Annotated in this window: 55 protein-coding genes and 1 pseudogene (1 of these 56 only partly in view); 32 read left to right on the top strand and 24 right to left on the bottom strand. The window is 57.7% G+C overall.

Annotated features, from left to right (window positions below; translation table 11 throughout):
- The first annotated feature begins 324 nt into the window (after window positions 1–324).
- The 13 genes from P3C18_RS18225 to P3C18_RS18165 all read left to right on the top strand — a co-directional run bounded on the left by P3C18_RS18225 (window position 325) and on the right by P3C18_RS18165 (window position 10693).
- Window positions 325–705, top strand: a complete 381-nt coding sequence (locus tag P3C18_RS18225) for a hypothetical protein (RefSeq protein WP_275963212.1) — start codon at window positions 325–327, stop codon at window positions 703–705.
- 606 nt (window positions 706–1311) lie between these two features.
- Entirely contained in the window at window positions 1312–1776 is a 465-nt protein-coding gene (locus P3C18_RS18220) for a hypothetical protein (RefSeq protein WP_275963211.1), read from the top strand.
- Between the two features lie 453 nt (window positions 1777–2229).
- On the top strand, window positions 2230–2664 hold the full coding sequence (locus P3C18_RS18215; RefSeq protein ID WP_275963210.1) for a hypothetical protein: 435 nt from the start codon (window positions 2230–2232) through the stop codon (window positions 2662–2664).
- 82 nt (window positions 2665–2746) lie between these two features.
- Complete coding sequence (locus P3C18_RS18210; protein WP_275963209.1) at window positions 2747–3388, top strand: DUF4272 domain-containing protein; 642 nt, start codon at window positions 2747–2749, stop codon at window positions 3386–3388.
- Window positions 3389–4410: 1022 nt separating this feature from the next.
- On the top strand, window positions 4411–4746 hold the full coding sequence (locus tag P3C18_RS18205; protein WP_275963208.1) for a hypothetical protein: 336 nt from the start codon (window positions 4411–4413) through the stop codon (window positions 4744–4746).
- A gap of 76 nt (window positions 4747–4822) precedes the next feature.
- Window positions 4823–5290: a DUF695 domain-containing protein gene (locus P3C18_RS18200; RefSeq protein ID WP_275963207.1), complete on the top strand. Its 468-nt coding sequence runs from the start codon at window positions 4823–4825 to the stop codon at window positions 5288–5290.
- 73 nt (window positions 5291–5363) lie between these two features.
- Window positions 5364–5816: a hypothetical protein gene (locus P3C18_RS18195; RefSeq protein ID WP_275963206.1), complete on the top strand. Its 453-nt coding sequence runs from the start codon at window positions 5364–5366 to the stop codon at window positions 5814–5816.
- Between the two features lie 267 nt (window positions 5817–6083).
- A complete protein-coding gene (locus tag P3C18_RS18190; protein ID WP_275963205.1) occupies window positions 6084–6260 on the top strand; it encodes a hypothetical protein in 177 nt (58 codons plus the stop codon).
- 15 nt (window positions 6261–6275) lie between these two features.
- A complete protein-coding gene (locus P3C18_RS18185; protein ID WP_275963204.1) occupies window positions 6276–6911 on the top strand; it encodes a DUF3885 domain-containing protein in 636 nt (211 codons plus the stop codon).
- Window positions 6912–6996: 85 nt separating this feature from the next.
- On the top strand, window positions 6997–7365 hold the full coding sequence (locus tag P3C18_RS18180) for a PH domain-containing protein (RefSeq protein WP_275963203.1): 369 nt from the start codon (window positions 6997–6999) through the stop codon (window positions 7363–7365).
- A 97-nt stretch (window positions 7366–7462) separates the two neighbouring features.
- Window positions 7463–7945: a YcxB family protein gene (locus tag P3C18_RS18175; protein ID WP_275963202.1), complete on the top strand. Its 483-nt coding sequence runs from the start codon at window positions 7463–7465 to the stop codon at window positions 7943–7945.
- Window positions 7946–8290: 345 nt separating this feature from the next.
- The gene (locus P3C18_RS18170; protein ID WP_275963201.1) at window positions 8291–9070 is read left to right on the top strand and encodes an FRG domain-containing protein; all 780 of its coding nucleotides are present in this window, start codon (window positions 8291–8293) and stop codon (window positions 9068–9070) included.
- A 1044-nt stretch (window positions 9071–10114) separates the two neighbouring features.
- On the top strand, window positions 10115–10693 hold the full coding sequence (locus tag P3C18_RS18165) for a hypothetical protein (RefSeq protein WP_275963200.1): 579 nt from the start codon (window positions 10115–10117) through the stop codon (window positions 10691–10693).
- Window positions 10694–11155: 462 nt separating this feature from the next.
- Here P3C18_RS18165 and P3C18_RS18160 read toward each other — a convergent pair whose 3' ends face one another.
- Window positions 11156–11470, bottom strand: a complete 315-nt coding sequence (locus P3C18_RS18160; protein WP_275963199.1) for a hypothetical protein — start codon at window positions 11468–11470, stop codon at window positions 11156–11158.
- 609 nt (window positions 11471–12079) lie between these two features.
- Here P3C18_RS18160 and P3C18_RS18155 point away from each other — a divergent pair.
- From P3C18_RS18155 to P3C18_RS18140, 4 genes are all read left to right on the top strand, one after another.
- Window positions 12080–12412, top strand: a complete 333-nt coding sequence (locus P3C18_RS18155) for a YegP family protein (protein WP_275963198.1) — start codon at window positions 12080–12082, stop codon at window positions 12410–12412.
- Between the two features lie 142 nt (window positions 12413–12554).
- The gene (locus P3C18_RS18150) at window positions 12555–13226 is read left to right on the top strand and encodes a hypothetical protein (RefSeq protein ID WP_275963197.1); all 672 of its coding nucleotides are present in this window, start codon (window positions 12555–12557) and stop codon (window positions 13224–13226) included.
- Between the two features lie 102 nt (window positions 13227–13328).
- Window positions 13329–14336: a type I glyceraldehyde-3-phosphate dehydrogenase gene (gene gap / locus P3C18_RS18145; RefSeq protein WP_275963196.1), complete on the top strand. Its 1008-nt coding sequence runs from the start codon at window positions 13329–13331 to the stop codon at window positions 14334–14336.
- Between the two features lie 125 nt (window positions 14337–14461).
- The gene (locus tag P3C18_RS18140) at window positions 14462–16081 is read left to right on the top strand and encodes an NAD(P)/FAD-dependent oxidoreductase (protein ID WP_275963195.1); all 1620 of its coding nucleotides are present in this window, start codon (window positions 14462–14464) and stop codon (window positions 16079–16081) included.
- 42 nt (window positions 16082–16123) lie between these two features.
- Here P3C18_RS18140 and P3C18_RS18135 read toward each other — a convergent pair whose 3' ends face one another.
- Together P3C18_RS18135 and P3C18_RS18130 are read right to left on the bottom strand one after the other, a co-directional pair.
- The gene (locus tag P3C18_RS18135; RefSeq protein WP_275963193.1) at window positions 16124–16984 is read right to left on the bottom strand and encodes an OmpA family protein; all 861 of its coding nucleotides are present in this window, start codon (window positions 16982–16984) and stop codon (window positions 16124–16126) included.
- 318 nt (window positions 16985–17302) lie between these two features.
- Window positions 17303–18226, bottom strand: a complete 924-nt coding sequence (locus P3C18_RS18130) for a LysR family transcriptional regulator (protein WP_275963192.1) — start codon at window positions 18224–18226, stop codon at window positions 17303–17305.
- Window positions 18227–18370: 144 nt separating this feature from the next.
- On the opposite strand from P3C18_RS18130, the gene P3C18_RS18125 reads away from it, so the two are divergent.
- Window positions 18371–19123: a 3-oxoacyl-ACP reductase family protein gene (locus tag P3C18_RS18125; protein WP_275963191.1), complete on the top strand. Its 753-nt coding sequence runs from the start codon at window positions 18371–18373 to the stop codon at window positions 19121–19123.
- Window positions 19124–19209: 86 nt separating this feature from the next.
- Here P3C18_RS18125 and P3C18_RS18120 read toward each other — a convergent pair whose 3' ends face one another.
- The 9 genes from P3C18_RS18120 to P3C18_RS18080 all read right to left on the bottom strand — a co-directional run bounded on the left by P3C18_RS18120 (window position 19210) and on the right by P3C18_RS18080 (window position 27882).
- Complete coding sequence (locus tag P3C18_RS18120) at window positions 19210–20304, bottom strand: PLP-dependent cysteine synthase family protein (protein ID WP_275963190.1); 1095 nt, start codon at window positions 20302–20304, stop codon at window positions 19210–19212.
- Window positions 20305–20314: 10 nt separating this feature from the next.
- Window positions 20315–21220 carry a DMT family transporter gene (locus tag P3C18_RS18115; RefSeq protein ID WP_275963189.1) on the bottom strand — a complete coding sequence of 302 codons (906 nt, stop codon included), beginning with the start codon at window positions 21218–21220 and terminating at the stop codon, window positions 20315–20317.
- A gap of 151 nt (window positions 21221–21371) precedes the next feature.
- Window positions 21372–21704: a Na+/H+ antiporter subunit G gene (locus P3C18_RS18110; protein ID WP_275963188.1), complete on the bottom strand. Its 333-nt coding sequence runs from the start codon at window positions 21702–21704 to the stop codon at window positions 21372–21374.
- A gap of 10 nt (window positions 21705–21714) precedes the next feature.
- Window positions 21715–21984 (bottom strand): K+/H+ antiporter subunit F, encoded by a 270-nt coding sequence (locus P3C18_RS18105; protein ID WP_160015225.1) that lies wholly within the window; start codon window positions 21982–21984, stop codon window positions 21715–21717.
- Window positions 21969–22472, bottom strand: a complete 504-nt coding sequence (locus tag P3C18_RS18100; protein ID WP_275963187.1) for a Na+/H+ antiporter subunit E — start codon at window positions 22470–22472, stop codon at window positions 21969–21971. Before P3C18_RS18100 ends, P3C18_RS18105 begins: the two co-directional genes overlap by 16 nt.
- Window positions 22469–23974, bottom strand: coding sequence for a monovalent cation/H+ antiporter subunit D (locus P3C18_RS18095; protein ID WP_275963186.1), 1506 nt, complete (start codon window positions 23972–23974; stop codon window positions 22469–22471). Before P3C18_RS18095 ends, P3C18_RS18100 begins: the two co-directional genes overlap by 4 nt.
- Window positions 23971–24300, bottom strand: a complete 330-nt coding sequence (locus tag P3C18_RS18090; protein WP_233686045.1) for a Na+/H+ antiporter subunit C — start codon at window positions 24298–24300, stop codon at window positions 23971–23973. The genes P3C18_RS18095 and P3C18_RS18090 overlap by 4 nt, the downstream gene beginning before the upstream one ends.
- A gap of 1 nt (window position 24301) precedes the next feature.
- Window positions 24302–27094: a monovalent cation/H+ antiporter subunit A gene (locus tag P3C18_RS18085; protein ID WP_275963185.1), complete on the bottom strand. Its 2793-nt coding sequence runs from the start codon at window positions 27092–27094 to the stop codon at window positions 24302–24304.
- A 326-nt stretch (window positions 27095–27420) separates the two neighbouring features.
- Entirely contained in the window at window positions 27421–27882 is a 462-nt protein-coding gene (locus P3C18_RS18080) for a glycine zipper domain-containing protein (protein ID WP_275963184.1), read from the bottom strand.
- A gap of 173 nt (window positions 27883–28055) precedes the next feature.
- On the opposite strand from P3C18_RS18080, the gene P3C18_RS18075 reads away from it, so the two are divergent.
- Entirely contained in the window at window positions 28056–28292 is a 237-nt protein-coding gene (locus tag P3C18_RS18075; RefSeq protein WP_275963183.1) for a hypothetical protein, read from the top strand.
- A 7-nt stretch (window positions 28293–28299) separates the two neighbouring features.
- Here the strand turns inward: P3C18_RS18075 and pdxH are convergent, their stop codons facing one another.
- The 5 genes from pdxH to dinG form a co-directional block, all read right to left on the bottom strand.
- A complete protein-coding gene (gene pdxH / locus P3C18_RS18070; protein WP_275963182.1) occupies window positions 28300–28947 on the bottom strand; it encodes a pyridoxamine 5'-phosphate oxidase in 648 nt (215 codons plus the stop codon).
- 89 nt (window positions 28948–29036) lie between these two features.
- Window positions 29037–29723: an OmpA family protein gene (locus P3C18_RS18065; RefSeq protein WP_275963181.1), complete on the bottom strand. Its 687-nt coding sequence runs from the start codon at window positions 29721–29723 to the stop codon at window positions 29037–29039.
- A gap of 94 nt (window positions 29724–29817) precedes the next feature.
- Window positions 29818–30963 carry a serine hydrolase domain-containing protein gene (locus P3C18_RS18060; protein WP_275963180.1) on the bottom strand — a complete coding sequence of 382 codons (1146 nt, stop codon included), beginning with the start codon at window positions 30961–30963 and terminating at the stop codon, window positions 29818–29820.
- 116 nt (window positions 30964–31079) lie between these two features.
- Window positions 31080–33215 carry a beta-agarase gene (locus tag P3C18_RS18055; protein ID WP_275963179.1) on the bottom strand — a complete coding sequence of 712 codons (2136 nt, stop codon included), beginning with the start codon at window positions 33213–33215 and terminating at the stop codon, window positions 31080–31082.
- Between the two features lie 208 nt (window positions 33216–33423).
- Window positions 33424–35568, bottom strand: coding sequence for an ATP-dependent DNA helicase DinG (gene dinG, locus P3C18_RS18050; protein ID WP_275963178.1), 2145 nt, complete (start codon window positions 35566–35568; stop codon window positions 33424–33426).
- 110 nt (window positions 35569–35678) lie between these two features.
- Between dinG and P3C18_RS18045 the strand changes: the two genes are divergently transcribed.
- Window positions 35679–36143 (top strand): CopD family protein, encoded by a 465-nt coding sequence (locus P3C18_RS18045; protein WP_275963177.1) that lies wholly within the window; start codon window positions 35679–35681, stop codon window positions 36141–36143.
- Window positions 36144–36195: 52 nt separating this feature from the next.
- Here P3C18_RS18045 and P3C18_RS18040 read toward each other — a convergent pair whose 3' ends face one another.
- The 4 genes and pseudogenes from P3C18_RS18040 to P3C18_RS18025 form a co-directional block, all read right to left on the bottom strand.
- Complete coding sequence (locus P3C18_RS18040) at window positions 36196–36957, bottom strand: collagen-like protein (RefSeq protein ID WP_275963176.1); 762 nt, start codon at window positions 36955–36957, stop codon at window positions 36196–36198.
- Window positions 36950–37282 (bottom strand): DUF1145 domain-containing protein, encoded by a 333-nt coding sequence (locus P3C18_RS18035; protein ID WP_275963175.1) that lies wholly within the window; start codon window positions 37280–37282, stop codon window positions 36950–36952. The genes P3C18_RS18040 and P3C18_RS18035 overlap by 8 nt, the downstream gene beginning before the upstream one ends.
- Window positions 37283–37472: 190 nt before the next feature.
- Window positions 37473–38210: an OmpA family protein gene (locus P3C18_RS18030; protein ID WP_275963174.1), complete on the bottom strand. Its 738-nt coding sequence runs from the start codon at window positions 38208–38210 to the stop codon at window positions 37473–37475.
- 126 nt (window positions 38211–38336) lie between these two features.
- Window positions 38337–38690, bottom strand: a pseudogene (locus P3C18_RS18025) (OmpA family protein); the annotation flags it as partial.
- A 440-nt stretch (window positions 38691–39130) separates the two neighbouring features.
- On the opposite strand from P3C18_RS18025, the gene P3C18_RS18020 reads away from it, so the two are divergent.
- Together P3C18_RS18020 and P3C18_RS18015 are read left to right on the top strand one after the other, a co-directional pair.
- Window positions 39131–39628, top strand: a complete 498-nt coding sequence (locus tag P3C18_RS18020) for a DUF6231 family protein (protein ID WP_275963173.1) — start codon at window positions 39131–39133, stop codon at window positions 39626–39628.
- 4 nt (window positions 39629–39632) lie between these two features.
- Window positions 39633–40103, top strand: a complete 471-nt coding sequence (locus P3C18_RS18015) for a YchJ family protein (RefSeq protein ID WP_275963172.1) — start codon at window positions 39633–39635, stop codon at window positions 40101–40103.
- 59 nt (window positions 40104–40162) lie between these two features.
- On the opposite strand, the gene P3C18_RS18010 is transcribed toward P3C18_RS18015, so the two are convergent.
- Window positions 40163–40735 carry a hypothetical protein gene (locus tag P3C18_RS18010; RefSeq protein WP_275963171.1) on the bottom strand — a complete coding sequence of 191 codons (573 nt, stop codon included), beginning with the start codon at window positions 40733–40735 and terminating at the stop codon, window positions 40163–40165.
- Between the two features lie 112 nt (window positions 40736–40847).
- Here P3C18_RS18010 and P3C18_RS18005 point away from each other — a divergent pair, with 112 nt between their 5' ends.
- From P3C18_RS18005 to nadE, 5 genes are all read left to right on the top strand, one after another.
- Complete coding sequence (locus tag P3C18_RS18005) at window positions 40848–41339, top strand: LEA type 2 family protein (RefSeq protein ID WP_275963228.1); 492 nt, start codon at window positions 40848–40850, stop codon at window positions 41337–41339.
- Window positions 41340–41344: 5 nt separating this feature from the next.
- Window positions 41345–41548 (top strand): SEC-C metal-binding domain-containing protein, encoded by a 204-nt coding sequence (locus P3C18_RS18000; protein WP_275963170.1) that lies wholly within the window; start codon window positions 41345–41347, stop codon window positions 41546–41548.
- Between the two features lie 7 nt (window positions 41549–41555).
- On the top strand, window positions 41556–42020 hold the full coding sequence (locus P3C18_RS17995) for a DUF2489 domain-containing protein (RefSeq protein WP_275963169.1): 465 nt from the start codon (window positions 41556–41558) through the stop codon (window positions 42018–42020).
- A 128-nt stretch (window positions 42021–42148) separates the two neighbouring features.
- Window positions 42149–44686 (top strand): penicillin acylase family protein, encoded by a 2538-nt coding sequence (locus P3C18_RS17990; RefSeq protein WP_275963168.1) that lies wholly within the window; start codon window positions 42149–42151, stop codon window positions 44684–44686.
- A gap of 436 nt (window positions 44687–45122) precedes the next feature.
- Window positions 45123–45950, top strand: coding sequence for an ammonia-dependent NAD(+) synthetase (gene nadE, locus P3C18_RS17985; protein WP_275963167.1), 828 nt, complete (start codon window positions 45123–45125; stop codon window positions 45948–45950).
- A gap of 58 nt (window positions 45951–46008) precedes the next feature.
- Here the strand turns inward: nadE and dcd are convergent, their stop codons facing one another.
- Window positions 46009–46575, bottom strand: coding sequence for a dCTP deaminase (gene dcd / locus P3C18_RS17980; RefSeq protein ID WP_090384763.1), 567 nt, complete (start codon window positions 46573–46575; stop codon window positions 46009–46011).
- 323 nt (window positions 46576–46898) lie between these two features.
- Between dcd and P3C18_RS17975 the strand changes: the two genes are divergently transcribed.
- Window positions 46899–47108 carry a cold-shock protein gene (locus tag P3C18_RS17975; RefSeq protein WP_090242762.1) on the top strand — a complete coding sequence of 70 codons (210 nt, stop codon included), beginning with the start codon at window positions 46899–46901 and terminating at the stop codon, window positions 47106–47108.
- A 110-nt stretch (window positions 47109–47218) separates the two neighbouring features.
- On the opposite strand, the gene apbC is transcribed toward P3C18_RS17975, so the two are convergent.
- Window positions 47219–48310 (bottom strand): iron-sulfur cluster carrier protein ApbC, encoded by a 1092-nt coding sequence (apbC, locus tag P3C18_RS17970; RefSeq protein ID WP_275963166.1) that lies wholly within the window; start codon window positions 48308–48310, stop codon window positions 47219–47221.
- Window positions 48311–48466: 156 nt separating this feature from the next.
- Between apbC and metG the strand changes: the two genes are divergently transcribed.
- The 4 genes from metG to rsxC form a co-directional block, all read left to right on the top strand.
- Complete coding sequence (gene metG / locus P3C18_RS17965; RefSeq protein WP_275963165.1) at window positions 48467–50509, top strand: methionine--tRNA ligase; 2043 nt, start codon at window positions 48467–48469, stop codon at window positions 50507–50509.
- 155 nt (window positions 50510–50664) lie between these two features.
- On the top strand, window positions 50665–51249 hold the full coding sequence (gene rsxA / locus P3C18_RS17960) for an electron transport complex subunit RsxA (protein WP_275963164.1): 585 nt from the start codon (window positions 50665–50667) through the stop codon (window positions 51247–51249).
- Complete coding sequence (rsxB, locus tag P3C18_RS17955) at window positions 51246–51821, top strand: electron transport complex subunit RsxB (RefSeq protein WP_275963163.1); 576 nt, start codon at window positions 51246–51248, stop codon at window positions 51819–51821. Before rsxA ends, rsxB begins: the two co-directional genes overlap by 4 nt.
- Window positions 51818–53825 carry the 5' portion of an electron transport complex subunit RsxC gene (rsxC, locus tag P3C18_RS17950; protein ID WP_275963162.1) on the top strand. The gene runs 296 nt beyond the window's last position, so only the first 2008 of its 2304 coding nucleotides appear in the window; the start codon lies at window positions 51818–51820; the stop codon falls past the right edge of the window. The genes rsxB and rsxC overlap by 4 nt, the downstream gene beginning before the upstream one ends.

Genomic DNA, 53825 nt, shown 5'->3' with positions numbered 1-53825 from the left:
ATCCCGCTAGCTGTTTCGTTAGTCATAACAGCTTATTTACTGAACCTTAAAAACAAATTGTTTAGGTTCTTGATTTGGATTGGGCTACTAGCATCCACGGCATCAATTGGGTGGTTCCTTCTTCACATAGCAAACCCGTATGGAACCGAAGTGACAATTGCCATTTATTTAATAGCCGCATTAATTATTGCTTGGCTACAATTCAGGAATCATCGAGCAGCTCCTAACTAGTGGTTCAAGCCGCTCGCTTCGCTCACTCGGGACCGGCTAAAGCCGGCCCCTTAACCAAACGTTAGGCGCACAATCTGCGACGGAACAATCAGCATGAATCCAGAAACATCGGAACTTGTAATAGAGTTCGCTAAAACGCTTATTAATGCAATGCTGAGTATAACGCCAGACTGGCAACGTGCGTTTTTCCGTTTTGAGGTATCGGAAAATCATTATGGATCAAATGGTTCCTACACAACATCTAATGCTGTAAGACTATTTGACCCTTTTAAATATGAAGAAATTTTTGACAGCGCTAACAAGATTGGAAATAAACTACGACAATTAACACCAAAAGACGGACAACAGTTTTGCGTATGCTTATTAGTCGTCGACTCTGAATTCAACTACGAAGTAAAATACGAATATCAAGATCGATATAAGTGGCAAATATCAAAATTAGACGGCGGCAGCGGCATTCCTGTTGGTCTTTGATTACGTAAACCAGTGTTTCTTTATATATTGCAAATCTAAAGAGTACAATCAGATACCACTGCATGATTAATGAATCCATTCAACTCAAAAACATTGCCGGCTGTCGTGGTGCACACTATCTGCATTGCCAGGCTCAAGCCCGTGCCTAACAGGTGGTTCAAACCGTTCGCTTCGCTCACTGGGACGGGCTAAGGCCCGCCCCTTAACCAAACGTTAGGCACACAAAGCAAAGGAATGCGGGCGCATGGAAAATCGCGGAATCAATAGTTCAAAACCGTATTTTTCTTATGAAAGGAATTTTGCGTATTTGAAATCGCGGGCGGGGCAAAAAATCTTTGTTACGCAATTGCCTTGCACGCCAGTCATGACATCGAACTGGCGCTGAGGTGCTCCAAAATCGCCAAGCAGAAAAAGCACATGAAACAGCACAACAGCACAACAGCACAACAGCATGAAAAAGCCATTTAAAACAAAAGCACTGTTGGCTATCGTGGTGCAGCAACTTGCAGCGCTCGGCTCCAGTCCGCGCCTAACAAGTGGTTCAAAACGCTCGCTCCGCTCGCTGGGACGGGCTAAAGCCCGCCCCTTAACCAAACGTTAGCCACCATGAATTATGATCTGAGTCTACTCAAAGCAGCAAATTCCGTTGGCCTGTGTAGCGCCTACTACAAGCTATGTAACGATCATCCATTCATCTCTGGCTCTGGCAGCAAGAAAATTCCTTTTAAGGAAATTCTCGCGGCAGCGGAAGGAATAATCAATCTTTCGAAACTTCGCGGGCCGGGCACAGTTTTTCAAGTTGGCCGCCTACCAGAAGGCGTCTCATTAAATATAATTATTCAATCTGGCGGCACGGTCGAAACAGACATTATTATTCAGCATCCGCAAAAGGAATATAGAGCAACTTTTGCAATACTTTCCAACGAAACATTGAAATACGCGGGGTTATCAGCACCTAACCCCGCGTATCCGCGTCCTATCTGTGCATCTGCTAAAGAAATGATCATTGTATTTGCACGACTGCAAGAGTTAACTATTTCACTAGCAAAGGCCGCCCTAAATGTCGGCTAACAACTGGTTCAAACCGTTCGCTTCGCTCACTGGGACGGGCTAAAGCCCGCCTCTTAACCAAACGTTAGGCACACAAAGCAAAGGAATGCGGGCGCATGGAAAATCGCGGAATCAATAGTTCAAAACCGTGTGTGTCTCATGGAAGGAATTTTGCGCATTTGAAATCGCGGGCGGCGCAAAAAATCTTGGTTCCGCTATTACCTTGCACGCCAGTCATGACATCGAACTGGCGCTGAGGCGCTCCAAAATTGCCGAGCAGAAAAGCCCATGAAACAGCACAACAGCATGAAAAAGCCATTTAAAGCAAAAGCACTGTTGTCTATCGTGGTGCAACCACTTGCAACGCCCGGCTTTAGTCCGCGCCTAACAAGTGGTTCAAAACGCTCGCTTCGCTCACTGGGACGGGCTAAAGCCCGCCCCTTAACCAAACGTTAGGTTCCACGCATGTGCTACATGACCGTAATGAGTACAAGTTCAGAACTCGACCTAGAGGAGTTCAATACAAACGATTTAATTTTTAGCCGGGATATGCCAGGAGTTCCAGAGCAAAAGTTTCTCATGTATCCCAATAAGTGGTACATAGGGTCACAACATGGCTGCAGCTGCGGTTTTAGGCATTTAATGGCAGATAATTTTTCAGACTTAGGTTTCGCAGATCCCGTCGAATGGTACCAAGAAGATCCAGAAGATATAGAAGCAACAATCAAGCTTGTTAGAGTATTCAAGAAAATTGCGGCTTCTGGCAACAAGCTAGACTGCATAGATGCTTGGCTTAGCGACAAAGCAAATCTTCCTGTGCTATCTGAAAATATACTAGTAAATCTAAACACTATTCCAGAAACTGCATTTAGGCTCATAGAGAACTCTCGCCATGAGATCGTATGTTAAACCTAACTAGTGGTTCAAATCGTTCGCTTCGCTCACTGGGACGGGCTAAAGCCCGCCCCTTAACCAAACGTTAGGTGCAATCTTGCTAAACACTTCAACTGTTAAACAAGAGTCCGAAAATTACGTATTGTCTAAAGGCGGAAATGTCTGCGACTGGCTTCCGTCATTATGCATCGAAGAAATTTCTCTACGTGATTCAGCAACGGTTGCAGCCAGAGCGTTGGTTCTTAACATTATTGTAAATATTTCGTTCAGCGCTCCAATAGCAATTGCGCGTAGATGGCTGATCGAAAATGATCTAATGGGCTCGCTAACCTCAGAAGAAAAGAAAATAATTGAGAGTGAGGCAGAACCAAGCGAGGAAACTAAAAATCTCCTCAGGTGGAACATTGAAAGCCTTTGGGCAGCAGCTTGGGTTGGTGGTTTGGTCAATGATTTATTGCCAATTCAAGGAGTATCAAATTCACTTGCGTCATGCTTTCCTAGTCTGCAAAACAATGAGGGCGCGAGTACGTTTTATAAAGAATTTAAACTTCGTAGCCAGGATGATATATATAAAAAACTAGATTTATTCTATCGATCTCATTGGCATGCGCGTAACTGTCATCTGGAAGGTAAAGATCCCGCACCTTTCCACCTAGGAGTCGTTCAACAACGCAGGCATCTTTTGGAATGGGTATTACATTGTGAAACGCCATGGAATGACGTCGATCTGAGCACCTAACTAGTGGTTCAAACCGTTCGCTTCGCTCACTGGGACGGGCTAAAGCCCGCACCTTAACCATACGTTAGGCCCAAAGCAGATATGTGCTCAAGATTAATATCTGAGTTATTCAAAGCGTTCAGCGAAGAAACTGCCCGTGCGCCATTAATTACTTTACGCGCCGGAAATGCGATTGACGAATACGCGGCAGCAATGCCATTTGATACTAAGCAAGACCAGATCTCCGATGAGTATTTTGAGAGCTTCCATTGGGGCATCAGCTACCTAGACCCTGATTCTTGGCGGCACTATCTGCCACATTTGTTCAAGTATGCTTTGCATCGGCTGCATGAGGGCAGTGTTGTCACAGATGCTCTGCTTAGCTCGCTACGCCCACCAGATCGTTCCCCAGCAAGGCTAGGGTCACTCTCTACTGAGCAAGAAAAGGCTATAAGAGAAGCAATTGAACACTTGGCATTTGCTAAAGACTCAGCACAGTCCGAGCTAGCGTGCCAGGTTCTTGAGGAATGGTGGTTACCTAATGCTATTTACAGGCCAATTACCAAGTGAGCCTAACAACTGGTTCAAACCGTTCGCTTCGCTCACTGGGACGGGCTAAAGCCCGCCCCTTAACCAAACGTTAGGGAAATCAATGAAATCTCCAGCGCTATATAAACTCACGCGCGGATATGTTCCATACGCTTTTGGGCCAATTCTGTTAATCCTAGGAATTGTTGCTCTATCAACGTCTTGGGCGAGTGCTCTAGGCGTAGGTGTTTTCTATATTGTTATATTTTTCTACTTCATCACTCTTCAACTTGTGATTTTCATATTACCAATCAAGAGCAAGGTAGCTTTCCATCTCTATTGTCTCGTCACCACGCTAGTGAATTTATTCATCACACCTGCTATTATTATTCGTCTCTTATAAGTGCTAATGCGCAAATCCCCCTAACCATTGGTTCAAACCGTTCGCTTCGCTCACTGGGACGGGCTAAAGCCCGCCCCTTAACCATACGTTATAAGCTTTCAGAGATAAACCTTTGGAATTCATAAAAGAATACTGGTTCAACACACTAATAATTGCATACATGCTGTATATGGGCTTTATTGTTATAAAGCGCGGAGGCATCAAAAATGCCGCGCTCGGCAGCAAAGTAATAAGAACCCACGGCGCAATCCTTGGTGAGAAAAATTTTGGGCTTTCTAAGACAATGAAAATACACACTGTAACCGAATCAGGCAGTGAGAAAATATGTTTAGAGATTTCGAATAAATCAATTCTTGGCTGGTCTATGCAGCCATTTACGATGTCAAAACACGAAGCACAAAATTTAATTAATCATTTAGAAAAAGCAATCGGCGGCAAAAGCTTATAACAATTGGTTCAAACCGCTCGCTTCGCTCACTGGGACGGGCTAAAGCCCGTCCCTTAACCAAACGTTAGGTAACAACATGCTCCGAAACCTAATCTCTCGCCTATTCAGCACAAAGCGCGAAGAAAAAATTCCATCTCAAGAGTCATGGTCAGTAACAACCGCGACTTTAGGCGAAGAGTCTTTAATAATTAGGTTTCGCGTTAATGCGCCTGAGCAATTAGGTAAAGCTCGCTTCCCTAATGTCGTTGCTATTAGCTGGGGGTTTGAGTCTCTATCGCCAACAACTCAAGAGGCTATGAGCAACCTAGAAGATACACTTACAGATGCCGTTGAAAAGCAAAATAAAGCATATTTAACAGCCATCGTAACTGGCCCAGATTCACGTGAGTGGCAGTACTATTCAACAAGCCATGATGATTTTATGACTATTCTCAATGAGTCTTTGTCGCACCTACCAGCATTCCCTATAAAAATCTCATCATTTAGTGATCCTGAATGGGATGCATATTCACGGTTAGCAGGCAGTGATTTGTCACCTAACTAGTGGTTCAAAACGTTCGCTCCGCTCACTGGGACGGGCTAAAGCCCGCCCCTTAACCAAACGTTAGGAGTAGCTCTTGGTTAACCCTGAGCCATTCGTCACTACTCTCATTGGAAAAACCGTCTCCCATGCTTGGAATGGTCACGGCTCCGCAATTTTCATTGAGTTTGGAAAACTTACCGACACAACAAAACTCAGTGGCAGCCAAGGAAATCCAGAAGGTGAACTGACACTCATGATTGAGTGGAGTTGGCGGATAGAGAAGAAGCACTCAATTCTCGGCGGCTCTTGGAGCAGTGAAAAACGTTGGCCGGGTTTCCTTAAGAAAATCGTTGGCTCGTCGGTAACCGCTGTAGAGATATTCGGCCATCTTCCAGAAATATCGGTTTCTTTATCGAATGGGCTGCGGTTAACTTCATTCATGACTGCTGAGGGGCAACCTGCTTGGTCACTACTCACAAGAAGTCCTTTTATCGGTCACTTAGTGGTTGAACGGGGCAGGTTAAAAATCGATAACCGCCACTCCTAACAAATGGTTCAAACCGTTCGCTTCGCTCTCTGGGACGGGCTAAAGCCCGCCCCTTAACCAAACGTTAGGCACACAAAGCAAAGGACTGCGTACGCATGGGAAATCGCGGAATCAATAGTTCAAAACCGTGTGTTTCTTATGAAAGAAAATTGGAGTATTTGAAATCGCAGGCGGGGCAAAAATCTTGGTTCCGCAACTGCCCTACACGCCAGTCATTACATCGGGCTGACGCTGAGGCGCACCAAAATCGCCAAGCAGAAAAAGCACATGAAACAGCACAACAGCATGAAAAAGCCATTTAAAGCAAAAGCACTGTTGGCTATCGTGGTGCAACCACTTGCAACGCCCGGCTCAAGTCCGCGCCTAACAAGTGGTTCAAAACGCTCGCTGCGCTCACTGGGACGGGCTAAAGCCCGCCCCTTAACCAAACGTTATATTCGCTAAAGGGAATTAGTGCGCGTGAGTCAAAACGAAATAACACTAGAGAAACCTTTGTTCTACAACAATCCTTTCGGATTAAGATTTGAGATTGGCCCAACTGAAATTGGCGCTTGGGTCAACCGCGAAAAACGTAAATTTAATGAAAAATACTTTGACGCCGCCCTAGAAAGGGCGCAACGAATATTTGATACAGCGTTTTCACCCTTAGATGACATATCAATTGTCTATCAAATATTTTCTGACGGCAGGCGGAAAGTAAAGAAAAATGACTACATCCTCCGCCAAATAAACACTATTATCACAAATGAAATTTTATTCTCTAAGCATAGAGAAATATATTCTGAAAATCTAAATTATAAGTGCCAACACTGGCACCGGGTTACCGTATCCGGCCTGAAAACCGAAAATGTTAATATCAACAAAATTTTGTTGAGTTTAGTAAACACAGACTTTGGCGTAAGATCACCATCAGTTGGCGGCGAGTGTTATTTTATAAACCACACCAAAAGTCTTGTACTTAACCTCTACGACGACCGAGGCATGGATGTAGTCGCCCTAAAATTAGAAACACTGCTACCTTTATATAAAACTCACACCGAATGGCTACTGAGCTACGATAGAGAACACATAGATGAGGTGTTCTCGCAAATATAACAACTGGTTCAAATCGCTCGCTTCGCTCACTGGGACGGGCTAAAGCCCGCCCCTTAACCAAACGTTAGCAGAACAAGGCATAAATATGATTGACTTCAACAATAAAGGCTTTTTCAAACTCAAGCAAAATAGTGAGTATGCTGAAAAAGTCACCACGCTTCTGCTAGAAAACGAAAAAATCATTGACTCATACAAGTCCATGCGCGACGGCGTAGTTTTCACCAGCAAGAGAATAATCGCCGTAAATGTCCAAGGCATAACCGGCAGCAAAAAAGACTACACTTCAATCCCATATAAAAATATTGTTGCCTACTCCATAGAAACCTCAGGCACATTTGACCTCGACTCAGAATTAGAGATATACCTATCTTCCGTGGGCAAGGTGAAATTCGAATTCACTGGAAACACCGCTATAGTCGAAATATCAAAGCACATATCACAGCACCTACTTTAATATGCCGTGCTTCGTCTGCTAACAATAGGTTCAAACCGTTCGCTTCGCTCACTGGGACGGGCTAAAGCCCGCCCCTTAACCAAACGTTAGGTATCCAATGATCACCGGTTCCATATCTGCATCCGACTACCTCAATGCTCAGCGGCTACACAGAGCTAAATCAGTCCGTATCTACTATGCGGTATCTGTAGCAGCCATCGCAGTTGGAGTGATGAGCTTTTTCTTCTTCCAACAGAAATTAGGCTTCATTATCGGGAGTGCAGGTGTTGGTGGCGTAATTGGCGAACTCGTTATGTCAGTTTTCTATATTCCATGGAAAACCCGTCGCCTTTACAGTCAACAAAAAGATCTTTCATCACAATTTGTTTACACATGGAATAGTGAGTACCTTGAGGCCAAGGGCATCAGTGGGCACTCAAAGCGAAAATGGTCTGATTACTTAATGATCAAGGAAAGCGAGAGTATTTTCCTTCTCTACCAATGCGACCTCATATTTGAAATGCTTCCTAAAGCTTGGTTCAAAGATCAGGAACAAATCTCTGAATTTCGAAAATTTGCATTTCGATCAGTGGAAACCTAACTAGTGGTTCAAATCGCTCGCTTCGCTCACTGGGACGGGCTAAAGCCCGCCCCTTAACCAAACGTTAGGCAACCTCCGGAATAATTTTCCCGGTTGCATCACCCACAACAACGCGTCGCCAGTACGTTTTCCAGAGTTACTGGCATTATCAAAAGGAGTTGGTTTATGCCGGGCAGCGTAACAATTAACTTACCAATTCCGACATTATCATCGGCGGTGCACGCCTTTTCTTTCTGCGTTGCGGCGGCTACCGTGTCAGACCTGCCAGCTCAAATCGTTCGCTGCGCTCTCTGGGACGGGCTAAAGCCCGCCCCTTAGCCAAACGTTAGAGGTCAAAACATATAAATGCATCATGACCTAGAAGAATTCTGGAAAGATTTTTTATCCGCATCATTTAACTCAAGCGGCGGAGGGCCAGAATTAATTTTCCGTGGCGTTACAGATAAAAACCACACTTTAACGCCTTCTATTGGGCGACATCCACGGGAAAACACAGGAAATGACATTTCAGCTCTTGAAGATGATTTTATTGCAGAGTTCAAAAGATTATCCATCCCAGAGCTAGAAGCAATACCTAATAATGAATTGGAGTGGTTATTCCTAGCTCAGCACTATGGACTTCCAACGCGACTTCTCGACTGGTCAACGAATCCTCTAGTAGCATTATTCTTTGCTGCTGAAAAAGAAGATGATAAAGACGGCGCCATATACATGGTGTCAAGAATGGTTACAGACCAGTACGAGTTATTTGACTTTAGAACGGCGGACTACACTGCCGAGCGAAGAAAAGAGCCTGCAGGCATATTTGCAATCCAGCCAACTCAAGGCGAGGTTATTTTTGTACGCCCAAAATACAAAGATCGCCGCTACCAAAACCAAAAATCCGTATTTTCTTGTCCGCGAGATCCCTACACACCATTACAACTAGACGGAATGCGCTGCATCGAATTTGACAAGAACCTAAAGCCAAGATTAAGGGAACGTCTAAAAAAAATGGGCGTATCTACATCTTTTATTTACCCTGGTCTCGGCGGCATTGCATCTGAAGTCAAGAGTTTAAAGTATGACCCCGTGCAGTCTGGAAGAACCAAGATCATCACGATGAGATGCGAAATTAAAATATGACCTCTAACAACTGGTTCAAGTCGCTTGCTTCGCTCACTCGGGACCGGTTAAAGCCGGCCCCTTAACCAAACGTTAGGTTTTAAAGGTACATCTGCGTGGAACCAGAAGAACTAACATTACCCAGCGATGGGAATTGTCAGTGGGCCGGCATGGGCGACTATGTACTGATTTCCCCTGATGCTAACCACCGTGCATCTCTCTTGTATGCCGGCGAGCCCCCTCATGGTGACTCCTACCATAAGCTTACTGTTGATGGTAAAAGGTTCCCGGGCTATGCATGGGGTTGCCTTTTTGCCTACTCGAAAGACTCGCGTTATCTAGCTCTGAGTTGGATGGAGAAATTAGTTGAGCGGAAAACGGTTGTCATTGATTTAGAATCCATAAAATACTTTGTACTGCCAGAGTACATTCACAGCTTTAACTTAGTTTGGCCTGCGTTGCACTCCACCTCACAAGAGACAAAGTACGAGTTCGACGGAAGTGAGACTTGGATAGTGTATTAAAACCTAACAACTGGTTCAAGCCGTTCGCTTCGCTCACTCGGGACCGGCTAAAGCCGGCCCCTTAACCAAACGTTAGCTACCAGCCATGACACCTACAATACTCAACCATATCGCCGTAGAGGTTGCGCCATATAGGGCAAAAATGTATCGCGCCATGCTTGTGTGCGGCGTTCTACTAGGCGCTGTGCTTTTCGTTTCTTACATATTTAAAGCGCATAACAACTATATTTCTATAACAGCATGGGGCTCGGCAATCACGCTCGGCTGGTTCAGTCTATTAACATCAGTTATTCAGTGGCATCACAAGAGACCAGAAAAGCCAGAGTTAGGTTTTCTAAAAAGGCTCAAATACACTTGGCTAAAAATAATTGCATGGTTCCACTGCATCATAATATCAATTTCATCACTACTGCTTTCCTATGTTACTTTCGCATCTCTCTTCAATATCCTTTTCGGTTATGGCAGCTAACAACTCGCTTCGCTCACTGGGACGGGCTAAAGCCCGCCCTTTAACCAAACGTTAGCCGCTGCGGAGAAAGTGATGCAGCACCGCATAACCGACAGCAACAATCTAGCTAACGCTGAAGCACTCTTGGCCAAAGGTGATGAGGTTGTTGTTCAATTTTCCGGAGCGTCATACTCAGAGAGTACGTTGCGACGACTCAACGAGCTTGCAAAGGTATATAAAAATCTGATTGAAATTAGGTTTTATGGGCATTACAGCTCGTCATTCGACTTTAGCACGCTTAAGCAGGTAGAAAATGTCACTAATCTTTCTATAGACTGCCTTTTAAATGCATCAAATTTTGAAGAACTTAATGAACTTCATTCGCTGGATCGATTAAGCCTTGGAGTCTACAAAGAATTGCCCGAAGATATTCTCTCGTATCCATCGTTAGAAAATCTTGGTTCTTTAACGGTCTCGGAAAGCAAGCAAAGGAAGGTAAATCTTTCATATCTATCTAGATTTCATCGGCTTCACGATCTATACCTTGTCGGGCATACCCGTCTCATTGAGACCGTTGGTCTATTGTCGAGCTTGCAGAAGCTTTGCCTGTCCCAGATTGGAAGCATGCAGAAATTGAATTTTTTGAACTCCCTTGAAGGGCTTAAAAGTTAACCGTTATCTTGGGCGGGAGAGAAAACCTGAATGAGGTATTCAGCCAATCAATCGAAGAACTTGAAGTTATTCGTGTCAGGGGCATTTCTGAGTTAGTTTCAGGAAACTTTCCTAGACTCAAGCGTTTGAGAATAGAAGATCAAATTCGGCTTACAGAGCTTTCATTTGGCAGTGAAAGCGAAAATTACAGAGCATCTATATAGGCAATTGCAAGGAGTTAGCCTCGTTACGTGGGCTATCCAAATTAGCCTCTCTGGAACGGTTGCGAGTGTTCCAAACGAGTGTGGATTTTGACATGCTTGTTTCTGGAGCGCTTCCTCCAAGCCTCAGAGAGTTTGCGTTCTATAGCCGCTCGAGAAAAATGGACGTTGAAATTCATAAAAACTAGCTGCTATGGGCTATCCATCGGGAGGCAGCAGCTAACAATGCGCTCAAATCGCTCACTTCGTTCGCTGGGACCGGCTAAAGCCGGCCCCTTAGCTTAATCTCCGGAATAATTTTTCCGGTTGTATCACCAGCAACAACGCGTCGCCAGTACGTTTTCATATTTACTGACATTATCAAAAGGAGTTGGTTTATGCCGGACAACGTAACAATTAACTTACCAAATCCGACATTATCATCGGCGGTGTCTGCCTTTTCTTTCTGCGTTACGGCGGCTACCGTGCCAAGCCTAACAACTGGCTCAACCCGTTCGCCCCGCTCACTGGAACAGTCTAAATCCCGCCCCTTAATCAAACCTTCAATCACATCAAATATCCGTTTTATTACCGACATGACTCACACGCACTTCAATCACAATAGCCAAGACACAAAACACTTCAAGCCATGACCAAACAACAAGCGCCTATCCCTGCCCGTAAGACCTGCCAAATACTCGCAGGCCTATTGCTATCAATGCTACTGCTACCGCTTACCGGCTTGGCATCGCCCATAGGGGCGATTACCAAAATCCATGTACAAGAACAGGGGATCGGTCCGCAGTCTGAAGGCTGTACCACGTTCATGATCAGTCCAGCCCAGGTAAAGGCCTTCTTTTCGCGGGCAGTACTTATTTCATCGCGTCAGCAGCATGACTTTTTTCTCTACGGCCCCTGCACTGCGCGCGGCACGTTACAGAGCCGTTATGGCCAATGGCAGTGGGTTATCCGTAACCTGGGCACAGCTACCTTGACCGCAAGCAATGGCGACACATTCCTTTTGGGCGACCCAGGCCAGGAGTCGGATCTGTCTGGCGAGTAGCGCACAACAAACAATCCCCTCAAGCACCAACACCACCTCACCGCGCACTGTCACACGCCCTTGCTATGCTTTTGCCCGTCGATCACGCCCGTAGTTGCGTTGATCGCTGTTCTACCCCTTCCCTTTTATTTGCTGGAGGCCGCCATGGCTGGTTGGTATGAACTTACGAAGAACGATAAAGACCAGTTCTTTTTCGTGTTGAAGGCCGGTAATGCCGAGGTGATTTTGCGCAGTGAGCAGTACGAGACCCGCGCGGCTGCGGAAGGCGGCATTGCTTCGGTGCAGAAGAATGCGCCTGCCGATGAGCGCTACGAGCGCAAGGATGCCAGTGATGGCCGCTTTTACTTCAACCTCAAGGCGGCCAACCATCAGGTGATTGGCACCAGCCAGATGTACAAGGCTGCCGCTGGCCGTGAGACCGGTATTGAGTCGGTCAAGACCAATGGTCCGACCACAACCATCAAAACCAACGGCTAACCTTCAGGCACGTCAAGCAGCAGGCTGCACAACCCTGATAGATCTGCCCAGCCGGGCTGAAAATGCCGTCGCCAGCGGCGGCATGCCCTTGTGATACGCCAGGGGCCTAGGTAACGTGAGCGCACTTTTCAGGAGTGCCATGATGCGTTTCAGCCGCCCTTTTTACGTTGCCTTGTTGCCACTGCTCGCCAGTTGCCAGGTGTTTACCGACAAACCCGCCGAGCCGCTGATCCAGCAGACGCGCATGCAAGGCGAACTGAGCCTGAACGCGGGCCAGTTGCTGTTTCGCCCCTGCCAGGAACAACGTCAATTTATCCTCAAGGAAGACAGCGCCGCCGAGCTGAGCAGCGATGCCAGCACGCTATTCGCTGACGGCCACGCAACGCTGTATGTCGATATGCGCGGCCAGCTGCAGGCCAATGTGCAGAAAGGTGTCGATGGTCAGTTCGTGCCGAGCCAGGTGTACCGCGTACAGGCTGAAGGCCATGGCTGCACAGACATCAACTTCGCCCGCACCATCCTGCGCGCCAGCGGCCACGAGCCGGACTGGAATATCGCGGTAAGCAATCAGGGCCTGATCCTCAACCGCCCCGGCCAGGAGCCACAGGCGCTGCCTTACCTGGAAGAGCAATTGCCCGAAGGCCGTCTCAACCTTAGCAGCGAAGCCAACGGCCAACGCCTGGATCTGTGGGTCGCCCGCCAGCGCTGCGTCGACAGCATGAGTGGTGCGTTGCAGCACCTGAGTGCTGAATTACGCCTCAACGGCGAAGTCCTGCGGGGCTGTGCCTACCTGGGTGGCGCCCGCAACGACTGAGCCGTGGATACAGCGATCAATGCGCAGATAGCTGAGATAGATCAGCCGCTTGGTAGACGATTGGCCTAAGCTGCAAGGGAAGACAGCCAAAGGGATATCGTTATGCTGCGCATTGCTATCAATGGATATGGACGTATCGGTCGCTGCCTGGTGCGCGCGTTGTTCGAGCGCAAACTGGAGCAGCAGATCCACCTCACCGCGATCAATGATCTGGGTGAACAAAGCACCCTCGCCCACCTCACCCGCTTCGACTCCACCTTCGGCCGCTTCCCCGGGGAGATCAGCCTGGACGGCGATACCTTGCTGGTCAACGGCCACCCGATCCAGCTGTTGCGTGAGCGCGAAGTGAGCAATCTGCCCTGGCGTGAGCACGCGGTGGATCTGGTGCTCGAATGCACCGGCAAGCTGAAAAAACGCGCCCAGGTCGAACAGCACATCAGCGCCGGCAGCCCGCGCGTGTTGCTCTCGCACCCGCTGGACAGCGCCGACCTGACCGTGGTCTACGGCGTTAATCACCAATTACTGGGCGATCAGCAGATCGTTTCCAACGCCTCCTGCACCACCAACTGCCTGGCGCCGATGGCCAAGGTGTTGCACGAAGCCGTGGGCATTCGTCAGGGGCTGGTCAACACCATCCACTCCTACACCAATGACCAAAACCTGCTGGACAAAACCCACAGCGACCTCTACCGCGCCCGCGCCGCCGCCCTGTCGATGATCCCCACCAGCACCGGCGCGGCCAAGGCCATCGGCCTGGTGATGCCGGAGCTGATCGGCCGCCTGGATGGTTTGTCGATACGCGTACCCACGCCCAACGTCTCCTTGGTAGATCTGACCTTTACCAGCGAGCGCCCGACTAGCCGCGAAGCGATCAACGCCGCGCTGCAGGCCGGCGCTTTGCAGTTGCCGCCGGGGGTGATGGAGTGCAACGAGCTGGCGCTGGTGTCCAGCGACTTCAATGGCTACCCAGTCTCCTGCGTGGTCGACCTCAGCCACACCCGTGTGCAGGGCGACCTGGTCAAGGTTTTGGCCTGGTATGACAACGAATGGGCCTTCGCCAACCGCATGCTCGATGTGATGCTGGCCTGGGTAAAGCCTGAGGCGCGCTAGCGCTCAGCCATATGACAGGCCGCCGCCCGCTATCGGCGGCGGCCTTTAACCACAGATCAGGCGTATAATCGCCGCCTTTTAAAAGCTGCCGGGTTGCCTCCGGCCCTGAAAGTGGACCGCCCCTCATGCTTCGTATCACCGAACTCAAGCTGCCCCTCGATCATCCCGACGAAGCCCTGCGCCCGGCTATCATCCAGCGCCTGGGAATTGCCGACAGCGAGCTGCTTGGCTTCACCTTGTTCAAGCGCAGCTACGATGCGCGCAAAAAATCCACTGAGATGCACTTCATCTACACCATCGACTGCGAGCTGCGTGATGAAGCGTCATTGCTGGCCAAATTCAGCGATGACCGGCATATCAGCGTCACCCCGGACACCGCCTACAAACCAGTCGGCATGGCGCCCGAGAACCTCGCAGAGCGCCCGCTGGTCGTCGGTTTTGGTCCGTGCGGGATTTTCGCCGCGCTGATTCTCGCCCAGGCAGGCTTGAGGCCCATTGTGCTGGAGCGCGGCACCGAAGTGCGCCAGCGCACCAAGGACACCTGGGGCCTGTGGCGCAAGAACGTGCTCAACCCCGAATCCAACGTGCAGTTCGGCGAAGGCGGCGCCGGCACCTTCTCCGACGGCAAGCTGTACAGCCAGATCAAGGACCCCAAGCATTACGGGCGCAAGGTGCTGCATGAGTTCGTCAAGGCCGGCGCGCCGGACGAGATTCTCTATGTCAGCAAGCCGCATATCGGCACCTTCCGCCTTACCGGCGTGGTCGCCACCATGCGCGAAGAGATCAAAGCCCTGGGCGGCGAAGTACGCTTTCAGCAGCGGGTCAGCGATGTGCTGATCGAAAATGGTCAGCTCAAAGGTGTGGTGCTCGACAGTGGCGAGCAGATTCTCAGCCGTCAGGTGATCCTGGCCTTGGGCCACAGCTCGCGTGACACCTTCCGCATGCTGCACAAGCGCGAGGTGTTTATGGAGGCCAAGCCGTTCTCGGTGGGCTTTCGCATCGAGCACCCGCAAGGTCTGATCGACCGCGCACGCCTCGGTAAATACGCCGGCCACCCCAAGCTCGGTGCTGCGGATTACAAACTGGTGCACCACGCCAAGAACGGCCGCTCGGTCTACAGCTTCTGCATGTGCCCAGGCGGCACCGTGGTCGCCGCCACCTCGGAGCCGAACCGCGTGGTGACCAACGGCATGAGCCAGTACTCGCGTAATGAGCGCAACGCCAACGCCGGCATCGTCGTCGGCATTACCCCGGAGCAGGACTATCCAGGTGGTCCGCTGGCGGGCGTGGAACTGCAGGAGCGCCTGGAATCCCAGGCCTATCTGCTCGGCGGCAGCACCTACGAAGCACCGGGGCAACTAGTCGGCGACTTTATCGCGGGCAAGCCATCTACCGAGCTGGGCAGCGTCGAGCCGTCATACAAGCCGGGGATCAAGCTGGGCGACCTGGCCCTGGCGCTGCCGGACTTTGCCATCGAAGCCATCCGCGAAGCGCTGCCGGCCTTCGGCAAGCAGATCAAGGGTTTCGACCTGCATGACGCGGTACTGACCGGCATAGAAACCCGCACCTCCTCGCCACTGCGTATCACCCGCGGCGCGGATATGCAGAGCCTCAACGTTCGTGGTCTGTACCCGGCCGGGGAAGGCGCGGGTTACGCCGGCGGCATCCTCTCCGCCGGGGTGGATGGCATTCGCGTGGCCGAAGCGCTGATTCGCGAAATGCTGGGGATTGCCGAGCCAGCCTAAGCCAGCAACAGCACGCTGCCTGTAAACCAGGCAGCATGTGGACTACAGCTTGACCAACTCGACCCGGCGATTCTTCGCCCGCCCTTCTTCGCTGCGATTGTCCGCCACTGGCCGCTCCTGGCCAAAACCTGCGGCATTCAACCGCTGCTCCTCGATACCGGCGGCGACGATGGCGTTCATCACGCTCTGCGCACGCTGTTCGGACAACAGCTTGTTGGCCTCCGCATGGCCCTGACTGTCGGTATGGCCTTCGATGGCCAGGCGCAACGCCGGCGCGGCTTTCAGCATGCTGACGATCTCTGCCACGGTGGCCTGACCATCGGCCTTGAGCTCGGCTTTGCCGGTGTCGAAGTTGATATACAAAGCGATAAAGCCGTTGCGGTTGAGTTCATCGAGTAACTGATTGGCGCTGACCACCTGCTGCATGGCCGCCACTTCGACTATCACCAGCTTGTAGCTCTGGGTCGGTGCGCTGAAAATTTCCGGCTCCAGGCGCACCCACACCTCCTTACCACCGGTCGTGACCTTCAGTGTGGTTTCGCCGCCATCGCCATCCTGCGGCAGGCGCTCGTAAACCACTTCACCGCCAATCGACTTGATCGCGTTTTGGTAGTTGCGCAACAGCTGTAGCGGGCTCGGCTGGTTGTCTACCGCGTTGTGGAAATAGCGAATCTGCGTGGCATCACCTTCCACGCTCTGACGCTGCGGCACGCCGTCCTGGGTGCCGGTGGCGAACTGTGCGGCGTTGTAGTTCTGCTCGTACTCGACGATATGCGAGTTCGGGTAGCGGGACAGCAGCGAATGGTCCTTCGACCCTGCCGTATCATCGGCAGCCAACGCCGGCCCGCTCAACCCAACGACCGACCACAGCAGCATGTGCAAACAGCTGCGCACAATTCCCATGGCATTTCTCCTGCTGCATTCGGGGCGCGGCGTGCGCCCACCCACAGCAGTGACTCTAGACCAGCATGGTTTGGCCAGCTGCAGGCTAATGTCCGGGCGCAGGCAAGCGAGTGCAGTGCGCCGCGAAGCGTTGGAGCGGCGTTCGAGGCCGGCGTAGCTCTCAGTTCGACAAAACCAGCCTTGCGCAGCATCCCGGCAGAGGCGCGGGCTCTTCGCCTGAGTGGATGCTCTTGGCGTAAGCGAAGCGCTGATTCGCGCATCCTGAGTATTGCTGAACCCACCTAGAACAGACTGCCCTGCTTTTCAGGGCCAGCTCTCCTACAGCGCTGACAATAGCTTCTCCAGCCCCTGCTGCTGAAATTGCTCGCGGACAAAATCAATAAACACCCGAGTCTTCTGCGGCAGCAATTTCTGCCCGGCGAAATAGATCGAAATCGCCCCGGCGTCTACATGCCAATCCGCCAGTACGCGCTGCACCGTGCCCCGCCGCAGGTACGTTAGCGCATGCCCGGTGCTCACCAGAGCGATGCCCAAACCAGCTTCGGCAGCCACACAGGCAGCCTCTGGGTCGCTGAACGTCATGCGGGTTTTCATCTCCACGGAGGCCAGCAAGCCCTCTCGATTACGCAATATCCAAGGCCGCACGCGCCCGGTTTGTGGTGAGCGAATCAAGATGCCGGCGTGCTGGGGAAGATCAGCCGGTGAATCCAGTGGCGCAGCCTGTGCAAGGTACTGCGGCGCCGCCAGCAACACGCGATGTGCCGGCGCCAATTCGCGCGCCACAACACCTTGGGGAATATCAAATCCGCCGCCAATCGCGGCATCAAAACCTTCGGCGACCAGATCAACCTGACGGTTATCAAAATGCCAATCCGGCATGATGCGCGGATAGCGCCGCAGGAACTCGCCCAATAGCGGCACCATATACTCGCGACCGAACGACAACCCCATGCTCACCTTCAAGGTGCCAGCCGGCTGGCTGCGCAGGCTGGTGAGGTTGCCCATGGCCAATTGCAGAGCACTCAAGCCCCCCGCCGCATCAGCCAGAAAATACTCCCCCGCCTCGGTAAGGCTGAGCTTGCGCGTACTGCGGTGAAACAGCCGCACATCCAGGCTGGTTTCTAGCCGCGCCACATTCTTGCCGACCGCGGCCGGGGTCAGCCCCAAGCGCCGCGCCGCCTCAGCAAAGCTGCCGGCCTGAGCGCTGCGAATAAAGCATTCGATGCAATTTAGGGTGTCCATCGGCGGTTCCTGGCGTCGGCATTCGATAGTATCTGGATCGAAAGCATATGCGCATTACTGGCTTATTAGAAACCAATCCGTAGCAGATACTCACTCCAACACCAAGAAGTACCCAGACACCCACTTACTTGTATGGAGATCGACATGACCAACACCACCCTGCCCCTCAGTAACAAAGTTGCCTTTATCCAAGGCGGTTCCCGTGGCATTGGCGCCGCCATCGCCAAACGCCTGGCTCGTGAAGGTGCCGCTGTTGCCCTGAGCTACAGCCAAAGCGCTCAGCACGCCGAAGCACTGGTACAGGAAATCCAGGCGGCCGGCGGCAAAGCCCTGGCCATCCAGGCCGACAGTGCCAGTGAAAGCGCTATTCGCGGCGCCATTCAGCAAACCCTGAGCACCTTTGGCCAACTGGATATTCTGGTCAATAACGCCGGCGTACTGGCTATCGCACCGATTGAACAGATGAGTATCGAAGACATCGACCGCACGCTGTCGATCAACGTACGCAGCGTAGTGATCGCCAGCCAGGAAGCGGCCAAACACCTCAACGATGGCGGCCGCATCATCAACATCGGCAGCACCAATGCCGAGCGCATGCCCTTTGCCGGTGGCGCGGTGTATGCCATGAGCAAGGCCGCGCTGGTGGGTTTGACCAAGGGCCTGGCCCGCGACCTGGGCAGCCGTGGCATTACCGTAAACAACCTGCAACCAGGCCCGGTGGACACAGAGATGAACCCGGAAAACGGCGAGTTTGCTGACAGCCTGAAACAGCTTATGGCCATCAACCGCTACGGTCGTGCCGAAGAAATTGCCAGCTTCGTGGCCTATCTGGCGGGCCCGGAAGCCGGCTATATCACCGGTTCCAGCCTGATGATTGATGGTGGTTTTTCGGCCTGAAAAGCCAAACCACTCACAACTCCGGCGGCCAAGGCAGCCGGAGTTTTTAGCCTTGCAGGTAACGCACAGCAGTGTGCAGCCAGCCGTTACAGCCCAGCCGTGGGCAAGTCAGCGGGTAGCGCGACGCCGCGCTCGGCGCAATCGGCCACCATTGCGATTAACCCAGTCAGGTCGAAACCCTGGGCGCTAAGCCAGGCCTGATCGTAGTAAGTATCGGCATAGCGCTCGCCGCCATCGCAGAGAATCGCCACCACAGAGCCGGATTCCCCCGCCGCGACCATACGCTGCGCCACCAATAGTGCGCCAATCAGGTTGGTGCCGCTGGAGCCGCCCACTTTGCGGCCCAGGCGTTGCGCCAGGTAATGCATGGCAGCCAGGGACAAAGCATCCGGCACCTTGCACATGGCGTCGATCACCGACGGCAGAAAGGACGCCTCAACCCGTGGCCGGCCGATGCCTTCGATACGCGAGCCATGGCTCAGGCACAGGCTGGCATCACCCGTGCGGTAGTAATCGAAAAACACCGAACGCTCGGCATCGGCGCACAGCACCTGAGTGCTATGGCGGCGATAGCGCACATAACGCCCCAGCGTCGCCAAGGTGCCGCCGGTGCCGGGGCTGGAGACCAGCCAGCTCGGCTCAGGGAAACGCTCGCTGCGCAGCTGCTGGAAAATCGACTCGGCGATATTGTTGTTGGCGCGCCAGTCGGTGGCGCGCTCGGCGTAAGTGAACTGATCCATAAAATGCCCGCCGGCCTCGCGCGCCAGGCGCTCGGACTCGGCGTAGATCTGCGTTGGGTCCGTCACCAGATGGCTCTGGCCGCCGTAGAAGGCGATCTGCGCGATCTTCTCCTTCGAGGTGCTGGCCGGCATCACCGCGATAAACGGCAGCCCCAGCAAACGGGCGAAGTAGGCCTCGGAGATTGCCGTGGAACCGCTGGACGCCTCGATCACCGGCGCACCGGGCTTGAGCCAGCCGTTACACAGCGCGTAGAGAAACAGCGAACGCGCCAGACGGTGCTTGAGGCTGCCGGTGGGATGGCTGGACTCATCCTTGAAATACAGCTCAACGCCCGGCAACCCCGGCAGCGCCAGGGGAATCAGATGGGTGTCGGCGCTGCGCTGGAAATCCGCCTCAATGATACGGATCGCTTCACGCGCCCAGGTTCTTGAACTACTCATGCCTTGCTCCTCAATCCAGCACACCGGCCGGCACCACACGGGTCCCGCGCCACTGGCTTAGCAATACGCCAGCAAACACCAATCCCGCTGCCAGCATCTGCACAGCATTCAGGCTTTCGCCCAATAGCAGTATGGCGAACAGCAGGGTGAACACCGGGATCAGGTTGGTAAAGCCCGACGCCTGGCTGGCCGGCAAGCGGCTGACGCCGAAGTTGTAAAGCCCGTAAGCGCCCACCGTGACCAATATGCCCAGGTACGCCACCGCGCCCAGGCCCATTGGGCTGACGCTGGCTGGCAACGGCGCACTGAACAGTGCCAGGGGCAGAAAGAAAATAGTGCCGACAAAGGCCACCATGGCGGTCAGCAGAAAGGGCGAATAACGCGATGACAGGTGCTTGAGCAACAGGGTGTAACCCATGGCACAGAGCATCGCGAGAAGCTCGTAGAAGTTGCCGAGAATCGGGTTGCTGGCGTGCTCATCAGAGCTGCCGGCCAGGCTTAGCCATACGGCGCCGACCAAGGCCAGGAGAAACCCAGCCAGGGTGATGCGGCTGATCCGTTCGCGGAGAAAGATAAACGCGCCGACCGCCACCAGCAGCGGCAGCAAGGCCGTGACCATGCCAGCCTGTGCGGCGCTGGTGTGTTGCAGCGCCAGGGCTTCGAAGAGGAAATACAGACAGGGTTCGCAAGCCGCCAGGCCCAGCAGGTACTTCCAGTCGCCTGTGCGGTAATGCATCTGTCCGCGCCAGCGCCAGGCCAGCAGAAACACCAGGCTGCCGAGAGCCATACGACCGAAGATCACCCACAACGGCGGCAATTCGACAAAGGCCAGTTTCAGCGCAATAAAGGAACTGCCCCACAGCGCCATGGCGATCACCAGGCAGATCACCGCGATGCCTCTACCCTGCTCACGCATACCCAAGCCCCTGACTAAAGGCTGCAGTGTAGAGAGGCCAGTGCGGCGCCGACAGATACAGTCAGCGCCGCGAACTGTGTGGGGTGGTTCGAGACGAGACAGCCGTCGCGGCTAAAGCCCCTCCCACAGGAAGCGCGACGCAACCGGCACCTTATTGTTCCCAGGGTTTACCGCGAGTTTGCTCGTTGATCTGCAGCTTCTGCTGCAGCGCGGCCTTGGCCAGCATATGGGCGCTGACCGGTGCGGTGATAAACAGAAACAGGGCGATCAGCAGCTCATGCAGGCTGACGCCCTCGCCACGAAAGCTGAAGTAGATCAGCGAGGCGATCACCATGCCGCCCACGCCCAGGGTGCTGGCCTTGGTCGGGCCGTGCAGGCGCATAAAGAAGTCCGGCAGGCGGTACAGGCCGATTGCACCGATCAGCGCGAACAGGCTGCCGATCAGCAGAAACAGCGCCACCAGCGCTTCGATCCAGAAAGCCATCAGATGCTCCTCATTCGATGATGTCGCCACGCAGCAAATACTTGGCCACGGCCACCGTGCCGATAAAGCCCATCACCGCAATCAGCAGGGCCGCTTCAAAATACAGATCGCTGCCCAACCAGATGCCAAACAGCACCAGCATGGCAATCGCGTTGATATACAGGGTATCCAGGGCCAGGATGCGGTCGGGCAGATCCGGGCCGATGATCAGGCGCGCCATGGTCAGTACCAGGGCCAGGCCGATGATCACCAGGCACAGCGGAATCACGTAGGCGAGCATGTGAATACCTCCAGCAAGGGTGCTTCGTAGCGCTGTTTGATTTCCGCCATCAAGGCTTCGGCGTCTGGCACATCGAGGCCGTGTACCAGCAGCATCTTGCGGTCATCGCTGAGGTCAGCGGATACCGTGCCCGGGGTCAGCGAGATGATGCTGGTGAGCATGGTCAGGGCCAGTTCATCTTCCAGCAGCATGGGGATTTCCACGAATGCCGGGCGCAGCTTGGCGGGCGGCCCGAGGATCAGCTTGGCCACCTGCAGGTTGGCAGTGACGATATCGCCGAGGATGCGCAGCAAAAACAGGCACAGTTTGAAGGGCTTGTAGACCCGTGGCGGGTTGATCCAGAACACCTGGGTCAACAGCGGAATCGCCCAGCCGAGCAGCGCTCCGAGCAGCCAGTGGCCCAGGCTCAGGTCATTCATCAACAGCAGCCAGACCAGCAGCAGGCACAGGCTTAGCAGCGGATGGGGTAACCAGCGACGTGCTTTCATCGTACAGCTCCCGATTCGATGATTTGCCGGTACAACGCCAGGTCGTGTAGCTGACTGGCCGTGGCCTCGACGTAACTGAGCAGCGGCGCGGCGCCAACCATCAGCAGCAGGCTGAGCAGCAGCAAGCCGGCGCAGGCCAGTAGCCGGCCGTAGTCCAGCTCGGCGCTGTCCAGCTGGCTCAGGCCGACGCGCCAGAACAGCATGCTGCCGGCACGGCTCAGGGCAATCAGGGTCAGCAGACCGCCGCCCAGCACCACTGGCCACAGCATGAGCGCCTGCACACCCGGCTCCAGCGAGCGCAGCAACAGCAGCTTACCGATAAACCCGGAAAGCGGCGGCAGGCCGGCCACAGCAATCGCGCCGAAGAAGAACAGGCCGCCGAGCAGATGCGGATTCTGCAGCGCCGGGCCCTGCACCAGCAGCCCCTGCTTGTCGCCGCGCTGACGGCTAATCAAATCCGCCAGCAGGAACATCCCGCCTGCCACCCAAGTGCTGTGCACCAGGTAATACAAGGCGGCGGCCAGGGCTTGCTCGGTGCCGATGGCGATACCGGCGAGCAAGGTGCCGACCGACACCACCACCAGATAGGCCAACAGGCCCTGTAGGCTGACCGCCGCCAGCGCGCCGATCACGCCCAGCGCCAGGGTCAGCAGGGCAATTGGCCAGAGCCAGTCGTTGGCCATATTGGCCAGGCTGCCGGCATCGTCACCGAAGATCAGCGTGTACACGCGGATGATCGAATACAGACCGACCTTGGTCATGATCGCAAACAGCGCAGCGACCGGCGCAGTGGCCGAGGCATAGGCCTTGGGCAGCCAGAAATACAGCGGCAGAAACGCCGCCTTGAGGCCGAATACCACCAGCAGCAACAACCCGGCAGCACCGAGCAGCGCCGCATCATCCGGCCCGGCAGCGGCCACCCGACTGGCCATATCGGCCATGTTCAGGGTGCCGGTGATGCCATACAGCACGCCCACCGCAAGCAGGAAGAACGCCGACCCCACCAGGTTCAGCACCACGTAATGCAGCCCCGCACGCACCCGCTCTACTCCGCCGCCATGCACCAACAGCGAGTAGGACGCGATCAGCAGGATTTCGAAGAATACGAACAGGTTGAACAGATCGCCGGTGAGAAAGGCGCCGTTAATGCCCATCAACTGGAACTGGAACAACGCATGGAAACTCTGCCCGCGCTGATCATCACCGCGCACTGCATAGAGCAAGGCAAAGCTGCCAAGCACCGCCGTGACCAGCAGCAGCAAGGCGCTCAGGCGATCAAGCAGCAGGATGATGCCGAACGGCGCTGCCCAGTTACCGGCGGCATACACCTGCAGCACGTCCTGATCAGCCAGCCAGAGCAGATAGCCGCTCAATGGCAGCAGCATCAAGGTGGCCAGCAGCGACAGGCTGCGTTTGACTCGCAGGCTCAGGCCCGCGCCCAGCAGCAACAGGCTGCCGGCAAACATCGGCAGCAGAATGGGCAGGATCAAGCCGTGGTTCATTGCGCAGGCTCCTGGCCGTCAACATGGTCGGTCTGGGTTTCGCCCACGCTGCGCAGCGCCAGCACTACGACGAAGGCGGTCATGGCAAAGCCGATCACGATGGCGGTCAGCACCAGCGCTTGCGGCAGCGGGTCAGCGTATTCGCTGCTCTTGCCGATCACCGTGACCACGCCACTCTGCAGGCGGCCCATGGCAAACAGGAACAGGTTGACCGCATAGGAAATCAGCGTCAGCCCCAGCACTACCGGGAAGGTCCGCGCGCGCAGCAGCAGGTACACACCGCTGGCGGTGAGGATGCCCAGGGTTGCGGCAAATATGGCTTCCATCTCAAAGCACCTCTTGTGCAGCTTTTTCCTGGGTCAACTTGCCCAGGTTGGCGAGAATCAGCAGGGTCGCGCCGACAACCGTCAGGTACACGCCCAGATCGAACAGCATGGCGGTGGCCAACTCGATTTCACCGACCAGCGGGATATGGAAATGACCGAAGGCCGAGGTCAGGAACGGCCGGTCAAACAGCCAGCTGCCCAGGCCGGTCAGCCCGGCAATCAACACGCCGAGGCCGGCCATGCCCTGGTAATTCAGCGGCAGGCGCGACTGCGTCCACTGCACGCCACTGGCGACGTATTGCAGGATCAGCGCCACGGCCGTCACCAAGCCGGCGATAAAGCCGCCACCCGGCAGGTTGTGCCCGCGCAGGAAGATAAACACCGAGACCAGCAGCGCCATCGGCAACAGCACCCGCGACAGAGTGGCGAGGATCAGCGGATGGCGGTCACGCGCCCAGTCGCGCCCCTGTGCATCGACCTTCGGCTGGATCAGGCGCAGGCCATCGAGCAGCGCGAAGATGCCCACGGCGGCAATCGCCAGCACTGTGACCTCACCGAGGGTATCGAAGCCACGGAAGTCCACCAGGATCACGTTGACCACGTTGGTGCCGCCACCGCCCGGCACGCTGTTCTCCAGGAAGAATGCGGAAATGCTGTCGTATGGCCGCGTCAGCACGGCGAACACCAGCATCGCCACCATCACGCCAGTGCCGACCGCCAGGGTGAAGTCACGCAGACCGCGTAGGCTGCTCGACTCGATACGGGTATGCGCCGGCAGGAAGAACAGCGCGAGCATCAGCAGGATAATGGTCACCACCTCTACCGACAGCTGGGTCAGGGCCAGATCCGGCGCCGAATAACGGGCGAAGGCCAGGGCCACCATCAGCCCGACCACGCTGAGCATCAGCAACGAAACCAGGCGCTGGCGATGGAAGACCACCGTCACCAAGGCGGCCAAGGCCATGATGCCCAAGCCCAGAACGGTGATGCCGTCGATCTCGGCCATGGCCACTGGGCCGCTGATCTGCGGCAACGAGCTCAGCCCCTGAGTCACCACCAGCAAGGCCGCTGCCAGCAGCAGCGCCAGGTAACGCTGCAGCGATGCATTCTCCAGCCAGTGGGTGATCACGCTAGACACCTTGACCAGGATCAGCACACCACGCTCGAACAGCAGCTTGGCGTCAACACTCGGCAGCCCGGCATACCAGCGGAACAGCGGCTGACGGAACACGTACACCAGAATCCCGCCAAACAGGGCAATAAAGCTCATCAGCAGCGGCAGGTTGAAGCCATGCCAGATTGCCAGGCTGTAACTCGGTACATCACCGCCCAAAGTTGCCGAGGCAGCAGTCGCCAGCAGCGGCGCCACGGTGTAGGCCGGCACGATACCCACCAGCAGGCAGAGGAACACCAGAATCTCCACCGGCACCTTCATATAGCGCGGCGGCTCATGCGGCGGGTAATGCGGCAGGTCGACCGGCTCGCCGTTGAAGAACACGTCGTGGATAAAGCGCAGCGAATACGCCACCGAGAACACCCCGGCCAGGGTTGCCGCTGCCGGGATCACCCAGTTGAAGCTGCCCAGCAGGTGCTGGTTGAGCGTCTCGGTAAAGAACATTTCCTTGCTCAGGAAGCCATTGAGCAGCGGCACCCCGGCCATCGCCGAGGCCGCCACCATGGCCAGCACGGCCGTATGCGGCATGTACTTCCACATGCCGTTGATGCGCCGCATGTCGCGACTGCCGGTTTCGTGGTCGATGATCCCCGCCGCCATAAACAGCGAGGCCTTGAAGGTAGCGTGGTTGATGATGTGGAACACTGCCGCCACGGCGGCCAGGCGGGTATCCAGACCAAACAACAAGGTGATCAGGCCCAGATGGCTGATGGTCGAATAGGCCAACAGCCCCTTGAGGTCATGCTGAAACAACGCCATCCCGGCACCGACCAGCAAGGTCACCAGGCCGGTGATGCTGACCAGGTAGAACCACCACTCCGACCCCGCCAGCGCCGGGTACAGACGCGCCAGGAGAAACACCCCGGCTTTGACCATGGTCGCCGAGTGCAGATAAGCCGATACCGGCGTCGGTGCCGCCATGGCGTGCGGTAGCCAGAAGTGGAACGGGAACTGCGCCGATTTAGTGAACACCCCCAGCAGCACCAGAATCAGCGCCAACGGGTACAGCTCATGGGCGCGGATCGCATAACCGGCCGCCAGCACCTGAGACAACTCGAAGCTGCCGGCGATATGGCCGATCAGCAGAATCCCGGCGAACAGCGCCAGGCCACCACCGCCCGTCACGGCCAGGGCCATGCGCGCGCCTTTGCGCGCATCCGAACGGGCACCCCAGAAGCCGATCAAGAGGAACGACGACAGACTGGTCAGCTCCCAGAACATCAGCATCAGCAGCAGGTTTTCCGACAGCACCACGCCGAGCATCGCGCCCATAAACAGCAGGAGGAAGGCGAAGAAGCGCCCCATCGGCTCCTTCTTCGACAGGTAGTAGCGCGCGTAGAGAATGACCAGCAGGCCGATACCGAGAATCAGCAGGGCAAACAGAAAGCCCAGACCATCCAGGCGCAGGCTGAGATTCAGGCCCAGGGCCGGCAACCACTCCAGTTTGACCTTGAGCACTTCACCAGCAAATACCGCAGACTGCTGCGAGAACAACAGCACCAAAGCCGTCAGCGGCGCCAATGCCGCCGCCACAGCGCAGGCGGAACGGCCCATGCGTTCGGCCAGCAAAGGCAGAAAAATGCCGAGAAATGGCAAGGCGATGATCAGCGCAAGCGTCATAGAAAAACCCCTTAATACGAACCCGGCACGTACCCGTGCCCGGCTGACTCCCTAACCTGCTCACTGCGGTCAACCGCAGGCTTTTGCCTGCGCAGCAACCCGCGCAAAAGTATTGCACCGCGCGGCGACTAAAGCCCGTTGGCACAAAAGCGTGCGCGATTATCCATAACTATCGGCCAACCGTCATGGATAGAATTATTACTAAACACTGTGTTTTCCGCGAGCTTGCCTGAAAAACCAGAGAAACGCCGATAAACATCTGGTTTATCTAGAAAAAAGGCAATAAAAAACCGGATCAGTCAGGACTGATCCGGCCTCTTCGACACTCAGTGAGTAACGCGACTGGTGCCATTCACGGTCATGATGCGCACGCGCTCACCAACGCGGAAAATCTGATTTTCTTCAACGGCCTGCACGTAGGCGCGCATGCTGCCGTCATCTTCGCGCACGGTGATTTCCACACCCTGGGTACGGGTCAGGCCTTCCTCGGTCATCGCGCCCAGCAGGCCACCGGCCACTGCACCGATCACCGCCGCCACCGCGCTGCCGCGCCCGCCACCGACACCGCTACCGGCCACGCCGCCGATGACTGCACCAGCACCTGCGCCGATGGGGGTTTTCGTGCCTTCGATCTTCACTGGGCGCAACGCTTCGATGGTGCCCATGCGCACGGTCTGCACGGTGCGTGCTTCATCGCGCGAGTAGGTGTCGCCAGTCAGGCTGGAGGCGCAGCCACCCAACAGGGCCAGCACGGCAAACGAGGCAGCCAACAGAAAAGGTTTACGCATGATTGTTTCTCCAGTTAGGCAGGCCCCATTAAAACGCCTGCGCAGCTTCGCTGTCACCCGCCATTATGCGGCAAAACTTTACCTAACCTGCCGCGCGGAGCCAGGGCGCGACATTCCGCCGCGTTCAGAACCGACATCCAGCCCGCCTAAGCTAAGGCTTGATCGGGGGATTTATGGATTATTTTATCGTCGCAATCACCAGCGCTGCCGGGCTGTACTTCCACTGGTGGCTGTATGTGCGGATCAAACGCTGGATGGACCGCGACCTGGCGCTGTCACTGGCTGGCGACTCAGCGGCCAAGCGCAGCTATATGCTCGCCCGCCTGGCAGAGGCGCAGGCCGCTGGCATCAAGCGCAGCGCCCTGCCCGCCTGGTTGGAGCAAGCTGCCGCGCAGTACCCCGGCGGCTGAAACGCGCTCAGGGCGCCAAACGCTCACGCAGCCAGTTCGCGCCCTGCAGACGAAAATTAAGGCGGTCATGCAGGCGGCTGGAACGGCCCTGCCAGAACTCGATACGCTCCGGCAGCAGGCGATAGCCACCCCAGTGCGGCGGGCAATGCGGCGCACGATCGAGAAACCGCTGTTCGGTCTCGGCCAGCAGGCCTTCCAGCTCGGCGCGATCGGCAATCACCCGGCTTTGCGGCGACGCCCAGGCGCCCAGACGACTGCCCAGCGGACGCACCTGAAAGTAGGCATCGCACTCTTCAGCACTAACCCGCTCGACGCGCCCCTCGATTCGCACCTGCCGTTCCAGGCTAGGCCAGAAGAAGGTCATGGCGGCAAAGGGGTTGGCGGCCAGGTGCTGGCCTTTGGCGCTGTCGTAGTTGCTGAAGAAGGTAAAGCCGCGCGCATCCAGGCCCTTGAGCAGCAGCACCCGGCAATGCGGGCGCCCTTCAGCATCGACGGTCGCCAGGGTCATGGCATTGGGCTCGACCGGCAATTGCTCGGTCTTCACCGCATCGGCAAACCACTGCTCAAATAACGCAAAAGGCTCAAGCGGCGCTTGCGCCTCGCTCAAGCCATCGCGGGTGTAATCACGGCGCATATCAGCCAGGGTTTGAGTCATCGGCAAATCCTCTCGATCAAGTCTTGCCTAGCTTACCCGCGAGCGCTCTATCTGGCTTGATCTGCGGCAACGCGCCGCTGCGTAGCGCGTTACTGAGCGGCAGCAGGCTTATCAGCCTTGGCTACGGTTTTCGCGTTTTTGTCAGTTGCAGGCTTGCTAGCCGCAACTGCAGTGGCGGGGGCCGGTGCAGGCTGGCTGTACTTGGAGATCAACGCGTTGAGGGTGTCTTTCGAGGTCAGGAGGATTTCCACTCGGCGGTTCAACGCACGGCCTTCAACGCTGTCGTTAGCTGCACGCGGCATATCCGAGCCCAGACCTTTAACCATCAGACGGTTCTGCTTGAGACCGCTAAGGCGGAAAATCGAGGTGAAGGCGCGGGCGCGCTGGTGGCTCAGCTCGCGGTTAGCACTCACTTCACCGCTGCTGTCGGCGTGGCCAAGAATCAGTACACCGATGGTTTCATCGCTTTCCAGCAATTTGGCCATACGGCTCAGCGGACCGAGGGTGACCGGCAGCATCATATGCGGACGATCCGGGTTGAACGAGCCATGCACTGGCGCGGTGACCACCAGCAGGTTTTCCCGACGTTCGAACTCGAAATGGGTGCCTTTGATCGCTTCACGCACCTTCGGCTCGTACACATCCAGCCAGGCCTGGGTTACTGCTGGTGGCGGCATTGGCACCACTTTCGGCGCGGGCTTTTCGGATTTTTCGAAAAGGCTGCAACCGCTGATCAGTACACACAGCGCGATGGCGAGAGTTTTGTTGGCGAGCATCGGGTATCCACACGTGATAAGCAAAAAGAAGCCGGTCAGTGGCCCGCGCTGGCGGCAGGCCATGCCATGTTGCGCAGCAGTTTAGCCGAGCTGGCTATAAACAATCAGCCAATAGACGCGCAAGTTTCTGCGCACGGGGGTCCATCAAGACGAACGGTCCTAGGTTGTTGGTGACAAAACCGAAGGCCACATCCCGCTCCGGGTCGGCAAAGCCAATGGAACCGCCGGCTCCAGGGTGGCCAAAGGCGCGCGGCCCCATGCCGTAGGTGGCGTTGGCGACCTCGGGCTGGTCGAGCATGCAACCCAGACCGAAGCGGGTGCGGGTCAGCAGAGTCTTGTCTTCGCCCACTGCGTGCTCGCGGGTCAGCTCGGCCAGCAACTCGCTTTCCAGCAACTGACCATCCAGCAGGCCGCTGTAGAAGCCGGCCAGGCTGCGGGCATTGCCGTGGCCGTTGGCTGCCGGCTGCTGCATGCGCCGCCATTCWGGCTTGTTGGTGCTGGTCATGATCGACGGTGGGTTGGTAAAAGCCCGCGTACTCATGGCCGCAGGCTCACTCACCATGGTCTTGAGCAGGCGCTGGGCGGCCGCATCGCCGAAGTTACCCTTGCCGCGGGAGATGATCGCCACCCGGTCGAACTCTTCATCCGCCAGGCCAACATGGAAATCCAGCCCCAGCGGTTTGGCCGTACGCGCGACGATGGATTCGCCCGGCCCGCGCCCCTCGACTCGGCGCAACACCTCTCCCACCAGCCAGCCGTAGGTGATCGGCGCATAACCATGGCCCTCACCCAATGGCCACCAAGGCTGTTCGGCGGCCAGCGCCGTGGTCATCGCCTGCCAGTCGTATAAAGCTTCGGCCGGCAGCATCTCGTGCAAGGCTGGCAACCCGGCCTGATGGCTAAGCAAGTGACGCAGGGTGATCTTGTCCTTGCCGGCAGCGGCGAACTCCGGCCAGTAGCGCGCGACCGGTGCATCCAGCTCAAGCTTGCCCTCGCCCACCAATTGCAGCGCGGTAACGGCAGTAAAGGTCTTGGTGCAGGAGAACAGGTTGAGGATGGTGTCGCTGTGCCAGGCCTGCTGGCCATCCTTGTCGGCAACACCGGCCCACAGATCCACCACAGTTTCGCCGCCGACCTGCACGCACAGCGCCATGCCGCGCTCTTGCGGCTCCTCGAACAACGCCGCAAAGGCGTCTCTCAGCGCCTCGAACTTGAGGTCGAAATACCCCTGTATCTGCACCACCCTGCCCCCTTCTCGTATTCGGCCAAATGCTTGGCAGATTGTTTCAGCTCTAACGCCTGCGTAGAACCCTGCGCAAGGTTGGCAACCCTACTATCAGCCCGGCGAATAGCCTTTTACGGAACCGCCGGCACTGGCGTATTCACCGTTTCGAGCAGCGTTTTCGGCACATCCAGGTTGGCTTTGCGCACGGCTTTGACAAAGCCATCCCACGGCCGGTCGGTGATGCCGACCAGACCCAGATGGCCATTTTCGCCATCCAGTAGACGCCCGGTGACCGGTTGATCAAGGTACTGAAACCAGTGCAAACCGACGATCTGCGGCTCTTCCAGGGCCTTGGCCAGGAAATGCGCATAGGCCGGGCCGCGCTCTTCTTCCTTGTACACCTCGGCAACCCCGCCCCAGAACGGCCCACGGTCACGCGAACCGAAGTGGAACTCGGTGACCATCAGCGGCTTGTCCAGCTGGCGCAGTGCGGCAAAGTCATAACCGTGCTGCGGCTCGCGGGTGTAGAAATTGAAGCTCAGTACATCGCAGAACTCGGCGCAGGCATTCACCGCCTCGGGGATGCTGCTGGCGAAACGGCCACCCAACAGCAGGTGATTGGGCGCGTGCCAGTCGAGCGAGTCGGCAATGGTCTTGAAGTAGGTGTCGGCATACAGACGCAAGAACGCCTGCATGTCCTTTTCGATGGACGGGAATTCGGCACTTGGCAGCGGCGCCTGGAAGCCTGGATCTTCCATCAATTCCCAGGCCGGCAGCTCGATACCCCAGGCGCGGGACAGGCCATTCTGATTGCGATACTTGTCGCGCAGCTGCTTGAGGAAGGCGCGCTTGGCCGGCACGTCGGTGGTCAGGCGCAGCGTGGCATACGCCAAGGCGTAACGACCATTGGGATCATCCGCCGGGCCAGCCCAGGCCAGTTCGTTATCGGCGAAATAACCGAGCAGCCAGGGATTGTCACGGTGATCGCGCGAGGCAATCGCCACAGCGCGCTCGGTGGCCATGGCAAAGCGCGGGTCGAACGGATCAGGCATCGCGCCCCACCAATCAACGCCGGTGCTGATGGTGGCGTAATCGCCACGAATCGACAGCGGAATGCTGAACGGCATGCGCGTATCCCCGCCAAAGGCCGGTTCACTCCAGTTACCCAGGGTATTGAAACCCCAGGCCTGCAGGCGGTCCTGACTCAGCGTGCGCCAGGCAGCTGGGTCAACCTGACCATAGCTACGCTGCAGGTTGGCCTTGTAGAAATCGAACCAGCGCCCGTTGGCAAACGCCCGGCCCTGATTGGCGCCGGTGTCGCTGCGGCTGTCGGATGTACCGAAATAGGCCGCCAGCGCATCGCCCGCCTGCGGTAACCCGGCAAACATCGCCTCACGTCCCTCAACGTAGGTGGCGCTCTGCTGCGCGGTCACCGCATTGACGCCCAGCGAGTAGAACGGATGGCCCTCCGGCGTGACCAGAAACCAGCGGCCGTCGCGTTTCTCGGTACGAAAGAAGCCACTCGCCTCAAACGGCTGCCCGCCGGTCCAGCCGGCAAACTTGTCTTGCGCCGGGCGCTCGGCCAGCCAGGTATGCAGTTGTTTCTGTTCCTGCGCCACCGCCTGCTGCAGTTGCTCGTCGCTCTTGACCTTACCCGGCCAGTCAGCCCGCGCATACTGGCCATAACGGTCGACGATACCGGCATAGGCCGCCGCCGAAAGCTGCTCACCGTTTACACCAAACTGGCTGATCAGAATATGTTGCGCAGCTTTCGGCTGTGGCATGGACAGGGTGACCGCGCTGACCTTGCTCAGGTCCAGCGCACCCGTGACCGTATCCGCCAGCAGCAGGCGTTGGCCTTTGTGCGTCCAGGGCATCGGCACACCGGCGCGCATGCCCTGAGCGCGGGGCGAAGTTGCCTGCAAGGGAATCAACAGGGTTTGCGCAGGGCCGGCAGGCAAGGCGATACGCGTACTCAAGCGCTGACCGTCAGTGCTCTCGATCAGTACATCCAGGGTCAGTGCCCAGTCCATAGCGTTCTGCACACGCAGGCTGACCAGCGTCTGCTGCGACCAGTCCCAGCTAGCGCTTTGCGGGGTTAGCTTTAGGCTCGGCTGCTCGGCAGGATGGAAAGTCACCCGGCGCAGCACCTCGCCTTGCGGGGTCGGTTCGCCAATGCGGTTGGGTAGATCGGCATCCTGCGTCGTAACCTGCACGGCATCCATTGGCCGGACAAAGTTGAACAGCTCCTGCGGCTCTGTCGCCATGGCGGCACCGGCAAAACCCACGAGCGCCGATAGCAGAACAGCCGTTTGCAGCCTGCACTTAACCTTCACGAACCACACTCCCCCATTGTTTCAACCGCCCTGAGCAAAACTGCCCAAGGCCAAATCCAGGCCCTGATAACCACCAAGGTATTGTGCATACGCCACTTGGAACCACCAGCGCTCAGCGAGTTGCCTAGCAGCCGGATGGCTAACTGATTTCCCGACGAAACGGCGGCAAGGCATTGAGAATCGACTTGCCGTAGCGCTGAGTAACCACACGCCGATCGAGCAGGGTAATAATGCCGCGATCCGCTTCGGTGCGCAGCAGTCGGCCGCAGGCTTGCACCAGACGCAGCGAGGCATCCGGCACGGCGATTTCCATAAAGGGATTGCCGCCGCGCGCTTCGATCCATTCGGCCAACGCCGCTTCCACCGGGTCGTCCGGCACGGCGAAAGGGATCTTGGCGATCACCACATGCTCGCAGTAGGCGCCCGGCAGATCGACACCTTCGGCAAAGCTGGCCAGGCCAAACAACACGCTCTCCTCACCGCTGTCGACCCGCGCCTTGTGCTTGTTCAGGGTTTCCTGCTTGGACAGGTTGCCCTGGATAAACACCCGCTTGCGCCAGTCGCGTTCCAGGCCATCGAAGACCTCCTGCATCTGCTTGCGCGAGGAAAACAGCACCAGGGTGCCGCGCGAGCCCTCAACCAGACCAGGCAAGTCGCGAATAATCGCCGCCGTGTGCGCCACAGCATCACGTGGATCGGCGTTCAGGTTGGGCACCCGCAGCACACCGGCGTCGGCGTGATGGAACGGGCTCGGCACCACGGTGGTAACTGCCACTTTCGGCAAGCCGGCGCGCATGCGATAGCGATCAAAGGTGCCTAGCGCCGTAAGGGTCGCCGAGGTCACCAGGGCGCCATAGGCAACATTCCACAGGTTACGCCGCAGTGTTTCGGCGGCCAGGATCGGGCTGGCATTGACCTCGATATCGAACAGCGCACCGCTGTCGGCCAGGGTCAGCCAGCGCGCCATCGGTGGGCTTTCCTCCGGGTCTTCGGCAGTAAAGGCCAGCCACAGCTCCCAGTTGCCCTTGGCCCGCGCCAGCAGGCTGCCGAACAGTGGGTACCATTCCTCGGCCTGATGGCTGGCAATACCGACAGCGCCCTCACCATCCATGGCTTCCTTGAGCTGTTCGGTTACCCCCGTAAACAGATCATTGAGCTTGGAAAAGCCCTTTTTCAGTTCCAGGCCTAACTCGGTCAAGTGCGCCGGCACCACGCCGCCGACAAAGCGATGGCGCGGCCGCTCGCGGCCCTGCATATCCTCGCCCGGTTTGAAATCGGCCACCTGCTCGCAAGCGGCAAACATAAATTGCTGCTGGGTTTTGAGCTCCCGCGCCAGTTCCGGCACCTGCTCGATCAGCCTGCCGAGATCCCCGGGCAGCGGATTTTGCGCCAGCAACTTGGTCAGGTTCTTGTCGATCTGAGTCAGCCAATCGGCAGTCGAACGAAGGCGGGTGAAGTGGGCGAAATGGCCGATGGCCTTGTCCGGCAGGTGATGGCCTTCGTCGAACACGTAAAGGGTGTCGCGCGGGTCCGGCAGCACCGCCCCGCCGCCCAGCGCCAGGTCGGCCAGGACCATGTCGTGGTTGGTGACGATCACGTCGACCTTACCCATGCCCTCGCGGGCCTTGTAGAAGGCACACTGCTGAAAGTTCGGGCAATGGCGATTGGTGCATTGGCTGTGATCGGTGGTCAGCTGCGACCAGCGCGTGTCTTCCAGCTCTTCTGGCCAGCTGTCGCGGTCGCCGTCCCATTTATTGCCGGCGAGTTTTTCAATCATGGTGGTGAACAGCTTCTGGCTCTGCTCGTCCACATCGATCTTGAAGCCTTCTTCCTCGAACAGCTGAGCGGTGGCGCTTTGCGCCTGGCCTTCCTGCAGCAGGATATCCAGCTTGGACAGGCACAGATAACGCCCCCGCCCCTTGGCCAGGGCGAAGCTGAAATTCAGCCCGCTGTTGCGCATCAGGTCAGGCAGATCCTTGTGCACGATCTGCTCTTGCAGGGCGACGGTGGCCGTGGCGATCACCAAACGTTTGCCCGCAGCTTTGGCAGTGGGAATCGCCGCCAGGCTGTAGGCCACAGTCTTGCCCGTACCGGTGCCGGCCTCAACCGCCACTACTGCGGGATCACCCAGGCGCCGGCCCTCGTCGTCCGTCTTGATCGCACCCAGCACCTTGGCAATTTCAGCAATCATCAGGCGCTGGCCATAACGCGGCTTGAGCGACTTGGCTTCGAGAAAACGGGAATAGGCGCCCTGGATCTGGGACTTGAGTTCGGTACTGAGCATGGGGTCTGGGCGCGAAAAGGCTGGATAAATTTTCAGTGTTTGTAATCGGCGGCTATCATAGCGCGCTAATCGATCCAGCGCTGAACCGCTTAACCAACAGGAGTGCCTGCATGACCCCATACGCCTTCGTCTACAGCCTGCACCTGCTCGCCGCCCTGATCTGGGTCGGCGGCATGTTCTTCGCGTGGATGATCCTGCGCCCAGCAGCCGTCGCCGCACTGGAAGCCCCGTCTCGCCTGAAACTCTGGCTGGAGGTCTTTCCGCGGTTTTTCTACTGGGTCTGGGCGGCGGTGATTGTGCTGCCGGTGACCGGCGTGGGCATGCTGCACCTGCGCTTTAGCGGCTTCGATACAGCGCCGCGCTACGTGCACATCATGATGGGACTGTATATCGCCATGCTGGCGCTGTTTCTGCGGATTCAGGCACTGCAACTACCTGAACTGCGCCGCGCTGTGGCGGCGGAGGATTGGCCGAATGGCGGCGCCGTGCTTGGGCGCATTCGTCGGTTGGTCGGCATCAACTTGCTGCTGGGGTTGCTGGTGGTGGCAATCGCCGGCGTGCGTCCCTCGTTCTAAGCGCGTTAAAGCAACCGCTGCCCGAGAGCAGCGGTTAGCACCGCGCAATGGCTTAGAACTGCACGACATTCAGCGCGCCTGCCGGGCCTGCCTCACCGGCACGCCCGGCCTGCCCTGGCTTGCCGTCGCGTGCACCATCAGTGCTGTATAACCAGCAGCCCTTGCTCACGCCGCCTTGGCCGCCCGCACCTGGCGCGCCCGGCTGACCGCCGTTGCCACCATCCAGACGCACCTGTAACTGCTCAACCGGGAAGCCTTGCGGGACTTCCAGGCGCACCTGCGCACCAGCAGCACCCGGCTGGCCGTCACCACCATTCAAGCCATCATGGCCGCGACTGGCTTCACCCCAGGTGCAGCCACCTGGTTTGCCATCGGCACCAGCAAGGCCGGCATAGCCAGGCGCACCGGTACCGCCGCGGGCATCCAGCAGCAGGTTTTCCAGGGTCACGGCTTGCAGGCGCAGGCTCAGGTTACGCCCCGGCAACGCCGGCTTTTCAGCACTGCCCTGGGCACCGCGCGCACTGATCTGTGCGCCACTGGCAATCTCGGCGGTTTCCACTTCAAGGCGCAGCGCCTGATCACTGGGGGCAATCGCCAGACGTGCGTCGCGGCCCAGGGTTAGCTGTGCCACGCGAATTTCGGTCAGGCCAGGAGGAATCAACAAGGTACCGTGATCGGCAATCTGCAGACGGTCCAGCAGTAAAACACTGGTGTTGCTCGGCAGACGCATAACCGCGTGGGAATCGACTTCAATTACCGCCTGGGCCAATGCCAGTGGGCTGAACAGCGCAGCGAGGACGAACAGCTTACGCATTTTCGGCCTCCATCTGCAGCGCTTGCTCAGGCTCAGACTCGGCTACTGCGGCTACTGCGGCTACAGCCGCTTGCTCAGCTGGCAGTCCAAGCAGCTGAAAAATGCCGAACAGCATAACTTGCACACGCTCTAGCGCCGGCTTGGGGCAAGCGGCGATGCGCTTGTCAAAAAACCACAGCTCAAGCGCATGGATCAGCAGAATAAAAGCCCCGGCGCCGTTCAACAGCAGCGCGAAAGGTTGTGCAAAGGGTTGCAGCAGATTGGCCAGGACGACGCCCCAGAACAATGCCGTCAGCACCTTACCTAACGTCAGAAATGTCTTCATATCCGCCCCCGGCAGTTTTTTATTTCGCTGCACCTTATCTGCTTTGGGAGTGTGCTGCCAGAAGACCAGTAAAAACCATGGAGGTCGAACGCCTTCACAGCTTTTACTGGGTTACAACTGCCCTCTCGCTGGCAGGCCGTTGCGAACCCGGAAGGTGGGTTCGCAACGGCCTGCCAGCGCATCACATCAGCTAGGGTCGCGCTTCGACTTCTGCTTCAACACGACGATTGATGGCCCGCCCGGAGTCGCTGTCATTATCAGCCACCGGCCGCGACTCACCGTATCCGACAGAGGAGACCCTGCCACTGTCGATGCCATGCTGATTGACCAGCACATCACGCACCGCATTGGCGCGCCGCTCAGACAGCCCCTGGTTATAGGCATCACTGCCTACAGCGTCGGTATGTCCTTCAACGGTTGTGGTGGTTTGTGGGTACTGCTTCATAAAGTCGGCAAGGCTCTTGATATCGGCCTGGCTGTCTTCTTTAACATCGGACTTGTTGAAATCGAACTTCACATCCAGCTCTACCCGAACCGAGTCCACAACTTCGATGGGCTCAGGCTCTGCTTCGGCAGGCGTACTGGCATATTCCTTGATCGGACAGCCGTTGTGATGCACCGGCGTATTAGGAGGGGTTCCTGGGCAACGGTCACGACGGTCAAACACGCCGTCATCGTCTTCATCACCATCCTGGGCATAACAAATCAGCGTACCAATGACCGCACCGGCCACGGCTCCACCTGCTGCCCATGTTGAACTTTCGATTGCGCCCAGACCAGCACCGGTCAGACCGCCAATTGCACTGCACAGGGGCCAGTTCCCTTGGTTGAGCGGCGCATCTCCCGTACTGGAAGTTGTGACGCAACCTGAAAGAACACTGCTGACCAAGAGAATGGGGGCTACCCCCATCATGGATCTAACTCTCATGGTAGAAATCTCCTGTAATGCCGGCTACTGCCGGTAACTAAGGAGTAAAGACCTACCCTTCAAGCTGCACAAGCCAGACCCCGGAGGGTCTGGCTTGTTTTCTTCAGAAAGTCTGGGATCAGACGATCAAGGACGAGCTTCTACTTCTGCTTCTACGCGGCGGTTGACGGCACGGCCGTCAGCGCTGGCGTTGTCCGCAACCGGACGACTTTCGCCATAGCCCACAGCGTTAACGCGATTACTGCCTACGCCGTACTGGTTAACCAGTACATCACGCACCGCATTGGCACGACGCTCGGACAGGTTTTGGTTGTATGCGTCGCTACCCACGGAGTCGGTATGACCTTCAACCACTGTGGTGGTCTGTGGGTACTGGGTCAGGAAGTCAGCCAGGTTTTTGATATCGCCGTAGCTTTCTGGTTTGACCTGGGCCTTGTCGAAGTCGAATTTGACGTCCAGCTCAACGCGCACTGCCTCGGCTGGTTCAGACACCACAACTTCTTCAACTACCACTTCTTCAACCACAACAACCTGCTCATCGCTGGCGCCATGCACCCAGCAATATGCAGCGGCCATACCGGCACCAACTACTGCACCGCCACCGGCCCATGTAGAGCTTTCAATAGCGCCCAGAGCAGCACCGCCCACACCGCCGATCGCGGCACAGGTTGGCCAATCCGTTTTCTGCAGCCCGGCACAACCGGTCAAAAAGGTACTCGCGACAATCAGGGGTAATGCTTTCCTGGTGATGCTCATATATACGTCTCCTATTGGTAAATCGGCAAAAACCGATACTGACGAAGTAAAGACGCCAGTAACAAAATATGCCAGAGAATATGCAAACGCATTACTAGCACAATCCGCACTAGGCCGCGTTACTGCTGCACGTTAGTCTTTGCGCACTTGAGCGAGGAGCCGTTATGTCTGCAACCCCGTCCACCCGAACACCCCAGCAAGCCCTTGCCGCCCTGTTGGCACGCTACACGCCAGAACGCCTGTTGGTAGTCGGTAGCCGAAAACTACCTGCGATTGATGCATTTATCCAGGCCCATCCAAACTGCCATTTGATTCATGCAGACGCAGGAGCACTGCCCAATGATGTGGCCGCGCAGCGTTTCGATCTGGCGTTGATCGTCGATTGCCTTGAGCATCTGCCGAAACGCACCGGACTAGAGCTGCTTGGTGGCATTCGCAACCTGAATGCCAGCCGAATGGCGGTACTGGTCGACCTGCAAGCCTGTGACTGGCAAGAAACCGACTTCTTTGCACTGGCCCTGCAGGCCAGCGAGTGTTTCCAGCGCGATGAACAGACACTCAACCTGTTCACCTATGACCTGCTCGACTACAAGCAAGTACCTGACTGGCTGAACGCCAAGTTCTGGGCCAACCCGGAAAACTTCGGCAAGTACTGGTGGTAAAGCCATGAGCAGCACCACCTGCCCCTGCGGCAGCGGCCAACTGCTGACGCTCTGCTGCGGCCGTTATCACGCAGGTACTCCGGCACCCAGCGCCGAAGCCTTGATGCGCTCACGCTACAGCGCCTACGCCTTGGGACTGATCGATTACCTGGTGCACAGCACACTACCGGCCCAGCAAGCCGGCCTCGACCAGGACGCCATCCAAACCTGGAGCCTGGGCAGCACCTGGCTCGGGCTTGAGGTCGAGCAAGCGCAGCTGATTGAGGGCGAACCACAGCACGCCTATGTCACCTTTACCGCGCACTGGCGTGATGAAGGCGGCGTGCACAGCCACCGCGAACGCTCGGCATTCGTGCGCAATAGCGGCAGCTGGTATTTCATTGACCCAACTGTCGAGTTGAAACTAGGCCGCAATGACGCCTGCCCCTGCGCCAGCGGGCAGAAGTTCAAGAAGTGCTGCTCAAGCTATTTTTGATGGCTTAGAGGGCCATTTGCGCAGAGAGCAGCAAGTCACGGCTCCCTGCGCCGCGCGGGCTAATCCTGCAATTTCAGATGGGAGATATCCGGTGGCGGCCCGGCCGGCGCTTTTTTCGCCTCGCCCATATCACTGCCAGGCGGTGCCAGGCTGAACTGCGACAGATCCAGGGCCGGGGCCTGCACCTGCGGCTTGCCGTCCTGCACATCGTCACCCAGCGGCGCAATGCCAAAATCCGGCGCATCGACGTCTGCAAACGCAGCCATATATTCATCACGCGGCGCGACCTGCAGGCGCCCCGCAGGCTGACTGCTGGCCGGCTGCACAGATGCCGCAACCGGGGCGGCAACTGGCGTTGTGGCGGCAGCGGGTGGTGCGGCCAATTCGATTTCTTCGATCTCATCATCCAGGCAGGCCACTTCGGCCACAGCCCCAGCGCGCTCCAGCGTCGAGCGGTACTTTTCCGCCCCGGCCGCATCCAGGTTGCTTTTGATCACGATACGCCGCCCCGAGAACAGCAGCGCCAGGCGCTGCTCATCCGCCTGGAACAGCTTGGCCAGGTTGGCCTTCACCAACTCCAGCTGGGCACCCGGAACCAACTGCGCACTGAAGGCAATTTCGTAGCGAGCCATGGTCATACTCCTGTCCTATTCGTTGCTCAGTATGGCGCAGGTTTTTTTACCGTCACAACAGGTTGCAGCCAAGCACTTGCTTGTTACACTGATGCGTCATTCGGAGTATGCAATGTTTTATCAGGCGCAAACGATAAGAATTCTCAGCCTATTGATGTTTTTTGGCCTCCTGTCGGGCCTTAGCGGTTGTTCCTCTCCAGGTGATCTGAAGTCGCCCGAAGTTCGTCTCGTTAAAGTCGACGTGGTTAAAGCCAAACTGTTGGAGCAGCAGTTCACGCTGCGCTTTCGCATCGATAACCCCAACAATTTCAGCCTGCCAGTGCGCGGGATGGATTACTTGGTGCATCTGAACCAGGTCAAACTGGCTGAAGGCGAATCCAATGTTTCATTTACCGTGCCTGCCCACGGCCATCACAACTTCTCCATACCGGTGCGCACCAACCTCTGGCGTCACCTGCGGCAGATCGTCAAAGCCCTGGAAAAACCCGATCAACCCATCCCCTATCGTCTGCAAGGCGCAGTAAAAACTGGCTGGCTGTTCGGACAGAGCGTGCACATGTCGCGCAATGGCGAGATAATTCCCGGCGATTACATCCCGGAGTAACTCGCATGACCCAGCAAGAACACGTCCACGGCCCTGACTGCAATCACGACCACGATCACGCGCACCAGCATGATCACGGCCATGTACATGGCCCGCATTGCAATCACAGCCATCAGGAACCTGCGCGCAACGCCCTAAAAGACGTTGGCCGCAACGACCCCTGCCCGTGCGGCAGCGAGAAGAAATTCAAGAAATGCCACGGCGCATAAGCCTGCGATGAACAACCTCACTCTACTCGTCCTGATCGGCAGCGGCGTATTGATTGCCGCCTTGGCACTCTACGCCCTGCACCTGTGGCGGCGCGTCTGGGCCCAGGAAAAAGCCCAGGCTGCAGCGCTCAACACCCAGCGCGAACGCATTGGCGGTGACCTTCATATCCTCGCCAGCAGCTTGCTCGAGGGTCAGTTGCCGCTGATCGAGGGCGCCATTCGGATCAAGGTGCTGTTGGACAACTACGACAGCCGCCTTAGCCAGGATCAGCGCTGTGAGGTTTTTCACCTGCTGTTCGCGGCAACCGCCCAGGTGCCGACCCACGCCGAGTGGAAGGCCCTGGAGAGAAACGTGCGCCGCCAGCATGAGCAACACTTCAGCGAACTCGAGTTACAGCACAAGGCAGCTGCTCGCGCCGCCGCCCGCTGGCTGCTTGATGAAGCCCTGCCGCCCCTGCGCAAAAGCGCCTGATTCGCCCGCCACGCGCCTTGTCAGGCTCATGGCGGCTGGCTAACGTAGTACGTCCGCACCTGCGCGCCCACGCACCTGGAAAGCGCACACCCCAACCGACCGTTTTCCACCCGCAAGGAGCCTGCTGCATGCTAGCGCGCGCGTTACGCCCCATGGCCCACCTCAGCCTCGCAGCCGTATTAACGGCCGTCGTCACGCTCACGGGCTGTCAGTCACTTCTGAACAGCCGTTACAGCGACAGCGTGCACCCGGATCAAGGCATCGTCCGGGTCAAGGGCCTGGCGCAAAGCGTAGTAATCCGCCGCAACCCCCTGGGCATGCCGCTGATCGAAACCACCACCTTCCATGACGCGCTGTTCGCCCTCGGCTATGTGCATGCCAGCGACCGCCTCAGCCAGATGGTCGGCCTGCGCTTGATGGCCGAGGGCCGCCTGGCCGAAATGGCCGGCCCCGGCGTGCTGGAAATGGACCGCTTTATGCGCGCGGTCAACCTGAAGAAAAGCGCCGAGGTGCTCTACAGCAACGCCTCGCCGCGGATCAAACGCTTCTTCGAGGTCTATGCCCGCGGGGTCAACGCCTACCTGTTCCGCTACCGCGACAAGCTGCCAATGGACCTGGCCGAATCCGGCTATCACCCGGCGTACTGGAAGGCCGAGGACTCGGTGCTGGTGTTCTGCCTGCTGAACTTCGGCCTGGCAGTCAATCTGCAGGAAGAAATCGCCTCACTGGTGCTGGCACAAAAAGTCGGCAGCGAACAGCTGGCCTGGCTACTGCCAACCTACCCCGATGAGCCGTTGCCACTGGAGGAAGCCGCCAAACTCAAAGGGCTCGATCTCAAGGGCCAACTGGCCGGCTTGAGCGATGTCAGCGCAGCCGTCAGCCAGTTTGCCGATGCGCATATGCTCGGCGTAGCGGCGTCCAACAACTGGGCCTTTGCCCCACAGCGCACACGCAGCGGCAAAAGCCTGCTGGCCAACGACACCCACCTGCCGCTGTCGATGCCCTCGGTGTGGAATTTCGTGCAGATCCGCTCACCCAAATACCAGGCCGCAGGCGTGTCGATTGCCGGCGTACCCGCCGTGGTAGCCGGCTTCAACGGCAAGCTGGGCTGGGGCATGACCATGGTCATGGGTGACAACCAGGATCTGTTCCTCGAACAGGTCAGACGTCAAGGCGGCCGCCTGCACTACCTGGCCGACGGCAAATGGCTGCCCACACTGGAGCGCCAGGAAACCTTCTTTATCAAAGGCCAGCGGCCAATCCGCGAAACCATTTTTGAAACCCGTCACGGCCCGCTGCTGAACTCGGTACTGGGCGAACGCAAGCACATGCTGCAACCCATGCAACTGAGCAGCGGCTATGGCCTGGCACTGAAAACCACCCAATTCGAAGCAGACAAGACCCTGGATGCCTTCTTCGACCTGTCGCGTGCCCAGTCGGTCGAGCAGGCCTTTGAGGCCACCCGCGAAGTGCGCGCCATGCCGCTGAACATCGTATTTGCCGATGCGCAGCATATCGGCTGGCAAGTCACCGGACGCTTCCCCAACCGCCGTGCGGGACTGGGCCTGATGCCCTCCCCCGGCTGGGACAGCCAGTACGCCTGGGACGGTTTCGCCGACCCGATGCTGCATCCCTATGACCAAGACCCGCCAGAAGGCTGGCTCGGCACCGCCAACCACCGCACCGTACCGCGTGGCTACGGCATGCAGCTGTCCAACTCCTGGTTCTACCCCGAGCGCGCCGAACGCATCGCTGCGCTGGCAGCCACCGGCAGGCATGACACCCAGAGCATGATTGCCATGCAGTACGACCAGACTTCACCTTTCGTGGCCAAGCTGCAGAACATGTTCAGCGCACCAGGCATGGCTGAAGGCCTGCAAGCCGCTATCGATGCCCTGCCGACAGCAGAGCGCAGTAAGGCCCGCGAAGCGCACAGTCGGCTGATGAAGTTCGACGGCAAAATGGCCGCCACTTCGGCGGATGCCGCGCTGTACAGCGCCTTCCTCTACCAGAGCGCACGCGAAACCTTCCTCGACGAACTCGGCCCGGACAGCACACCTGCCTGGAAAGCGCTGGTCGAAACCGCCAACAGCTCCTACTCCGCCCAGGCCGACCATTTGCTGGGCCGTGACGACAGCCCGTTCTGGAACGACACCCGCACCGCACAGCATGAAGATAAACCGACCATCCTGGCGCGCAGCCTTGCAGGCGCCGTCACCCTGCTGGAAAGCAAGCTGGGTAGCGAACGCAGTGCCTGGCAGTGGGGCAAGCTGCACACCTACAACTGGACCACCGAAACCAGCCAACTGGCGCAATACATGAGCGCCAGCCAACGCACCAGCATCAATGCCATCAAGGGTTATCTGGATCGCGGCCCCTACCCGGCGGGCGGTGATCACAGCACGCTGAACGTGGCGGCCTACAACTGGGGCGAGAACTTCGACACCTGGCTGATTCCGGCCATGCGCATCGTCGTCGACTTCGGCCGCGAGGAACCACTGATCGGTCTCAACAGCTCCGGGCAGTCCGGCAACCCCGCCAGCAAACACTACGCCGACGGCATCGATGCCTGGCTCAAGGGCAGCTATATGAGCTTCCCCTTCCAGTCGCAAAACCTCGACAAGGTATATGGCACTAAGCGCCTGCTGCTGACGCCAGCGAACTGAAGCAAAGCCAAGACTGAACGACCGCTCGTCGGCCGCCACTGAACCAATTCAGCGGCGGCCGCTCTGAGAAAGTGGACTTACTCCATAGATCATCATCGTTTTAGGGCGCTTTTAGCGCCCTTTCTTTTGCCCGTAATTCCTCGACGCCCCTCAGTCCATCGCTGCGCGAGGCGTAAAACTTCTCCAGGCAATTTTTTATGGCCTGCCATCCCTGGCGGCCACCCTACGGGCCATCGCTGCGCGACGTTAAAAATTGCTCCAGGCAATTTTTTGCCTGCGACTCGCCCCACTTCTACAGACATGCAGCTCTAGCGTGCACTTTGCAGCCAGTTCAACGTAAGCTTTGCGCCTTGATAGCGCTTGATGCCATACCGCCGGATATTGCTGCCGCGCGACCGCACAAGCCATGTGTTCTGCTCCCAGTGAGGACTTTGAAATGAGCAATCGCCAAGCCGAAATCGCCGCAGCCCTCGATGTGGTGCCGCCTTTCGCAGATACCGCCGCGCTGGTGGCGCAGATCGACAAGCGCAAGGCCTTTATCAAGCAGTGCCTGCGCAACTCCGGCCTGAAAGTGCTGGTTCTGGGCATCAGTGGCGGCGTCGACTCCCTCACCGCAGGGCGCCTGGCCCAGCTTTCTGTGGAAGAGTTGCGCAGTGAGACCGGCGATAATGCCTATCGCTTTATCGCCGTACGCCTACCCCACGGCACTCAGCATGACGAGCAAGACGCTCAAGACTCACTGAAATTTATTCGCGCCGACGAAGAAGACACAGTAAATATCGCGGACAGCGTACTGGGCCTCGGCGAGCAGGTGACTCACCTGCAGAAACTCAGCGATGCCCGTCGCGACTTCGTTACCGGCAATATCAAGGCGCGCATCCGCATGGTCGCCCAGTTCGCCATCGCCAACGCCAACAACGGCCTGGTGATCGGTACCGACCACGCCGCCGAGGCTGTTATGGGGTTTTTCACCAAGTTCGGTGACGGCGCCTGCGACCTTGCCCCGTTGTCCGGCCTGGTCAAGGGCCAGGTGCGCGCCATCGCCAAGCACCTCGGCGCCCCGGAAAACCTGGTGTTCAAGGTGCCCACCGCCGACCTCGAAGAACTGCGCCCCGGCAAGCCGGACGAGGAAGCGCATGGCGTCAGCTACGCCGAAATCGACGCCTTCCTGCACGGCCAACCCGTGCGCCAGGAAGCCTACGACATCATCGTGCGCACCTATGACGCCACTCGCCATAAACGCGAACTGCCGCTGGTTCCCTGAGTTTCTGAGCCCCATGAAAAAGCCGGGAAATACCCGGCTTTTTCATTACAGCGACCGATCAAGCCCTGGGCAGGGTCACACCCAGCTGGCCCTGATACTTGCCACCGCGGTCTTTATAAGACACTTCGCACGCCTCATCGGACTGCAGGAACAGCATCTGCGCCACGCCTTCGTTGGCGTAGATTTTCGCCGGCAAAGTGGTGGTATTGGAGAATTCCAGGGTCACGTGGCCTTCCCACTCTGGCTCCAACGGGGTGACGTTGACGATGATGCCGCAGCGCGCATAAGTGCTCTTGCCCAGGCAGATGGTCAGCACGTCGCGGGGAATGCGGAAGAACTCCACGGTGCGCGCCAGGGCGAAGGAGTTCGGCGGGATGATGCAGACATCGCTTTTCACATCGACAAAGCTCTTCTCATCGAAGTTCTTCGGGTCGACGGTCGCCGAATTGATGTTGGTGAACACCTTGAACTCATCGGCGCAGCGCACATCGTAGCCGTAGCTGGAAACGCCATAGGAAATCAGTGGCTGGGCGCCCTCGGCACGTACCTGCCGCTCGACAAAGGGCTCAATCATGCCGTGCTCTTGAGCCATGCGGCGAATCCACTTATCCGATTTGATGCTCATGGCGTCTGTCCTGCTATAGCGAAGGGTGAAAAGTGCACGCATCTTACCGGGGCCGGCGACTGGGTTCAAAGTCTCTTGAGCCAGCGCGGCACGCAAAACGGCAAACAGTCTGTCTGTCGCTAAATAACAGAAAGATGCACAGAGCATTCGCGCTTAGCGTTAAAAGCGAGTATGGTTGTTTCACTGTGCTGCATGTGTCACCGCGAATCGCTACTTGATGCCTAGATTTCGATCCAAACATCGTCCGACTCCTAGTACTCGTTGCACTCAGTCCCGGCCTGGGCTTTTCCAGGGCTGTTAATAAATTTGTTAGGAGACATAACATGTCGAATCGTCAGAATGGCACCGTCAAGTGGTTCAACGATGAAAAAGGCTACGGCTTCATCACCCCACAGTCCGGTGACGACCTCTTCGTACACTTCAAAGCTATCCAGAGCGATGGCTTCAAGAGCCTGAAAGAAGGCCAGGCAGTGACTTTCGTCGCTACCCGTGGTCAGAAAGGCATGCAAGCTGAGGAAGTTCAGGTTGTATAACCTGCACTAACCCCGCTTGAGAAAAAGCCCCGCCTAGTGCGGGGCTTTTTTTATAGGCATCTACTTTTATCAGCGCACGATGCGGCGCACTCGCGTGCGCCACCGCCGAATCAATCTTCGCTGATTACAATGTTCGGCATCGCCTGCTGCGCAGCGCCCTGAGCGATACGTGCACCCACGTTACGCGCCGTTTCCTGATAGATCATCGCGATCTGGCTTTCCGGGTCGGCGATGGTAGTTGGCTTGCCGCCATCGGACTGCATACGGATGGCCATCGACAGCGGCAGCGAGGCCAGCAGGTCGACGCCAAACTGCGCCGCCAGTTTCTCACCACCGCCTTCACCGAACAAATGCTCGGCATGCCCGCAGCTCGAGCAGATATGCACGGCCATGTTTTCCACCACGCCGAGCACCGGGATATTTACCTTGCGGAACATTTCCACGCCCTTCTTCGCATCCAGCAAGGCCAGATCCTGCGGTGTGGTGACAATCACCGCGCCGGCCACCGGCACTTTCTGCGCCAGGGTCAGCTGGATATCGCCGGTGCCTGGCGGCATGTCGACCACCAGATAATCCAGGTCATCCCAGGCGGTCTGGGTGATCAATTGCAGCAGCGCACCAGAAACCATCGGGCCGCGCCAGACTACCGGGGTGTTCTCGTCGGTGAGAAAAGCCATGGACATCACTTCCACACCATGGGCCTTGAGCGGCACAAACCACTTCTGGTCCTTCACTTGCGGCCGCGTGCCTTCCGGGATGCCAAACATGATGCCCTGGCTCGGCCCATAGATATCCGCATCGAGGATGCCGACCTTGGCCCCTTCGCGCGCCAGTGCCAACGCCAAGTTGGCGGCGGTGGTGGACTTGCCCACCCCGCCCTTGCCGGACGCCACCGCAATCACGTTTTTCACATTGGCCAGCGCCGGCACCTGATCCTGCGCCTTGTGCGCTTCGATCACGCAGTCGACCTGCACCTGCGCCCGCTCGACGCCCTCAAGGTTTTCTAGGGCCATCTGCAGCATCTGCGCCCAGCCGCTCTTGAACAGCCCGGCCGCATAACCCAACTGCAGACGCACCTTGACCTGCCCACCCTGGATATCCACTTCACGCAGGCAACCGGCGCTGACCGGGTCCTGATTCAGGTGCGGGTCAGTGTATTGGGACAAGGCGGCTTCGACCGCTGCGCGGGTAACGACACTCATGGAAGGCTCCGAAAGGCTGAGTAAAGCAGGCGGGCATATTACCCCAGGCTAACTCCATAGGCGCACACCGGCAGGCATTGCCCGCGCAAGGGTGAAAAATATCCGCCGCCCCTATATAGTTGCCGGCTTCCCTGAGTTACCAGTGCAGCCGATCCCATGAGCCAAGCCCGCAAGATTCTCGTTACCAGCGCCCTGCCCTACGCCAACGGTTCGATCCACCTTGGCCATATGCTCGAGTACATCCAGACCGACATGTGGGTGCGTTTCCAGAAGCTGCGCGGCAATCAGGCCATCTACGTCTGCGCCGATGATGCGCATGGCTCGGCGATCATGCTGCGCGCCGAGAAGGAAGGCATCACCCCGGAACAGTTGATCGCCAATGTGCAGGCTGAACACACGGCCGACTTTGCCGATTTCGGGGTCAATTTCGACAACTACCACTCCACCCACTCGGACGAGAACCGCGAGCTGTCGGCGGCCATCTACCTGAAGCTGCGTGACGCCGGGCATATCGCCACCCGCTCGGTGACCCAGTACTTCGACCCCGAAAAGGGCATGTTCCTCGCCGACCGCTTTATCAAAGGCACCTGCCCCAAGTGCGCGGCGGAAGACCAGTACGGTGACAACTGCGAAAAATGCGGCGCCACCTACGAGCCGACCGAGCTGAAGAACCCGCGCTCGGCGATCTCCGGTGCCGTCCCTGAACTACGCGACTCCAAGCACTTCTTCTTCAAGCTGCCGGACTTCGAGGCCATGCTGAAAAGCTGGACCCGCAGCGGCGCATTGCAGGACGCGGTAGCCAACAAGATCGCCGAATGGCTGGATTCCGGTCTGCAGGAATGGGACATCAGCCGCGATGCACCGTACTTCGGCTTCGAAATTCCCGACGAACCGGGCAAATACTTCTACGTCTGGCTGGATGCGCCGATCGGCTATATGGCCAGCTTCAAGAACCTCTGTTCCAAGCGCCCGGAGCTGGACTTCGACGCGTTCTGGAACAAGGATTCGACCGCCGAGCTGTACCACTTTATCGGCAAGGACATCGTCAACTTCCACGCCCTGTTCTGGCCAGCCATGCTCGAAGGCGCAGGCCTGCGCAAGCCAACCGCAGTGGCCGTGCACGGCTATCTGACGGTCAACGGGCAGAAGATGTCCAAATCGCGCGGCACCYTTATCAAGGCGCGCACTTACCTGGATCATCTGAACCCCGAGTACCTGCGCTATTACTACGCCGCCAAGCTCGGCCGTGGCGTGGATGACCTCGACCTGAACCTGGAAGACTTCGTACAGAAGGTCAACTCGGACCTGGTCGGCAAGGTGGTGAATATCGCCAGCCGCTGCGCCGGCTTTATCCACAAAGGCAACAACGGCCTGCTGGTGGCCGGCAATGCCGCACCCGAGCTAACTGAAGCCTTCCAGGCCGCCGCACCAAGCATCGCCGAAGCCTATGAAGCACGCGACTTTGCCCGTGCCATGCGCGAAATCATGGCCCTGGCCGACCGCGCCAACGCCTGGATCGCCGACAAGGCGCCCTGGTCCCTGGCCAAACAGGACGGCAAGCAGGACGACGTGCAGGCCATCTGCGCTCTGGGCGTGAATCTGTTCCGCCAGTTGGTGATCTTCCTGAAACCAGTGCTGCCGCAGCTGGCCAGCGACGCCGAGGCCTTCCTCAATGTCGCGCCGTTGACCTGGGACGATCACCAAACACTGCTGGCCAACCACCAACTAAACCCGTTCAGCGCCCTACTGACCCGTATCGAGCCTGCGAAAATCGACGCCATGATCGAAGCCTCCAAAGAAGACCTGGCCGCCAGCGAAGCCGCCCCAGCAGCAGCCGGCAACGGCGAGCTGACTAAAGACCCACTGGCAGCCGAAATCGCCTTCGACGCCTTTGCCGCGGTCGACCTGCGTATCGCCCTGATCGAGAAATGCGAGTTCGTTGAAGGCGCCGACAAGCTGCTGCGCCTGACCCTGGATATCGGCGATGCCAAGCGCAATGTGTTCAGCGGTATCAAGAGCGCCTACCCGGACCCGAGCAAGCTGGAAGGCCGCCTGACCCTGTATGTGGCCAACCTGGCCGCGCGCAAGATGAAGTTTGGCATCAGCGAAGGCATGGTGCTGGCCGCCGGCCCTGGCGGTGAAGAGATTTACCTGCTCAGCCCAGACAGCGGTGCCAAGCCGGGTCAGCGGGTCAAATAAACCTGCGACCCAATAGCGCAGCCACTCTGATCAGGCTGCGCTAGCCTTATGGCAACACCTCAGGAAGGCTGATCCGGCTTGTATGGCAGGATCGGCTTACCGATAATAGCCACCCCTTTCCTGCGGCCTTTGCCCGTCCATTCACGGAACCTGCAATGACCGAACTCGCCTTGATCATGGTCAGCGCCATCCTGGTCAACAACTTCGTGTTGGTCCAGTTCCTTGGCCTGTGTCCTTTTATGGGCGTCTCGAAGAAAATCGAGACGGCTATCGGCCTGTCGCTGGCCACCACCTTCGTGCTGACCCTGGCCGCCATGTGCAGCTACCTGGTGCAGCAGTACGTGCTCAAGCCGCTGGATATCGAATACCTGCGCACCATCAGTTTTATTCTGGTGATTGCCGTGGTGGTGCAGTTCACCGAGATGGTGGTGAACAAGACCAGCCCGCTGCTTTACCGCGTACTGKGCATCTTTCTGCCACTGATCACCACCAACTGTATCGTTCTGGGCGTGGCCCTGCTCAACGCCAACAAGGCCGAATTCACCTTTATCACCGCCACCGCCAACGGCTTTGCCGCCGGCCTCGGTTTCTCCCTGGTACTGGTGCTGTTTGCTGCCATGCGTGAACGCATCGCCATCGCCGACGTGCCGAAATCCTTCCAGGGTGCGGCCATCGGCATGATCACCGCCGGGTTGATGTCCCTGGCCTTTATGGGCTTTACCGGGCTGATCAAGCTATGAGCCTGGTGCTGATCGCCGTTCTCGCCCTGCTCACCCTGTGCCTGGTGGCCGGTGCCATCCTCGGTTTCGCCGCCGTGCGCTTCAAGGTCGAAGGCAACCCGATTGCCGAACAGATCAATGCCCTGCTGCCGCAAACCCAGTGCGGCCAGTGCGGCTATCCGGGCTGCAAGCCCTACGCCGAGGCGATTGCCGGCGGCGACAAGATCAACAAGTGCCCTCCCGGCGGCGAAGCCACCATTCAGGCCCTGGCTGACCTGCTCGACGTTGAAGCCGAGCCGCTAGACGCCGTAGAAGGCGAAAAACCGCAAATGGTCGCCTATATCCGCGAAGCCGAATGCATCGGCTGCACCAAATGCATTCAGGCGTGCCCGGTGGACGCCATCGTCGGCGCGGCCAAACAGATGCACACGGTGATCGTCAGCGAGTGCACCGGCTGCGACCTGTGCGTCGAACCCTGCCCGGTGGACTGCATCGACATGATCGAAGTGGGCAGCACCGTGCAAAGCTGGAAATGGGAAAAACCCCTGCTGCCCGGCCAACTGATTGCCAGCGACCGGGAGCAGGCAGCATGAGCGCATTGCACAAGGCTGAAGCACTGATCTGGGATATCCCTGGCGGCATTCACCCGGCCGAGCGCAAGGAGTTGTCCAACCGCACGCCGATCCAGCCGGCGCCGCTGCCCAAGCGTCTGACGCTGCCGCTTAACCAGCATATCGGCGCGCCCGCAGAACCTGTGGTCGCCGTGGGTGAGCGCGTGCTGAAAGGCCAGCTGATCGCCGCTGCCACGGGATTTGTCAGCGTACCGGTGCACGCGCCGACCTCCGGCACCGTGAGCTTTATCGGCCCGCAGCCTTACCCGCACGTATCGGGCATGCTCGCCCCGGCCATCGTGATCGACAGCGATGGGCTGGATGAATGGATCGAGCTGACCCCACAAGCTGACTATCGTCATCTTGAAAACAGCGCCCTGGTTGAGCTGGTTCGCCAGGCGGGCATCAGCGGTCTCGGCGGTGCGGGCTTTCCCACGGCGGTGAAGCTCAACGCGCGGCCGACGCAGAAGATCCACACGCTGATCATCAACGGCACCGAGTGCGAGCCCTATATCAGCGCCGATGATCTGCTGATGCGCGAGCGCGCCAGTGAGCTGATCAGCGGCATCGACATTCTGGTGCAGCTGATCCAGCCGGATCAGGTGCTGATCGGTATCGAAGACAACAAGCCCGAAGCCATCGCCGCCGTTCGCCATGCACTGGCCGAGCGCAGCTATCAGCTCAAGGTATTCCCCACCAAGTACCCGTCCGGTGGCGAAAAGCAGCTAATCCAGATTCTTACTGGCGTGGAAGTGCCGAGCGGCGGCCTGCCGGCGGATATCGGCATGCTCTGCCAGAACGTCGGCACCTGCGTGGCCATTCATAACGCGGTGATCCACGGCAAACCGCTGATCTCACGCATCACCACCCTCACCGGCGAAGCCCTGGCCCGGCCGATGAACGTCGAGGTACTGCTCGGTACCCCGGTGGGTGAACTGCTGGAGTTTGCCGGCCTCGACCGCAGCAAGCTGAACCGCCTGATCATGGGCGGCCCGATGATGGGCTTTACCCTGCCCGACTTCGCCGTACCCGTGATCAAGACCACCAACTGCCTGCTGGCCTCGACCACCGCCGAGCTGCCACCACCGCCGCCGGCTATGCCGTGCATCCGCTGCGGCGAATGCGCCGACGCCTGTCCGGCCAGCCTGCTGCCGCAGCAGCTGCACTTCTTCGCCATCGGCCAGGAGCATGAACAGCTCAAGGCGCATAACCTGTTCGACTGCATCGAGTGCGGCGCCTGCGCCTATGTCTGCCCGTCGAGCATTCCTCTGGTACAGTACTACCGCGCTGCCAAGGGCGAGATTCGCGACCTGGAACAGAAGCAGCTCAAGGCCGAGCAGTCGAAACAACGCTTCGAGCTGCGTCAGGAACGCCTGCGCCGCGCCGAAGAACAGAAGGAAGCCGAACGCCAGGCCCGCGCTGCCAAAGCAGCCCAAGCCAAGGCAGCTCAGGCCCAAGCCGCACCCGCTGCAGCCAGCAGCGATGCAGCAGCGGCCAAACCGGCCGGTCTGAGTGACGAGCAGAAGAAAATCAAGATCGAAGCCAGCATGGCGCAAGTCGCTCTGAAAAAGGCCGAAAAGCAGCTGGCAACCCACGCCAGCCCCGAGCTGCAGGCCCAGGTCGACGAGCTGCGCAGCGCAGCAGCCATCGCCCAGCAAGCGCTCGACAGCGCCATGGCCGCCAACCCGCCTGCCCCGGCTGCTGCCCCAGTTGCCGACGATGGCGCACTGAAAAAAGCCAAGATCGACGCTGCCATGCTGCGTGCCCAAGTGCGCAAGCTGGAAAAACTTGAAGCGCCAAGCGACGAGCAGCAAAGCGAATTACAGCAACTGCGCAGCCAGCTGGAAGCTGCCGAAAAACTGCTGGCCAGCCTGGAAGCCCAGGCACCGACCGCTCCGGTAAAAGCGCCTGATGCAGAAGCCCCCGACCCGCTGAAAAAAGCCAAGATCGAATTGGCGATGAAACGTGCCGAACTGAAAAAAGCCG

This window comes from Pseudomonas sp. 1928-m (genome assembly GCF_029269135.1).
Classification (GTDB): Bacteria; Pseudomonadota; Gammaproteobacteria; order Pseudomonadales; family Pseudomonadaceae; genus Aquipseudomonas.
Note: the sequence above shows the minus strand (reverse complement) of the source record. Positions and strands in the feature narration are given on the sequence as shown.

Bases quoted from the DNA above. Each gene is read 5' to 3' on its own strand.
- P3C18_RS18225 (WP_275963212.1), top strand. From the start codon at position 325: ATGAATCCAGAAACATCGGAACTTGTAATAGAGTTCGCTAAAACGCTT.
- P3C18_RS18220 (WP_275963211.1), top strand. From the start codon at position 1,312: ATGAATTATGATCTGAGTCTACTCAAAGCAGCAAATTCCGTTGGCCTG.
- P3C18_RS18215 (WP_275963210.1), top strand. From the start codon at position 2,230: ATGACCGTAATGAGTACAAGTTCAGAACTCGACCTAGAGGAGTTCAAT.
- P3C18_RS18200 (WP_275963207.1), top strand. From the start codon at position 4,823: ATGCTCCGAAACCTAATCTCTCGCCTATTCAGCACAAAGCGCGAAGAA.
- P3C18_RS18190 (WP_275963205.1), top strand. From the start codon at position 6,084: ATGAAACAGCACAACAGCATGAAAAAGCCATTTAAAGCAAAAGCACTG.
- P3C18_RS18180 (WP_275963203.1), top strand. From the start codon at position 6,997: ATGATTGACTTCAACAATAAAGGCTTTTTCAAACTCAAGCAAAATAGT.
- P3C18_RS18175 (WP_275963202.1), top strand. From the start codon at position 7,463: ATGATCACCGGTTCCATATCTGCATCCGACTACCTCAATGCTCAGCGG.
- P3C18_RS18170 (WP_275963201.1), top strand. From the start codon at position 8,291: ATGCATCATGACCTAGAAGAATTCTGGAAAGATTTTTTATCCGCATCA.
- P3C18_RS18165 (WP_275963200.1), top strand. From the start codon at position 10,115: ATGCAGCACCGCATAACCGACAGCAACAATCTAGCTAACGCTGAAGCA.
- P3C18_RS18160 (WP_275963199.1), bottom strand. From the start codon at position 11,470: ATGTCGGTAATAAAACGGATATTTGATGTGATTGAAGGTTTGATTAAG.
- P3C18_RS18155 (WP_275963198.1), top strand. From the start codon at position 12,080: ATGGCTGGTTGGTATGAACTTACGAAGAACGATAAAGACCAGTTCTTT.
- P3C18_RS18150 (WP_275963197.1), top strand. From the start codon at position 12,555: ATGCGTTTCAGCCGCCCTTTTTACGTTGCCTTGTTGCCACTGCTCGCC.
- gap (WP_275963196.1), top strand. From the start codon at position 13,329: ATGCTGCGCATTGCTATCAATGGATATGGACGTATCGGTCGCTGCCTG.
- P3C18_RS18140 (WP_275963195.1), top strand. From the start codon at position 14,462: ATGCTTCGTATCACCGAACTCAAGCTGCCCCTCGATCATCCCGACGAA.
- P3C18_RS18135 (WP_275963193.1), bottom strand. From the start codon at position 16,984: ATGGGAATTGTGCGCAGCTGTTTGCACATGCTGCTGTGGTCGGTCGTT.
- P3C18_RS18130 (WP_275963192.1), bottom strand. From the start codon at position 18,226: ATGGACACCCTAAATTGCATCGAATGCTTTATTCGCAGCGCTCAGGCC.
- P3C18_RS18125 (WP_275963191.1), top strand. From the start codon at position 18,371: ATGACCAACACCACCCTGCCCCTCAGTAACAAAGTTGCCTTTATCCAA.
- P3C18_RS18120 (WP_275963190.1), bottom strand. From the start codon at position 20,304: ATGAGTAGTTCAAGAACCTGGGCGCGTGAAGCGATCCGTATCATTGAG.
- P3C18_RS18115 (WP_275963189.1), bottom strand. From the start codon at position 21,220: ATGCGTGAGCAGGGTAGAGGCATCGCGGTGATCTGCCTGGTGATCGCC.
- P3C18_RS18110 (WP_275963188.1), bottom strand. From the start codon at position 21,704: ATGGCTTTCTGGATCGAAGCGCTGGTGGCGCTGTTTCTGCTGATCGGC.
- P3C18_RS18105 (WP_160015225.1), bottom strand. From the start codon at position 21,984: ATGCTCGCCTACGTGATTCCGCTGTGCCTGGTGATCATCGGCCTGGCC.
- P3C18_RS18100 (WP_275963187.1), bottom strand. From the start codon at position 22,472: ATGAAAGCACGTCGCTGGTTACCCCATCCGCTGCTAAGCCTGTGCCTG.
- P3C18_RS18095 (WP_275963186.1), bottom strand. From the start codon at position 23,974: ATGAACCACGGCTTGATCCTGCCCATTCTGCTGCCGATGTTTGCCGGC.
- P3C18_RS18090 (WP_233686045.1), bottom strand. From the start codon at position 24,300: ATGGAAGCCATATTTGCCGCAACCCTGGGCATCCTCACCGCCAGCGGT.
- P3C18_RS18085 (WP_275963185.1), bottom strand. From the start codon at position 27,094: ATGACGCTTGCGCTGATCATCGCCTTGCCATTTCTCGGCATTTTTCTG.
- P3C18_RS18080 (WP_275963184.1), bottom strand. From the start codon at position 27,882: ATGCGTAAACCTTTTCTGTTGGCTGCCTCGTTTGCCGTGCTGGCCCTG.
- P3C18_RS18075 (WP_275963183.1), top strand. From the start codon at position 28,056: ATGGATTATTTTATCGTCGCAATCACCAGCGCTGCCGGGCTGTACTTC.
- pdxH (WP_275963182.1), bottom strand. From the start codon at position 28,947: ATGACTCAAACCCTGGCTGATATGCGCCGTGATTACACCCGCGATGGC.
- P3C18_RS18065 (WP_275963181.1), bottom strand. From the start codon at position 29,723: ATGCTCGCCAACAAAACTCTCGCCATCGCGCTGTGTGTACTGATCAGC.
- P3C18_RS18055 (WP_275963179.1), bottom strand. From the start codon at position 33,215: ATGGCGACAGAGCCGCAGGAGCTGTTCAACTTTGTCCGGCCAATGGAT.
- dinG (WP_275963178.1), bottom strand. From the start codon at position 35,568: ATGCTCAGTACCGAACTCAAGTCCCAGATCCAGGGCGCCTATTCCCGT.
- P3C18_RS18045 (WP_275963177.1), top strand. From the start codon at position 35,679: ATGACCCCATACGCCTTCGTCTACAGCCTGCACCTGCTCGCCGCCCTG.
- P3C18_RS18040 (WP_275963176.1), bottom strand. From the start codon at position 36,957: ATGCGTAAGCTGTTCGTCCTCGCTGCGCTGTTCAGCCCACTGGCATTG.
- P3C18_RS18035 (WP_275963175.1), bottom strand. From the start codon at position 37,282: ATGAAGACATTTCTGACGTTAGGTAAGGTGCTGACGGCATTGTTCTGG.
- P3C18_RS18030 (WP_275963174.1), bottom strand. From the start codon at position 38,210: ATGAGAGTTAGATCCATGATGGGGGTAGCCCCCATTCTCTTGGTCAGC.
- P3C18_RS18020 (WP_275963173.1), top strand. From the start codon at position 39,131: ATGTCTGCAACCCCGTCCACCCGAACACCCCAGCAAGCCCTTGCCGCC.
- P3C18_RS18015 (WP_275963172.1), top strand. From the start codon at position 39,633: ATGAGCAGCACCACCTGCCCCTGCGGCAGCGGCCAACTGCTGACGCTC.
- P3C18_RS18010 (WP_275963171.1), bottom strand. From the start codon at position 40,735: ATGGCTCGCTACGAAATTGCCTTCAGTGCGCAGTTGGTTCCGGGTGCC.
- P3C18_RS18005 (WP_275963228.1), top strand. From the start codon at position 40,848: ATGTTTTATCAGGCGCAAACGATAAGAATTCTCAGCCTATTGATGTTT.
- P3C18_RS18000 (WP_275963170.1), top strand. From the start codon at position 41,345: ATGACCCAGCAAGAACACGTCCACGGCCCTGACTGCAATCACGACCAC.
- P3C18_RS17995 (WP_275963169.1), top strand. From the start codon at position 41,556: ATGAACAACCTCACTCTACTCGTCCTGATCGGCAGCGGCGTATTGATT.
- P3C18_RS17990 (WP_275963168.1), top strand. From the start codon at position 42,149: ATGCTAGCGCGCGCGTTACGCCCCATGGCCCACCTCAGCCTCGCAGCC.
- nadE (WP_275963167.1), top strand. From the start codon at position 45,123: ATGAGCAATCGCCAAGCCGAAATCGCCGCAGCCCTCGATGTGGTGCCG.
- dcd (WP_090384763.1), bottom strand. From the start codon at position 46,575: ATGAGCATCAAATCGGATAAGTGGATTCGCCGCATGGCTCAAGAGCAC.
- P3C18_RS17975 (WP_090242762.1), top strand. From the start codon at position 46,899: ATGTCGAATCGTCAGAATGGCACCGTCAAGTGGTTCAACGATGAAAAA.
- apbC (WP_275963166.1), bottom strand. From the start codon at position 48,310: ATGAGTGTCGTTACCCGCGCAGCGGTCGAAGCCGCCTTGTCCCAATAC.
- rsxB (WP_275963163.1), top strand. From the start codon at position 51,246: ATGAGCCTGGTGCTGATCGCCGTTCTCGCCCTGCTCACCCTGTGCCTG.